This window comes from Blastocatellia bacterium (assembly GCA_025055075.1).
Classification (GTDB): domain Bacteria; phylum Acidobacteriota; class Blastocatellia; order HR10; family HR10; genus HR10.
Genome location: JANWYV010000005.1, coordinates 1 through 57,671 on the forward strand (window position 1 = coordinate 1; position 57,671 = coordinate 57,671).

The window sequence follows — 57,671 nt, forward strand, 5'->3', positions numbered from 1 at the left end:
AGAGCGCTCATGGGGATGGGTTCGCTGCTGTTCTTCACCGCTCCAGCATGGGCGCAGCAAGGTGGGACGGGAGTGACGGACACGACGTTCAAGTACATCTCGGCTGCCTTCGGCATGGCGCTTGCCGCGGCGGCTGCCGCCTATGCGGACTCACGCGCCATCAGCGCGGCCTGCGAAGGCGTGGCGCGTAACCCGGGAGCTGGCGGGCGTCTCCAAACGCTCATGCTCATCGGCGTCGTCTTCATCGAGACGCTCGTGCTCTTCACGCTCGCCGTCATCTTCCTGAAGGTGGTGTGAAGCAACTGTGCCCTCCATGTGGTCTTTCGGATCACATGGAGGGCCTCATTTGAGCGGCGAGCTCGTCGCGACGCTCGCCGCTCGATGATGCGCGATGTTTTCATTTGGGGAAAGGCCCGATGAAACGGCGGAAGATACGCTTCTCGGATGGACGGAGAGCGCTCTCACTCGGCCTCGGTGTTCTTCTTCTGCTGGCGACGATTCGCACCTCCGCTTTCGCCCTCGACGAAGGCTATGCGCATCCGGAGATGTTGGTCGAGACCGAATGGCTCGCCCAGCATCTGAACGACCCCGATATTCGCATCGTGGATCTGCGTTCGGCGGAAGCCTACGCCGAGGGGCACATCCCCAATGCTGTCCACCTCGATCAGAGCGCTCTTCGGGATACTGAGGATCGGCTCTTGTACGTGCCTTCGCCGGAGCGATTCGCGGCGCTGATGAGCGAACTTGGCATCAGCCATCGCACGCGTGTCATCGCATACGATGAGATCGGGGGACAAGCGGCGGCTCGACTCTGGTTTCTGCTCGATTATTACGGACACACGAACGTCAGCCTCTTGAACGGCGGCTGGCGGAAGTGGGTGAAAGAAGGGCGTCCGGTGAGCCGCGATGTCCCACGCTTCGAGAAGGTCGAGTTTCACGTTCGAACGAAATCTTCCACGATGTGCACGGCACCAGAGCTCGTGAGCAAGCTGCGCGCTGATGCCGTCGTCATCATTGATGCTCGATCCCCGGAAGAATATCGAGGCGAGCGCGCCTCGGGAGCCCGAGGGGGCCATATCCCGGGAGCCCTCAATGTGGAGTGGCGCCTGAATCTGACCGAAGGCGAGGTGCCGGTCTTCAAATCGGCAGCTGAATTGCGCCGCCTGTATGAATCGCTCGGCGTCACCAAGGACAAGGAGATCATCACGTACTGCCAAGGGGGAGGACGCGCCGCGCACACGCTCTTCGTCTTGCGTTTGCTCGGATATACGAAGAGTCGCAGCTACTACGGATCATGGCAAGATTGGAGCACGCGACCAGAACTTCCCGTCGAACGACCGAAATCACCCGATTCCCGTTGAAAGGATGGCCGGAAGCGTTGCTCCGGCGTTGATCGTCATCCATTCTGTGGCCTTGCGATCTCGATCCCTCTTGCTTCGCGCAGGGATGCAGAAGCACATTGATCCCGCAAGGCGAGAGCGCACGGGTACTGGACGCTCGCGAAGGAGACCTCGATAGGGATGCCGGGCGGACCGATTATCCCCTTCGCGCGGTCATCCCCGAGGCCGACCGCTCAAGTCCCAACGGCAATTGCTGAATTTGCGGATCACCTCATACCCATCGCTCGCGCAGGCGGAGGAGGCGTTCCGCGGCCGCGTCCAAGGTCGCTTCGGTCTTGCAGAAGCAGAAGCGGACTTGCTGTCGGCCCTTCTCCGGATTTTCGTAAAAGCTGCTGCCAGGGACGACGGCGACGCCGATCTCTCGAACCAGGTAGTGGGCGAACGCCACGTCGTCCTCGAAGCCGAAGCGACTGATGTCGGTCATGACGTAGTAGGCCCCGCGCGGTTTGTAGACGCCGAAGCCAGCGGCTTCGAGCGTGCGCAGCAACTGATCGCGTCGCGCCGCGTATTCGGCAGCGAGTCGCTCGTAATACGAACGAGGGAGACGAAGTGCGACGGCTCCAGCCTCTTGCAAGGGCGCAGGGGCGCCCACAGTGAGGAAGTCATGCACCTTGCGAATCGCCGAGGTGATCTCCGGCGGCGCAATAGCGTATCCGACGCGCCATCCGGTCACACTATAGGTCTTCGAGAGCCCGTTGATCGTGATCGTCCGCTCTCGCATCCCAGGGAGCATCGCGATGGCAATATGCTCGGCGCCATCGTAGAGGATGTGCTCATAGATCTCATCAGTGACGGCGATGACGTCCCACTCGTGACAGAGCGCAGCGATCAGCTCCAGCTCTTCGCGCGTGAAGACCTTGCCCGTGGGATTGTTGGGCGTATTGATGATGATCGCTTTCGTCCGTGAGGTGAAGGCCGCGCGCAGTTCATCCGGATCGAAGCGCCAATCGGGTGGATGGAGCGGAACGTATCGCGGTCGCGCTTCGGCCAGGATGGCGTCAGGGCCATAGTTCTCGTAGAACGGCTCGAAGATAATGACCTCGTCGCCCGGATCGAGGATGGCTAGCAAGCTGGCGATCATCGCTTCGGTGGAGCCGCACGTGACGGTGATCTCTCGCTCGGGATCCACTTCGAGGCCGAGATACCACCGCACCTTTTCGGCGATGGCTTCGCGAAAGGTGCGAGCGCCCCAGGTGATGGCATATTGATTGATGTCGGCGCGGATCGCTTCGATGGCCGCCCGCTTGATTTCCTCCGGCGCCGGGAAATCCGGGAACCCTTGCGCGAGATTGATGGCATCGTAGGCCATGGCCAAGCGCGTCATTTCGCGGATCACCGATTCGGTGAACCGCGCTGTCTTCCGCGACGTCTTCTTCTTCTCGATTCGCTCCATCAACGTGCTCTCCTTCCTCGGGAGATCTCAGGCCTCGGCCCGGCATCGAACCCGCGCGCGAGGAGCAGCGGTTCCTCCTTCGCCCTCTTTCTCCCCCTCTTCCTCCTCCTCGGCTTCCTTCGCTTCGCGGGCCAGCTCGCGCAGACGCTTATCCACCAGGTAATTCACCGTCCCTTCGGGGAATTGTCCGTCCTCGCCGCGCTCTCCGGCGGGCAAGCCGGTGAAAAGCTCCAAGGCCTCGTCCACCGTTTCGACGGCGTAGATGTGGAAGATCCCTTCGCGCACGGCCTCGACGACCTCCTTGCGGAGCATGAGATTCTTCACGTTCTGATGCGGGATGACGACGCCTTGGTCGCCGGTCAATCCCTTCGCCTTGCAGACGTAGAAGAAGCCCTCGATCTTTTCGTTCACGCCTCCGATGGGCTGAATTTGTCCCCTCTGGTTGATAGAGCCCGTGATGGCGAGATTCTGCTTGAGGGGGACGCCCGAGAGGCTCGAGAGCAACGCGAGCAACTCGGCCGCCGAGGCGCTGTCGCCTTCCACAAGCTCGTAAGACTGCTCAAAGCCCAGACTCGCGGCCAAGCTGAGGGGCTTATCCTGCGCGTAGCGCGCGCCTAGGTATCCGCTCAGGATGAAGACTCCCTTGTCGTGGATGCTACCGCTCAAGCGCGCTCGCCGTTCGATGTTGATGACGCCTTCGCGCCCCATGAATGTTTGGCATGTGATCCGCGAGGGTTTCCCGAACGCGTAATCTCCCAGGTGAATGACAGCGAGCCCATTGATCTGCCCCACGACGGCCCCTTGCACGTCCACGAGAATATCCCCGCGCGCGATCATCTCCAGGATTCGCTCCTCGATGCGATTGGAGCGGAAGATCTTCTCCTCGATCGCGCGCTCGATGTGGGTGCGGTTGATATAGGGACTTTCCTCCTGTTCCGCCCAATAGTTGGCCTCGCGCACGATGTCCAAGATCTCCCCGAATCGCGTCGAGAGTTTCGTCTGATCCTCCGCCAGTCGCGAACTATGTTCGATGATCGCCGCCACCGCGCTGCGGTCCAGATGGCGCAGTTGTTCTCGATCGCAGCAGGATTTGAGGAAATAGGCGTATTGGGCGAGGTTCTCCGGCGTGCGCTCCATCTGCGTGTCGAAGTCGGCCTTCACCTTGAAGAGCTTGCGAAAGTCCTCATCGTAGATGTAGAGCAGATAATGCAGCAGCGGGCTGCCGACGAGGGCGACCTTCACGTCCACCTTGATCGGCTCCGGCCGCAAGCCCGTGGCGCTCACAAGCCCATAATGCGTGGCCACGTCTTCGATGCGCACTTCTCCCGTCTCCAAAGCGCGCTTGAGCGCATCCCATACGAAGGGATAGCGCAAGACGTCGAGCGCTTCGACGACGAGGAATCCCCCGTTGGCGCGCAGCAGCGATCCCGCCTTGACCTTAGTGAAATCCGTCACGAGCGCACCCAATCGCACCTCGCGCTCGATCGTGCCGAATATGTTCGTGTACGTGGGATTCGGCTCGAAGACGATAGGCGCGCCTTGCGTGGCGGAATTGTCCACGAGCACGTTCACCTGATATTCGACGAAGCTCGCCCGCTCATCGAGTCGGAGTCCGGGGGCTTCGACCGCCGGCCGTGGGCGAAACTTCTCGCGCTCTTGCAAGATGTTCTCCTGCACCTGCTCCAGATAGTCGAGGATCTCTGGATAGTTGGCATATTTCAGCCGCAAGCCATCAATGAGGCGCTTCACGACGAACAGCAAGGTCCACCGCTCCAACTCCTCCGTCTTCTCTCGCGCCTCGCGCTCCATGGCGCGAACGCGATCGAGCAGTTCAGCGATCTGCTCGTTGAATTGTTCCATCTTCTGGCGCACTTGTTCTTTCGTCGCTTCGTCGAGCGCCTCATATTCCTCTTGCGTGAGGGGCTTCCCGTTATGGATGAGGACGGTCATGATGCCCGCGGGCGTGACCCGCAGTTGAATCCCCTCACGACTGGCCCGCCGCTCCAACTCCTCAAAGAGGGCCGCGCTCTGGCGCTGATATTCGCGCATGATCCCAGCCTGCTGCTCCTGATACTCCTTGCTTTCGAGCGCCTTCGGGATCTCCCGCTTGAGTCGTTCGACGAGTCCCTCCATATCGCGCTTCAACTGCCGGCCCATTCCAGCCGGCAAATAGAGGGCGCGCGGCCGATCCGGGTCCCGAAAATTTTGCACCAGGCAAATATCTCCAGGTACGGGCCGATCTCGAGCGATGTCCTCCAACATCGCGCGAATCAAGCTCGTCTTCCCCGTCCCCGGCGGCCCCGCGAGGAAGAGGTTGTAGCCGTGACTGCGCATCCGCAGGCCGAAGCGAATGGCCGAGACAGCGCGCTTCTGCCCGATGAAGCCCTCGGGCGGAGGCAGGCGTTCGGTCGTCTCGAAATCGAAGGCGTTCGGATCGCACGCGCGATACACCTCATCGGCCGAAAGACGTCGCCAAGCCATATGCGTATCCCTCCTCATCTCCAGATGCTCGCCAAATGAGTGAATAAGCTTACACGAGATCGGCGACGTGGCGAAGTCCAAAAGGAAGGCGGCGGGGGTACGATTGACCGATGTTTCCCGCCGCGTCTACAATTTTCCCTCGCGGTATGGATCGCACGGACCTACTACTTTCAGGCGCGCTGATCGCGTACGTCCTCGCGTTTCTCCAACTGGTGGTGAGCTTTCGGTGGGACGAAGCGCGTCTTCGGAGATGGCCCGTCCTTGTTTCCACGGGAGCCGGATTGGGGGCGCACACCGTTTGGCTCGTGCGCGCAGCGTTGCAGTTCGGACATCTGCCGATCATCAGCACGCAAGAGGTCTTCGCGCTCTTGGCATGGGCGATCGCCGTCTATTACCTCATCCTGCGACGCACGCATCCTCGGGCTGATGTCCTGGGGCTCCTCGTGCTGCCGATCGTCGCGCTCTTCACGCTGGTGGCGCTGGTCTCTACGGGTTCTAAGCTCCTGCCGGAAGAACTGGCGGATCTCCTGCGCATGCCCGCGTTGCCGCTGCACATCGGCTTCATGATGCTCGCGTATGCTGGATTCCTCTTAGCTTTCCTCGCCGCATTGATGTACCTGTTGCAGGAGCGCGAGCTGAAGCGCAAGCGATTCGGCATCATCTATCGCTACTTCCCCTCCCTCTCCGCGTGCGAGACGCTCGGCCACCGCTCGCTTCTCTTCGGCTTCCTCATGCTCACACTCGGGATCGGAATGGGGATCATCCTGCTCCATCGGAGCGACCCGGTCTTCTGGCGCGGCGATCCGATCATCGTGCTTGGGTTCGTCACCTGGCTCTTCTATCTCGTCGTCGTGCACTATCGTTTGGCCGCGGGCTGGCGCGGACGTCGCGCGGCGATGTTACTGATTGTGGGATTCCTGGCGACGGCCGCGACGTTCGTGAGCGCGCGCCTTTTCGGACACATCCTATGACGATCGTCCTCGTGGGCTTGAACCACCGCACGGCGCCCGTCGAGGTGCGCGAGCGCTTGGCGTTCACCGAAGAGGAGCTTCCCCAGGCCCTGCGGCAATTGGTGGACGGCCAGACGATCACCGAGGGCTTGATTCTCTCCACATGCAATCGCGTCGAAGTGCTCGCTGTGACGCCGCTCACTGAACGCGCGGCCGTCGAGCGCATTCGCGCCTTCCTCCGGGAGCGGCATCGCATCCCGCCAGACGCATACGAAGCCGCGCTCTACCGATACGTGGATCGCGACGCCGTGCGGCATGTCTTCCGCGTCACGGCGAGTTTGGATTCCATGGTCCTCGGAGAGCCGCAGATCTTCGGACAAGTGAAGGAAGCGTATGCCCAGGCCGTCGCGGCGGGCACGGTGGGGAAGACGTTGAACCTGCTGCTGCCGCGCGCCTTCTCCGTAGCCAAACGGGTGCGCACGGAGACGGCCATCGGGACCGAACCCGTCTCGGTCAGCTCCGTCGCCGTCGAATTGGCGCGGAAGATCTTCGAGGATCTCAACGGGCGAACGGTCCTGCTCATTGGAGCAGGCAAGATGGCCGAGTTGACGGTGCGACATCTTCTCGCGGCCGGGGTTCAACATCTGCTCATCAGTAATCGCACACGAGAGCGCGCCGAGCAGCTCGCGGCTCAATTCGGAGCGGAAGCGCTCTCGCTCGATGTGCTTCCGATCCATCTGGCGCGGGCGGACATCGTCATCTGCTCAGTCGGGGGGACCGAATACGTGCTTCGGCGCGAGCAGGTGGCCGCCGCCATGCCCGTGCGGCGCAATCGCCCGCTCTTCCTCATTGACATCTCCGTCCCGCGCATGATCGAGCCCGGCGTCGGGCATCTGGAGAACGTCTTCCTCTACGACATTGACGATCTGGAGCAGATCGTGCACGCGCATCTCGAACATCGCCGATACGAAGCGGCGCGGGCCGAGGTCATCGTGGATCAAGCCGTGGAAGAATTCCTGACGTCGCTCCGCCGCTTGGAAGTCGGTCCGTTGATCGCGGCTTTTCGCCGTCGCTTGGAAGAGATCGCTTATGGCGAGTTGGAGCGTCATCGGCCGTATCTCGGTCGGCTCACCCCAGAGCAAGAGCGGGCCCTGCGTCATCTGCTCGACGGCATCATCAACAAATTCGCGCATCCGGCGATCTCGCGCCTACATCAAGCGGCTCGCGAGGGTGCATTGCGCCCAGAAGAGCTGAGCTTCCTCAAGCTATGGGAGGATATCGTGGACGCGCAGGAGCGCCGGTCCTCATCCTCTTCGGAGTGATCCCCGATGACGCGTTCGTCTTTCATCATCGGATCGCGCGGGAGCGCGTTGGCCCTTCGCCAGGCGGAGATCGTGCGCGCGCGACTCGTCGCCCACTATCCGCACCTCGCGTTCTCGCTGAGGATCATTCGCACAAGCGGCGATCGCATCACGGATCGTCCCCTCACGGCCTTCGGCGGCAAGGGGCTCTTCATCAAGGAGCTGGAAGAAGCGTTGCTCGCGGGGGAGATTGATCTCGCTGTCCACAGCTTGAAAGACATGCCGGCGGAGATTCCCGAAGGGCTTCACCTGGCGGCCATCCTCGAACGCGAGGATCCGCGCGATGCACTTGTCACGCGGACGAGAGAAGGGACCGTGCGCGCGCTTCGCGAAGGCGCGATCGTCGGCACGAGCAGCTTGCGCCGTCTGGCGCAACTGCGCGCGCTGCGTCCCGATCTCGACATCCGTCCGCTGCGAGGGAACGTGGACACCCGCTTGCGAAAGCTCGACGCGGGGCAATATGAAGCGATCGTCCTGGCCGTGGCTGGGCTTGTGCGCCTCGGTCTAGAAGAGCGTATTGCTGAGCGTATTCCCACCGAAGTGATGATCCCGGCCATCGGGCAAGGCGCGATCGTCGTCGAGACGCGCGTCGAGGATGAAGGGATGAACGCGCTGCTCAGGCCACTCGATCATCCGCCGACGCGTGCGGCGACGACGGCCGAGCGCGCGTTCCTGCAGCGGCTCGGCGGAGGATGTCATGTCCCGATCGCCGCTCATGCTGAGCCCCTCCCGGACGATCCTTCGCGGTTGATCCTGCGGGGGATGATCGCGAGTCCCGATGGCGCGCGCCTGTTGAAAGACCAGGTCGTCGGTCCTCTTGGGGAAGCTGTCGCTCTCGGGCATCAGCTCGCCGAACGTCTCATCGCGGCAGGCGCTCTCGCACTCCTGCATTCGTGAATCAGTGCCCGAGGGCGTAGCGCAGCAGGAAGAGAACAGCGAAGAGGTAGAGGAACCAATGGACCTCACGCCCCCGCCCGGCCGCTAGCTTCACGAGCGCGTAGGAGATGAAGCCAAAAGCGATCCCATCGGTGACGCTCAACGAGAGCGGCATTGCGATCATGGTCAGGAATGCTGGGATGGCCTCCGTCATCTCCTCCCACGGAATGCGCGCCGCCTCCTTCATCATGAGTGTGCCGACGAGGATGAGTGCAGGCGCGATGACCGGATAGAGCGTCGTCCCGTGAGGGGTGTGATACCCCCCACCGATCATGCGCACCAGGGGATAAAAGAAGAGCGAGAGCAGAAAGAGCGCGGCCGTCACGAGATTCGCCAATCCCGTCCGCCCGCCCGCGGCCACGCCCGTCGCGCTCTCAATGTATGCGGTGACCGTCGAAGTCCCGAGCACCGCGCCGCCGACAGTGCCAATAGCATCGGCCAGGAGCGCCTCTCGCGCGCGCGGCAACACGCCATTGCGCAACAACCCCGCTTGCCCTGCAACCCCAACGAGCGTCCCCACCGAATCGAAGAGCGCCAGGAAGAAGAAGACGAAGATCACCTCCAGCATCTGGGGCTGCAGCGCGCCGAGCATATCCAAGCGAAACAATGTGGGCGCGAGTGAAGGTGGACGACTGATGAGCCCTTGATACTGGACGAGCCCGAAGGCGAGCCCCGCGGCTGTGGTCATCAGAATCCCCCATAGCACCGCCCCGCGAATGCCGCGCGCGAAGAGGATCGCTATCACCGCGAGCCCGAAGAGGGAGAGGAGAACAGGGGGCGATTTCACCTCTCCCAATGTCACCAAGGTGCTCGGCGAGGCCACGATTAACCCCGCCCACTGCAAGCCGATCGTGGCGATGAGCAAGCCAATACCGGCAGCGATGGCATGCTTGAGCGATGCCGGAATGGCCGTGATGAGCCGTTCGCGCAGTCCGATCCCCGCCGTGAGGATGAAGACGATTCCGGCCCACGCGACGGCGCCCAAGGCGATCGCCCACGGCACACGCATCCCCAAGACGACTGTGTAGACGAAAAAGAAATTGTGGCCCATAGCCGGAGCCACGGCGATTGGATAGTTGGCCCCCAAAGCCATCAGGATCGTCGCCGCAGCGCTCGCCAAACACGTCGCCACGAGCACGGCGCCGAAATCCATCCCCGCGGCGCTCAAGACCGCCGGTTGCACGAAGATGATGTAGGCCATCGTCAGGAAAGTCGTCACCCCAGCGAGCACTTCCGTTCGGATCGTCGTCCCTCGCTCACTCAGATGAAACCATCGGTCCAGAAGCGTGAGCCGCCCGCCGGCGAGCAACCGCACTTTCGGCCTCACTGTTCTCCTCTCCTGAATCGCTCTCGCGATTTCTCGACGGAGCCAGTATAGTACACGGCGTCTCACGCGATTTTCAATGAGGGAGGGGAGAGATGCCGATGCGAGGACGCTCGAAGAGCGCAATTCAACTGGTGGTACTTTTCGGAAGCCTATGGATCTTTGCTCACGAGGCGCGAGCCGAGGTCCATCGGTTTAAACCCACGGTCGGCTATCCGACCTTCGCGCGACGCGAGCCGGTTTTGCGCATTCGTCCGGGCGACATCGTCGAGACGGAGACGCTGTGGGGGGAATGGTACGAGCGTCCTGACGGGAAATGGCCGGGCGAAGTCGGCCCGTTCTACATCGAGGGCGCGGCGCCGGGCGATACGCTCGTCGTGAAGATTCTGCGCCTCAGACCCAATCGCGACATCGCCATCTCGACGCACAATCCGACCTTCGGTCTGCTGGCCGCCGATCGGTGGACGCCGATGCTGACCGATCCGATCCCCGCCCGACGATTCGTGTGGCGATTGGACCGCGAGCGGATGACGGCGACATTGGAGTTGCCGGGGAGTCGAATGAAACGAATCGAAGTGAAGCTCTCGCCGATGCTCGGACGCGTGGCCGTCGCGCCTGCGGGTGAAGAGTCGTTCGACGGACTGTGGCCGGGGAACTTCGGCGGCAATATGGATGCGCCCGAGGTGCGCGAGGGGACGACCGTCTATTTGCCGGTCTTTCACGAAGGCGCGCTCTTTTACTTCGGCGACGGGCATGCACTGCAGGGCGATGGAGAGATCTGCGGCTCCGGCCTGGAGACGACGATGGAGGTCACGTTTCAATTCGACCTCATCAAGGGGAAGACGATCGCCTGGCCGCGCCTGGAGGATGAGGAATACATCATGGTGGCTGGGAGCGTGCGGCCGCTCGTGGATGCCGTGCGCATCGCGTGCGTGGAGTTGATCCGATGGCTCATCGCGGAGTATGGGTTCGAGAAGTGGGAGGCCTTGCAAGTCGTCTCGCAAGTGGTCGTCTTGCGCGTGGCCAACGTCGTGGATCCCCACTACACGGTCGTCGCGAAATTCCCGAAGAAATACCTCCCGCGGTGATCGCGCCGCGACGAGGCGCTCATCGTCGCGCGCGAAGCGCTTGGCGAAGCGCCCGCACCACACGCGCGATGTCTTTCTCCCGCAGCTCGGGATACAAGGGGAGCGAGAGGACCGTCCGCGCACACATTTCGGCGACGGGAAAATCGCCCGGCTCATACCCGAGATGGCGATAGGCCGGCTGCAAATGCAGCGGCACGGGATAGTGCACGGCCGCTCCGATCCCTTGCTCGTTCAGCGCCTGTCGAACGCGATCTCGATCGGGGACGCGAATGACGAACAGGTGATAGACGTGCCGAGCATACGGCATCTCTTCGGGAAGCGCGATCTCCTCCACGTCCGAGAGCTTCTGCCGATAGAGGGCCGCCAATTCCCGCCGTCGTTCGTTCCACCGATCGAGATACCGAAGCTTCGCGTGAAGGATAGCCGCTTGTAAAGCGTCCAGCCGATAGTTGAATCCCTCTTCGAGATGCCAATGTCCGTCGCCGCGCCCGTTGTTGACGAGGCGACGAAGCCGTTGCGCCCACTCGCCATTTCGCGTCACGAGGGCGCCCGCCTCCCCGCAGGCGCCAAGGTTCTTGCTCGGATAAAAACTGAAGCAGCCGATGTCGCCCAAGCTCCCGGCCTTGACCGAGGACGAATCCGCCTCGCCGCGATATTCTGCCCCATGCGCTTGCGCAGCATCTTCGACCACGCGAAAGTTGTAGCGCCGCGCCAATTCCAAGATCGGTCGCATGTCGGCCATTTGACCATAGAGATGGACCGGCACGATCGCCTTCAACCGCCGTAGCGTCGCTCGATTCACCAAGTGCCCGATCCGCTCGTCGAAGTAGTATTCGCGTTCGAGCTTCTCTATGAGTTTGGCGACATCGAGCGTATAGGAGCGCGGATCAATGTCCACGAAGACCGGGCGTGCGCCCGTGCGCGTGATCTCAGAAGCGGTCGCGATGAAGGTGAAGGGGACCGTGATGACCTCATCGCCTGGTCCGATGCCGAGGACGAGCATCGCCAGATGTAAGGCCGCAGCGCCCGAAGCCGTTCCCACAGCGTGCGGGACGCCACAATAGGCGGCCCACTCCCGCTCGAAACGCGCGACCTCTTCCCCCAGGACGAATTGCCCGGACTTCAGAACGCGCTTGATCGCCGAATGGAGGCGCTTTCGGATGGTTCGATGTTGCCGCCGAAGGTCAACGAGCGGAATCCGCAAGGCGCTCCTCCGCACGCTCGACGGGACGATAGAGCGTGTCGCGCTGCTGCGGACGGAATCCGGCATCAGTGATCAAGCGACGAATCTCGGCCTCGCTCACCGAGATGCGCGGTACGCCGGCGGCCGTGACGACGTTCTCCTCGATGATCGTGCTGCCGAAATCGTCCGCACCGAAGCGCAATCCGACCTGCGCGACCTTCAGGCCTTGCGTCAACCAGGAGACCTGCAGATGATCCACATTGTCGAGATAGAGGCGCGAGACGGCGAGCAGCTTTAAATACTCCACGGCCGTCGCCTCCATCCATCCTCCCTTGCCCAATTCCGTGTTCTCCGGTTGATAGGTCCACGGGATGAACGCCGTGAAGCCACCCGTCTCGTCCTGCAGTGCGCGAATGCGCTCCAGATGCAAGGCGCGATGCCAGAGCGATTCCCCGAATCCGATGACCATCGTCGCTGTCGTCCGCAAGCCTTCCTCATGAGCGATGCGCATGACGGTGAGCCACTCCTCGGTCGTCGTCTTACGGCCGATCCGACGGCGGATCTCGTCATCCAGGATCTCCCCTCCGCCGCCCGGGATCGAGCCCAAGCCCGCCGCCTTCAATCGGCGAATGACCTCGCGGATCGAGAGCTTGGAGACGCGCGCGATGTGCACGATCTCCGTCGGGGAGAAGCAATGCAGGTGAATCCGATACCGCTCCTTAATCGCCCGCAGGAGGTTCTCGTAGTAGTCGATCTTCAGATACGGGTTCAGCCCCCCTTGCATCAAAATGCCCGTTCCCCCCAAGGCGATCGTCTCCTCGATCTTTCGAAACAGCTCCTCGAGCGGGAGCACATATCCTTCGGGCGATCCCGGCGGACGATAGAACGCGCAGAAGTGGCAATACTGGATGCAGATGTTCGTGTAGTTCACGTTGCGGTCAATGATGTAGGTGACCACGCCGTCCGGATGCTTCCGCTGCCGGACAAGATCCGCCGCCATGCCGAGCGCGATCACATCGTCCGATTCCAAAAGGCGGACGGCATCTTCCATATGCAGGCGCTCACCCGCGAGCGCCCGCTCCAGGATCGGACGGATCTCTCGCGATGCCTTCCACAGATCGTCCATCATCTTCCCCCAGTAAGTCATTACCTTACGGCACCTTCACGCCTCTCGTCAACGGCCCCTCATCGAACGGGGATGTAATCGAGCATGCCTACATCCCAATAGGTGCGATACTCCCCAGCCTCATACAAGCGGATAAAGTCGTTCATCCGTTGCAGGAGCGTCGTGATGAAGTACCCGGGCAAAGCCTCCGGATGCGGGAATCCGTACCCCACGTAGCTGCGGATGAGAAGGCTACGCTCGGTGCGCGGCAGCGTCTTCACGTTCTCAGCGAACGCCGCGAACGTATCATTCTGCAGCAAGTAGTATTCGACGTTCGAGACGTAGAAGACCGAGACCGTCTCGCCCACTGAGCGCACATAGTCCCCAATAGCCCGCAGTGCTTTCGGACCGGCGAAATCGCCCGTCACCGGGATGATGCGATCCTGTGCGTGCAATTGCTTGAGGAATTGGAAACTCTCCTCGGAGGCGAGGAAGTTACGCGGGCGTCCCGTCAAATCGGTCTCCAGAAGGAGTTGGCGCAGCGTGGGAAATTGTCGCCAGGAGCGGCGGAAATGGGTCTCGTATCGAATGTCGAGCCCGTCCTCGTAGAAACTTCGGGCGATGTATTCGATGCGTCCGCGATCCTCCGGCGTCAGGGGCACACCAAATCGCTCGATCGTGGTGTACGCGCGTTCCAGTGTCGCCTGAAGGTAGTTCGGGTCCGGCGACGCCGCATCCATCAAGCGCACAAGGTCAGCGATCGAGGCCTGCGTCCATCGCTCCGCGCTCTCGCGCAGCGGTCGGCCGAGCCACAACGCCAGATATTCCGCGCGATTGCGGGCGAGCGCGAAGAGGGCTTTATAGTAGAGATGCTGCAGCCGATTATCGCGCCGGATGTCCAAGATGAACGCGTATGTCGGGCGCACGGCCGCGATGTAGGTGAAATTCTGTTCGGGACCGACGCCGATGTACACCCCTCCGCGCACGTTCAGTTCATCGAGCTTTTGCAGGACCTTCTGATAGCCCAATTCGTTCGAGACCAGATTGTCGCTCGGGAAGTAACCACCTTCTTCCGAGAGCTGCGCGATGAGTTGGGCGAACGTGGGAACGCGCGGGCGAACGGCGACGCGAGGCGTGCAGGCCGCCAGCAGCAGAAGCGACAGGAGGAAGACGCTGAGGAGGCGGCGAGGCGTCTGGGCCGTGAGATGTCCGCGAATATCTGTGCGCGCCATCATGCCAAAGAATCTATCCGGGACACACGCGTGAGGCAAGAGGATCGCCGAACGATGTGCTCCCTCTTCGAGAAGCCTGGCGCTCGAGCGCCGTCACATTGGCGCCATCTCTTGCTGCACCCGCTTGACCAAGGCCGCGATCTCACGCACCTGCTCGACGAGATCGCGGAACATGGGAAGGGTCAGCGACTGCGGGCCGTCCGAGAGCGCGCGATCGGGATCCGGATGCACCTCGATCATGAGCCCATCGGCGCCGACGGCGACGCCCGCGCGCGCGAGGGGGATCACTTTGTCCCGACGCCCCGTCCCATGGCTGGGGTCCACAATGATGGGCAAATGGCTGACGCGCTGCACAGCGGGCACGATCGAGAGATCGAGCGTGTTGCGCGTGTGCTGCGCGAAGGTGCGCACACCGCGTTCGCAGAGGATGACGTTGTAGTTGCCCTCGGCCATGATGTATTCGGCCGCCAACAGCAGCTCCTCCAGGGTCGCCGACATCCCGCGCTTCAGCAGGACGGGGATACGCGCTTGTCCAGCCCGACGTAGCAAGCTGAAGTTTTGCATATTGCGCGCGCCAATCTGCATGACGTCGGCGTAACGTTCGACGAGGTCTGCGCTCTCGTGATCAATGGCTTCGGTCACGATCTTCAATCCGAAGCGGGCGCGCACTTCGGCCAGGATCTTCAGCCCCTCTTCGCCGAGCCCTTGAAACGAATAGGGCGACGTGCGCGGCTTATACGCTCCCCCTCGAAAGAATTTCACGCCGAGCCGACTCACCCATTCGGCGACCGTCATCGTCTGCTCATAATTCTCGACGGCGCACGGACCAGCGATGATGGTCAGCTCATCACCGCCGATGGTCGCCTCCCCAACGCGCACGATGGTCTTCTCGGGTTTGACCTCGCGGCTGACGAGTTTATACGGCTTGGAGACGGGGATGGCTTCGATGACGCCGGGCATCCCTTCGAACAATCCCGGATCGAGCGGGCCCGGATTCCCCGTCACCCCGATGGCCGTGCGCTGCGCTCCCGGAATGACGTGCGCGCGAAAGCCCAACTGCTCGATCTTGCGGACGACAGCGGCGATCTGCTCGTCGGTTGCCCCCGTACTCATGACGATAAGCATCTCCGATCCTCCCTCGCTCTTTTGCGCGCTTCAGGATGCCCGCTATTGCGGCGAGGTATCGTCCGATGATGATGCCGGCTCGTCGGCGCCCGGCATTGGCTCCTCGGCCGCCGATTCGGACGCGAGCAAGGATTCCCCTCGCGTCCGTTTCTCTTCGTACAAGAGATCATCGATGCGCGCCGCGCGCGCGATCGTCTCGTCGTAGTGAAAGACCAGCTCGGGAATCGTCTTCAGATGGAGGCGGGGATAGAGCTGCCGCCGAATGAACGCAGCGGCTTGATTGAGCCGCTCGACCGTCCGTCGGGATTCCTCGGGCGTCCCCAGCGTGCTCACGTAGACCTTGGCATGGCGGAGATCACGGCTCACCTTCACATGAGTGATCGTAACCAGACCGAGCTGCGGATCCTTCAGCTCGTAGCTGATGATCTGACTCACCTCCTCCTTGAGGAGTTCGCCGATTCGCTCCGGACGATAGCGTTTCATGATGGATGCCCTCCGGATTCACGAGCCGCCGCCACTTCAAAGCGTGGGCGCGACCTTCTCGATCACATACGCTTCGATCACGTCCCCCTCTTTGATATCGTTGAACCGTTCCAGCGCGACGCCGCACTCGAAGCCCTCTTTCACCTCGATCACATCCTCCTTGAAGCGACGGAGCGAGGCGATCGTTCCCTCGTAGACGACCACGTGGTCGCGAATGACGCGCGCATTGGCATTACGCCGGAGGACGCCGCTTTGGACGAAGCATCCCGCGACATTGCCGACCTTGGCGATACGAAAGACCTGCCGCACCTCGGCGCGCCCGAGAGTCACCTCCTTCTCCACCGGAGCGAGCAATCCGAGCATCGCGTTGCGGATGTCCTCCTCGACCTTGTAGATGACCGAGTAGAGGCGAATTTCCACGCCTTCCTGCTCAGCGACATCGCGCGCGCGCGGCTCCGGACGGACGTTGAAGCCCACGATCAACGCCGAGCGCTGCATATCGCGGGAGGCCGCCGCAAGCAAGACGTCCGACTCGGTGATCGCGCCGACGCCTGCGCGGATGACATTGATCTTGACCTTCTCACTGGAGAGCTTCTCCAGCGTCTGCCGCAACGCCTCGAGCGATCCCTGCACGTCGGCCTTCAGGATGATCTGCAATTCCTTGACCTCGCCCGCTTGCAACCGCTGATAGAGCTGCTCAAGCGGCGTCACGGCGGCTGCGCGCGCTCGAGCCTGTCGCAGCTCCAACTGTCGCGCCGAGGCGATGCGCTCAGCCGCCGCTTGGTCTTCGACGACCATCAACTTATCGCCCGCCTGCGGGACGGCCTCTAATCCCAGGACCTCCACCGGGCGCGAGGGCCCCGCTTCCTGAACCATGCGCCCACGATCATCCACCAGCGCGCGCACGCGCCCGTAGGTCGCCCCTACGACGAACCAATCCCCCACGCGCAACGTCCCTTGTTGCACGAGGACCGTCGCCACGGGACCGCGTCCGCGATCGAGCTTCGCTTCCAAGACCGTGCCCATCGCTTTGCGATGCGGATTCGCCTTCAGCTCCAACAGATCAGCGGTGAGGATGATCATCTCCAGAAGGGCGTCCAGGTTCATCCGGCGCTTCGCCGAGACCTCGACCATGACCGTATCGCCGCCCCAACCATCCCACAGCAGTCCGTGCTCGGCGAGCGCTTTCTTCACTCGCTCGGGATTGGCCTCGGGCTTATCAATCTTGTTGATGGCGACGATGATGGGCACTCGCGCGGCTCGGGCGTGCTCGATGGCCTCGATCGTCTGCGGCATGACCCCATCGTCGGCGGCGACGACCAAAACGACGATGTCCGTCACCTGCGCGCCACGCGCGCGCATCATGGTGAACGCTTCGTGCCCAGGAGTATCGAGGAAGACGATCTCCCGCTGCTGCGTGGGATCATCCGGATCGGGCACCGAGACGACATACGCGCCAATATGCTGGGTGATGCCGCCGGCCTCTTGTTCGGCCACGCGCGTTTGTCGGATGGCGTCCAGCAACGTCGTCTTCCCATGATCCACGTGTCCCATGACCGTGACGACCGGCGCTCGCGGAAGCAGGGCTTCTTCCTCGCCCGACTGAAGGAGACGCTCCAGCTCCTGCTCCTCGATCAGCTCCTCGAAGGAGGTGAAGGTGACCTCGTAGCCGAATTCTCTACCCAGCTCTCGGGCGACGTCGTGATCCAACGTTTGATTGATCGTCGCGAAGATGCGCCGCGCCACGAGCTTCTGGATCACGTCGCGAGGCGCGACCTGCAATTTCTCAGCGAACTCGCGTACGGTCACCGTTTCCGGCAGCCGGATCGGCTTCAGCTCCTTCACCGGCGGGGGCGCCGGAGCAGCGGTCGGGACCGGAGTCTCTGCGCCAGGCGCCGGCTTCTTCGAAGGCGCGGGCATCGGACGACGAATGCGCCGTCGGCGTTCGTCCCGCGGAGGGACGTAGACGGTGCTCGCCAAATCGGGAGCAGGCGCAGTCACTGAGGAACTCAGCGCGCTTGAGGGTCGCAGGATGATGACCTGCGGCTTGGAGGGACGCGGTTTCGGCTCCGGGGCCACCTCTGGAGCTGACGTCGGACGCGTCTCTTCGACAGGAGCGACCGCTGGCGCCGCGGCCGCCGATTCCGCAGTCGCTTGAGGAACAGTCGGCGGAGGTGGAGGAGCCACCGGCTTCAACGGCATCACCTTCATACGCGGCTCGATCTCGATCTTCGGTCTCTCCGGGCGCTCGGAGACCTCGCGCACCTCTTTGCCGACAGTCACCCGCTCGACATCTGGCTTCACCGGCTCGCGTTCTCTCTGCGGGGGTTTCTCAGGCACCTCTTTCGGCGTCGGACTCGGCACTGCGGCCTGCTCCGGCACCACCTCTTTAGCCCGCTTGACCAACCGCGGTCGAATCTGCGAGATCTCCGGGGCTTTGGCGTAATGCCGCGAGCGGATTTGCTCGGCCTGCTCCTCGGTCAAGGAATTCGAGGGCACACTCACATCGAAGCCGAGCTGCCGCGCTTCCTCGATCACGCGGCGCGGCTCCAACTTCAACTCTCGGGCCAGCTCATAAATGCGTATCTTTTTCATCCCCGTCCTCTTCTCCCCCGCATTGGCGTTCTCCGGCTATCGGCGCGAGCGCTTCACGATCGCTCCTCCGATGGGGATGCGCTCGACGCCGGCTCAAGAGGCCGCTCCTCCATGACCGCCTGCACGGCCGCCTTCACCTCCGTCGCTTGAGCGAGACTCCAATCCAATTTCTCCGCGAGATGATCCACATCGGTGCTGGCGATCTGCTGAAGCGTCGTGAATCCCTTGGCTTTGAGCTGCTCCAACACCACCTCGGGAAGACGGCCTTCCAAGGCGCTGAGCGGCGTTCCCCCTGCGGACACCAATTGCTCCATCTGTGCGGCTACTTCTCGCTTCAGCTCCGACTCGCTCCGAATGTCAATGTGCCAACCCACGAGCTTCACGGCCAGACGCACGTTCTGGCCCTGCTTGCCGATCGCGAGCGAGAGCTGATCGTCATCCACGATCACTTCCAAGCGACGCGCCACCGGATCCACGATCTGCACGCGATTCACCCGAGCCGGACTCAGCGCGCTGGCCGCGAACTTCGCCGGATTCTCCGACCACTCGATGATGTCGATCTTCTCCCCATGCAGCTCGCGAATGACAGCCTGGACGCGACTCCCTTTCATCCCCACGCAGGCGCCGACGGGATCCACATCCGGATCGTTCGAGGCCACAGCGATCTTCGCCCGTTCGCCCGGATCTCGGGCGCACGCTTTGATTTGAACCGTCCCATCATAGATCTCCGGGACTTCCAGTTCGAAGAGCCGCATGATCAGCTCTGGAGCCGTGCGCGAGAGGATGACCTGATGCCCCGCTCCCCGATGAACCTCTTTGATCACCGCGCGGATGCGATCGCCGACCGAATACCGCTCCGCCTTCGACTGCTCGGAGCGCGGCAAGAGGGCTTCCACAGTCCCCAAGTCCACGATCATATCCCCCTTCTTCTCGAACCGCTTCACGAAACCACTGACCAACTCGCCGACGCGCTTGACGTATTCCTCGTAGATGCGCTGGCGTTCGGCCTCGCGCACCTTCTGCATCATGGTCTGTTTGGCCATCTGCGCGGCGATGCGCCCCAAGCCTTCAAACGGCCGCGGGATCTCCACCAGGTCACCCACTTCGGCCCCTTCGACCAGTTGATTCGCTTCTTCCAGGCTGATCTCTCGCGCAGGATCGGTCACGCGCTCGACGACGACCTTCCGAGCGAAGACCTCGATCTGTCCCGTCTCCGGATTGTACTCGACGTCAATGTCCTCGCCCGTGGCTTTGAACTGCTTCTCATATGCCCGGCGAATGGCTTCCTTGAGAGCCGTGATGACCGCCTCCGGGTCGAGATTCTTCTCCCGGCTGAGTAGCTCAATGCTCTCGGCGATCGGGCTTCTCGGATTCGCCATAATCTCCCCCCCCTCATACCGAAGGATACGGAGAGAGGCTCCACCCCGATCGGGTGGAGGCCCGCTCTCTCAATATCCCCCACGGTTTTCAGATGGGTCCCGTCACCTTGCTCGGGATTTCCCCCACTCGAACGCCAGATGCGCTTTGCGAATCTTCGGGTAAGGGATCACCACCTCGCGTTTCAGCTCGCGCTCGCGCACGGTCACCTCGTCTCCCTCGATGCCCAGCAACTCGCCCACGAAATGTCGCCGTCCTTCGAGCGGCTCTGACGTCTCGATCTTCACGAGGCGACCAGCAAATCGCTCGAAATCGCTCCGGCGATATAATCCCCGCTCGATGCCCGGCGAGCAAACTTCCAACACATACCGATGCGGAATCGGATCCTCGACATCCAGCACGACCCCGATGCGCTCGCTCACGCGCGCGCAGTCGTCCACCGTAATCCCGCCGGGCTTATCCACGAGGACGCGCAGGATCATCCCCCGTCGCCCCCCGGCGATCTCCACGTGCACCAGCTCGAAGCCCAGGGCGGCGATGACCGGCTCGATGATCTCCGTCACGCGCTCGACAAGACCCACGCTTTTCTCCCCAAAAAAAAGTGGGCTGACCGCCCACATCCGCATCATCCCCACACCCGACTTGTGAAGAGTAAATGATAGCCCGCTCACCTGCCGAAATCAAGTACTCATCGCACGCCCGCTCGGCCAGCTTGACAATCGCAGGATCCGGCCCCTACCATTGATGCTCACGAGAACGCGGAAGGCCGGAGATGCGCACGATGCTTCTACTGCAAACAGACCCGATCTATGCGTACCTGCCGATCGTCGTGCTCCTCTTCATCGCCATTCTCTTCCCGGTTCTGGTGCTGGGGATCGGACGGTTGCTGCGTCCGATGAAACCCGAGGCGCCGAAACTCTCCCCCTACGAATGTGGCGTGGAGCCGGTCCTGGATGCGCGCGAGCGGTTCTCGGTGCGCTACTACATTATCGCCATGCTCTTTCTGATCTTCGATGTGGAGACGGTTTTCCTCTTCCCCTGGGCCGTCATCTATGACAAGCTGGCACTGTTCGGCCTCATCGAGATGGCCATCTTCCTTGGCCTTCTCATTGTGGGATACTACTACGCGTGGCGAAAAGGAGCATTAGAATGGACGTGAATCTGGAGGAATACGCACAGGCCGGAGGATTTTTGACGACGACCGTAGACGCCGTCTTCAATTGGGCGCGCAAGTCGGCGCTGTGGCCGATGACCTTTGGCCTCGCCTGCTGCGCCATCGAGATGATGGCGGCGGGCGCTTCGCGCTTCGACATTGATCGGTTCGGCGCTGGCGTCTTCCGCCCGAGCCCGCGGCAGTCGGATCTGATGATCGTTGCTGGGACCGTCACATTGAAGATGGCGCCCATCGTGCGCCGCGTCTATGATCAGATGCCCGAACCCAAATGGGTCATCGCTATGGGTGCGTGCGCCAGCGTCGGCGGCCCCTTCGATTCGTATTCGACCCTGCAGGGTGTGGATCGGATCGTTCCTGTGGACGTGTACATTCCGGGATGCCCGCCGCGCCCTGAGGCGTTGCTCTACGGTCTCATGCGTCTTCAGGACAAGATCATGCGCGAGCATCCGAGCCTCTATATCTTCGGCCGCGAGCGCGTCGTGCGCGCCACGCCCATTGCGGAATCAGCAGCATGATCTTCCTTCGGATTGAGCGAGTTCTCGTCGAAGCGGACCTCGCGCGTTCCTTCGCCCCCCAAGGCCTCTGAGAAAGGACCCACTGTGAATGGGCGCGGCGCCATGCGGCCGCTCGAGGAGAAGCTCAAGGCGCGCATCCGGGAGGCAGGGCCGATTCCCTTCCGGGATTTCATGCACGCCGCGCTCTATGATCCCGAACACGGATATTACATGCGGCGCGCCCGGATCGGCAGGCACGGGGATTATGTGACGAGCGCCCATTTGCATCCGATCTTCGGAGAGCTTCTAGCGGAGAAATTTCTCGCCCTGCTTCGCGACCTGACGCCACCCTGGACGCTGCTGGAATGGGGAGCGGGAACGGGACGATTGGCTGCGGATGTGCTCGCCGCTTTCGATCGGAAACCAGAGGCGCGTTCGATCCGCTATCTGATCTGCGAGATCAGTCCTCATCTTCGAGAGGAACAGCGACGGCTCTTGGGGAACCGACCTAATGTCGCGTGGGTGAGCGAAGGCGACTTGGAGGCGGAGCGCTTCACCGGCCTCATTTTCTCGAACGAACTGCTTGACGCCTTCCCCGTTCATCGCGTCCTGCGAGCACGCGGAGAATGGCGCGAACTCTACGTGACGGTGCGCGGCGAGACGTTCGCCTGGACGCTCGGTGAGTTGACCCGTCCCGAGATCGCGCAGTATTTTGAGGAGATCGGGATCGAACTGGAGGAGGGACAGATCGCCGATGTGGCGATAGACATCGTCCCGTGGCTACAGCGCGTGGCGGCGATCTTGCAAGAGGGATATGTGGTGACGATTGATTACGGGGATACGGCCGGTCGGCTGTACGGCCGCGCGCATCCGATGGGGACGCTGCGCTGTTTCTACCGCCGTCAGCTCGTCTCCGATCCATTCCAGCATGTCGGAGAGCAGGACATCACGGCGAGCGTGGACTTCACATTGGTCGAGCGCGCGGGCCGAGCTGTCGGTCTCGAGGTCGTGGAGTTCACGAGCCAGCGCGAATTTCTCTTGAAGCTCGGGCTTTTGGAGCGGGCGAGCGCGTGGATGCAATGCGCCACTTCTTCCACTGAGGCATTGACCGCACGACTCGCGCTCAAGCACTTCCTCGTACCGAGCGATTTGGGCGAGACCTTCAAGGTCCTCGTGCAAAAGAGGCGCTGCTCGACGATGGTTCGAGGGACGGAAATGGCGTAAAATGTTCCCCCGATGAAGTCGCGAAGGTCCAATCGGAGGCGTCTCCCTCCGGTCACCGTGGTGGAGCGGCAAGCGTCGCGACCGCGGCAGCGACGCATCGGCCTCGGGTCTCTTGCCCTCGCCGCTGGCCTTGTGCTCAGTCTGCTAGCGTTCGGGTACTTCTATTGGGAGGCCGAACAAGACCTGGATGCGTGGCTGGCTGGGCGTCTGGGACAGGGCGAGCCCACGATCTTCTATGCTGCCCCGCGTCGTCTTCGCGTCGGACAGCGCTTCTCTCGCGAGCAAGTACTCGCGCACCTCAGTCGCGCCGGATACACGGAATCCTCGAAGACGGAAGACCTTCGACGCGGTCGGTATCGGAACGGGCGAGAGGGTGTGGACATCTGGCCCAGCGGGTCTGCCGTCGAGCGCTTCCCTCGTCTGCGCATTGTCTTCTCCCGTGATGGACGCACGATCCAGCGGCTCGTGCATCCGGAGACCAGCCGTGATCTGGAGAGCGCGGAGCTCGAACCGGAGCCCATCGGTTCGATCGCGCGATCGGTTGGGACGTCCACAGATCCCCGTCGCGGCTTGCGTCTGGAAGTCGAATACGCACAACTCCCGCGGCATCTCATCCACGCTATCGTCGCCGTCGAAGACAAGCGATTCTTCGAGCACACGGGCGTGGACTATTGGGGCATCTTGCGCGCGCTTTGGCGCGATCTCCGCGCAGGCGAAGTCGTCCAAGGGGGGTCGACGATCACGCAGCAACTGGTCAAAAACATTCTGGTCGGCTCGGAACGGACGCTGCGGCGAAAGATACGCGAAGCGTTCCTGGCGCTCGCCTTGGAGCGACGATTGAGCAAGGAAGAGATCTTCACCCGATACGTCAACGTCATCTACCTCGGGCGGCGAGGCGGACTCTCGGTTTATGGTGTCGGGGCGGCGGCGCGGGAATATTTCGACAAAGACGTCTCGCACCTGACGCTTCCGGAGGCCGCCTTTTTAGCCGGGATCATCCATCGCCCCGGATCGTACATCACGGCGACGCCGCGTCCAGAGGTCTTGGAGCGTGGGCGGCGCCGTCGTAATCTCGTGCTCGATCTCATGGTCGAACAAGGCTTCATCACTTCGGCGGAGGCTGAAGCGGCCAAGCGCGCGCCGCTCGGCCTGCGTTTTCGCGCCGGGCGTCCGGGAATTGAAGTGAGCGCCCCTTACTTCCTCGACTACGTGCAGGAACAACTGGCCGAGCTATTCCCCACAAGCGATCTCGGACAACTCGGCTACCGCGTCTACACGACCATTGACATGGACTTGCAGCGCGCGGCCACGACGGCGCTGACCGAAGGATTGGAGCGATTGGATCGAGAGCTGGCGCGGCGTCGGGAGCGCATTCCTCCGGGGACTGTACAAGGAGCGCTCGTGGCCTTACACGCGCGCACGGGAGAGATCCTGGCGATGGTCGGTGGGCGGAACTATGTGGAGAGTCAATTCAACCGCGTCACCGATGCCCGACGTCAACCGGGATCAGCCATCAAGCCGTTCGTCTACGCGGCAGCGTTGGAATCGGGAGAGCGCGAAGGCAGACCGCTGACGCTCGCCGATCTCTACATGGACGAGCCGCGCACCTTCGAAGGCGGATACGCGCCGAAGAACTTCGGCGATACGTATCTCCTTCGCCCGGTGACCGTGCGCGAAGCCTTGGCCCGCTCGCTCAATGTCGTCACCGTTCAGATCGCGCAGGAGACCGGATATGGGACAGTCGCTCGCATGATCGAGCGCTGCGGCTTGCCGCGTCCTCCGGCGCAAGCAGCGACCGCATTGGGCGCCGCCGAAGTCACCCCGCTGGAGCTGGCAGCGGCTTACACAGTCTTCCCCGGCAATGGTCAACGGGCCGTCCCCTTCGCCATGGCGCGCATCACCACGGCCGAGGGACATTCGCTTCAGGAGACGGCACCTCGACGAATCGCCGCTATACCGGCGACGGTCGCGCATCTGGTGACCAGCGCACTGCAAAGCGTCATCGCCGAATCCTATGGGACTGGACATGCCGCGAGCGCTCTCGGTCTGCCGGCGATCGCCGGGAAGACCGGGACTTCGCAGCGAAGCGATGCATGGTTCGTCGGCTTCACGCCTCAGATCGTGGCCGCCGTGTGGGTGGGCTTTGACGATAATCGGCCGTTGCCACTGGCGGCATCTCGCGCCGCGCTTCCCATCTGGATCGCCTTCATGCGGCAGGTCGCCGCGTTGCGCCCGGACCTCACGACCGGGAGCTTCACTCCTCCGGAAGGCATCGTCGAGCATGTCGTGGATCCGCAAACGGGACTTCGCGCGACCGATCACTGTCCTGAGAAACGTGTGGAGCTGTTCATCCAAGGGCGCGAGATCACGGCGCTCTGCACGCTGCATCCGGGCCAGCCGGTCGAGGAGATTCCGGAAGTCCCGCTGGAGAATCCTCTGCTTCCCCCTCCCCCTCCGGAAGAGCCCGCCCCCGTCTCGGAAACGTCGTCCGCCCCCAAGACGCGCCCCCTTCGCGTACGTCCGCCCCTTCCCGATCGCTGATGCGAGAGGACCACCATCACTTCAAGGAACTAGGAGGCGTTCTCAACGCATGTTACAATGACTCATCGGCATCGAAACCATCGGTGGAGGAAAGAGCGATGAGGAAACATCTTTTCACGCTCGTCTTGGCCAGCCTCATGGGAATGGCCGGATGGACGTTCGCCGCACGACAGCAAGCGACGCAACCGACGTCCAACGCCCAAGCAGCGTTGAAGATCGCCATCATTGATAGCCGCCTCTTCACCACGGAGAACGGCATTCAGCAGCTCCTGCAGCAAATGCGGCAGACGGACGAATCGTTCCGCGATCGCCTGGGAGCGCTCCAACGACTCCAGCAGCAGATCCAAAGCCTTCAGCGCGAGCTGCAAACGCAATGGGCGAACCTCACCCCTCAAGCGCGCGAGCAGAAGCAAGACGAATTAGAGGAGTTGCAGAGTCGCTATCAGCGCGAGAACGAAGACTTCCAGCGCGACTACGAGCGCGCTATGCGGCGGGCGACCGATCCGATTCGCGAACGCATCTTCACCTTCCTAGCCTCGTATGCGCAAGCGCGGCAGATTCAGCTCGTGCTCGATCACGCCGTGCTCAGCCAAACGGGAGCCATCAGCTACTTCGATCCCTCGCTCGACATCACTCGGGATTTCATCGCCGAGTACAATCGCGCGCATCCGGTGGGACGCTGATCGTCTCGAGCACGCGCGCCCGCCTCTTGAGGCGAACGCCAGGGGTCGCGTAGAATGCCACGCGCGGCCATGAATCTGCGGGAAATCCTGCGAGCGCGACAAGTGCTGCGTGGCGTGATCTGGCCGACGCCGCTCGTTCGCTCCCTGTGGTTGTCCGAACATCGCTCGGCGGAAGTCTATTTGAAACTCGAGAACCTGCAATTGACAGGATCCTTCAAGGTGCGCGGCGCGCTCTACAAGCTCACGCGCCTGGGACCGGAGGCACAACGACGCGAGATCCTCACCGTCTCCGCTGGCAACCACGGACGCGCCGTCGCTTACGGAGCCGAGCTGTTCAACGTGCGGGCGACCATCATCGTCCCCCGTACGGCTGCGCCGACGAAGATCGAGGCCATCGCTCGCCATCGCGTTCGCTTACTGCTGGTCGGCGAGGACTACGACGAGGCCGAGCAACAGGCGCGCGAGATGGCGGCTCGCTCGGACGCGCTTTTCATCTCGCCCTACAACGATGCGGATGTCATCAGTGGGCAGGGAACGATCGCCATGGAGATGTTGGAGGCGATCCCACAGTTGGATGCGCTGCTTGTCCCGACAGGAGGCGGCGGTCTGTTGGCTGGCGTCGCCCTCACCGCTCGGGCTCTGAATCCGAAGATCAAGATCTTCGGCGTGCAATCGGAGAATTCGCCGGCCATGTATGAATCCTTCCGCGCTGGCCGTCTCGTTCACGTCCAGGAACGAGAGACGCTTGCCGATGGACTGGCCGGGAATATTGAGCCGGACGCGATCACCTTCCCCATCATCCGGCGATATGTGGACGACATCCTGTTGGTCTCGGAGAAGGCGATTCGCGAGGCGATCGTCCTGCTGCTCAAACACGAGCATCAGGTCGTCGAAGGCGCTGGCGCCGTGGGCGTGGCCGCCCTCTTGGAGTCCTCGCGCGATTTCGGTCGACGGATCGGCGTCATCCTCACCGGCAGCAATATTGATCTCGATCGCTTAACAGCGCTGCTTGGAGAGGCGACGACACCCGCATGAGCCTCATCCGAGGACCAGATGGCGCAACAAGAAGAGGAGATTCGCTGGTCGCTCCGCCAATCGGCGCATGAACCACGGAAACCACGAGGACCCGTAGGAGATGAGCACGAGCATCCGATACCCCTCTTGGGCCAAACGTCGTTGTTCCCCGCGCTGAATTCCGTAGAGCATTTGGAACTCCGTCCTTTCCCGGGGAATGCCCGAGGCGGCGGCGAACTCGGCGATGCGACGAATGAGCGTGCGATCGTGCGTGGCGATCGCCGCGCGCACGCCATTGCGTTGCGCTTCTTCGCTGAGGAGACGCTGAGCCAGCGCGAAGAAGTTCGCGTCCACATCGCGCTTGCGCGGAAAGGCGAGATCGGGCGGTTCGCGATATGCTCCCTTCACGAGCCGAATGGATGGCCGCAGCGGCAGTAGCGAGAGCAAGTCGCGTTCGGTCCGGTACAGGTAGGCCTGCAAGCACACGCCCACGTTCGAGTAAGCAGCGCGCGCGCGCCGATAGATGTCCAACGTGACGTCCACGTAAGGGCTCGACTCCATATCAATCCACACGGTCTGATGAGGCGCGGCGGCTTCTAGCAGCCGACGGACATTCGCATAGCAGAGCTCCGGATCCACATCCAAACCGAGCTGAGTCAGCTTGACGGAGATTTCAGCCGGTCGCTCCCACGCGCGGATGCGCGTGAGCACTTCCACATAATGAGCGGCGACGGCCTCGGCCTCCTGCGCATCGGTGATGTTCTCACCGAGATAGGTGAAGACCGTTCCCAAGCCTTGCTCTTGCAACATCCGCCCGGCCTCAAGCGCCGCTTCCAAGGTCTCCCCCGGAATGAAGCGCTCGACAGTACGCCGCACGAACCGATAGCGCGGCGCTCGTTCCCGCAACCATTGATTCTGCGATCCGGCCAGAAGCAACGTGCGCAGAACGCTCATCGTTCCCTCTCCTCCGGCGACGTGTTCTTCACCCATCCGATCATGGCGTCGTTTGAAACGTCACCTCCTCGCGAATGGTGGCGCGAACCGGTCGCCCATTCAAGCGCGCCGGAAGGAATCGGAAGCGTTCGAACGCTTCCAGAGCGAACGTCTCCAAGTCTCGATCGAATGCCCGCACGAGGCGCGCGTTCGTGACGCGTCCGTCCAAGGTCACGATCCCCTCGACCAGAACGGTCCCCAGCGGACGGCGCGTGGGGAATTTGGGGACGACGCGCTCGATGAGAACGGGAGGGAGGAAGACGTCGTCCGGTCGCAGCGCGATCGCGCGTCCGTACTCGTCGCACGGAGCGGAGAGTTCTTGCGGACGATTCCGCAATTGAGCCTGCGGAACGATGGCGACCGTCACCGTCATGAGAACCGCGCGCGGTTGATCCCCGGTCGCCGAGAGCGCGCCTTCGAGCACGATGGTCTCGAAATGGCGTACTTCGACATCCTCCAAGCGCAAGATCGTCCGCTCGCCGTGCGTCATCTCGAAATTCATCGAAACGTTCGCGCGCGAAACGGCGACCAGTTCGATCGCGCGCCAGAGGACGCGCGAAGTGAGAGCGTCCATCGTCTCTTCGATCGGGCGTCGGCCTCCCTCCGCAGAACGTCCTTCGAGGAACAAACCCTCGCGAAAGCGTTCGCCGGGGAGGAGGCCGATGGAGCGAATGTGTCGGGGAATGAGCGGTTCGATCCCCAGGGTCTTTCGCAAGTACGTCATTTCGGCGTCCAAGCTATCGAAGGTTTGCGCCAAGCGCACCGGTTCGGGATTTGGTGACGCCGTCCTTCCAGACGCCTCATAGACGACCATCGTCACGTTCGCGCCTAAGCGCAAGCGCTCGGCGACGCGCGCTTGCGCGGCCCAGGCGGGATCGAACGCCCCGCTGAGGAGGCCACTGAGAATCACCCATCGCGCCACGTGCGATCCCGCTCTCCGTCTCTCACGCATCATCCACCTCCTGGCGATGGCTCAGATAGGCACGGTAGACCTCCCGTCGGCTCACGCCGTATTCTTCGGCCACGCATCTGATGGCCGTCTTCGCATCGAGGCCCGTCGCGGACATCACAGCTTTCACTCGTTCGGCGAGCGCGGTCGCCTCCACATCGGCCGGTCGCGCCGTTTCCGCTCCGGCGACCAGTAAGACGATCTCGCCTTTGATCGGCGCTTTGGCAACGCGCTCGACCAATTCCGCGAGCGTCGCTCGCTCGAACGTCTCATGGACCTTTGTCAGCTCGCGCGCCAGCACCGCCGGTCGCGCTCCCAGAATCTCGCACATGTCTACGAGCGTTTCCGCCAACCGATGTGGCGCTTCGAAAAAGATGAGCGTGTACGGAAGCGCTCTCAGCGTCTCCAGCTCCGCTCGTCGCGGCCCGCGTCTTGCTGGGAGGAAGCCAACGAAGAGAAACCGATCTACGGGAAGGCCTGCGGCCATCGCCGCTGTCGTTATGGCTGAGGGGCCGGGAATCGGCACTACCCTAATCCTTTCAGCGATGGCTCGCTCAAGCAGCACCTCCCCCGGATCGGAGAGAAGCGGCGTGCCGGCATCACTGACGAGCGCCACGTTCTGTCCCTCCTTCAACCGCGCGATGAGCGCCTCCGCTCGTTTCCTCTGGTTATGCGCATGGTAGCTGACCAGTGGTCGTCGAATTCCATAATGGTGGAGCAACTTGAGCGTCTGCCGCGTATCCTCGCACGCAATGAGGTCTACTTCCCGAAGAATGCGAAGCGCGCGCAACGTGATGTCCTCTAGGTTCCCGATGGGCGTCGCGACGATGTACAACGTGCCGGACATGAGAGAGTTCAAGATACCCCACTGCCGCCGGCGATTTCAACCGCGCTTCCCGCGAAGAGGGACATCCCCGGCGGAGGCCTATGGCCGCCGACGCGGGATCGGGCGACCGAATCGTCTCGCCCGTCGTCCGATTGCGCGCCGAAGGCCTCTTTTCTCCCCGCGCCGCTCGATATGATACAATGATCGCGACATGTCGAAGCGGCATCCACTCATCAACGGAGCGCCGACCGAGGAGGATCGGCAATACGACGCTCGATTGCGCCCGCTTCGACTCGACGAATACATCGGACAGTCGAAGCTCAAGGAGAACCTTCGCGTCTTCATTCACGCTGCGCGCGCGCGTGGCGATGCACTGGATCATGTGTTGCTGCACGGACCTCCTGGGACGGGCAAGACGACGCTCGCCTACATCATCGCCCATGAACTCGGGGTCGAAATTCGCGCGACCTCCGGTCCGGTCATCGAGCGCTCGGGGGATCTGGCGGCGTTGCTCACGAACCTGGGGCCGCGTGATGTGCTCTTCATTGACGAGATCCACCGACTCAACCCTGCCGTCGAGGAGATCCTCTATCCGGCCATGGAGGCCTATCAACTGGACATCCTCATCGGGCAAGGGCCAGCGGCGCGCTCGATCAAAATTGATCTGCCGCCGTTCACCCTGATCGGAGCGACGACGCGCAAAGGCCTGCTGGGCGCTCCCTTGCGCGGTCGCTTCGGCATTGATTTGCACTTGGACTTCTACGAACCGGAGGAGTTGGAACAGATCGTCCTGCGCTCGGCGCGCCTTCTGGGGATCGAGATCGAGCCGGAAGGAGCGCGCGAGATCGCCCGCCGCGCGCGAGGCACGCCGCGCATCGCTAATCGGCTGCTGCGCCGCGTCCGCGATTTCGCCGAGGTTGAGGCCGATGGTCGCATCACGCGCGAGATCGCTGAGTATGCCCTCAACCGCATGGAGGTCGATCGCTTCGGGCTGGACGAGGTAGATCGCAAGCTGTTGCTGACGATCATCGAGAAATTCCATGGAGGACCCGTGGGTTTGAACACCATCTCGGCAGCCGTCAACGAAGAGAAGGACGCCATCGAGGAGATCTACGAGCCCTACCTCATCCGCATCGGCTTTTTAAATCGCACGCCGCGCGGTCGCGTCGTCACCGAAGCCGCCTATCGGCATCTCGGCTATGCGTCGCCGCGCCTTTCGCGGACCGATCGAGGGCTCTTCTCCGAGTAGGGAAGCGCCGCGGACGCGAAAGCCCACGCGGTTCACCCCTTGTCCAAGCCATCTTCGAGCATGTATATTCATCGCTCGTCGGCATGAAGAACATCTTGTTCGTCTGCGTGGAGAACGCGTGCCGCAGCCAGATGGCCGAGGCATGGGCCCGGCATCTCGGACATGGGCGCGTGAGGGCTTGGAGTGCTGGATCGCGTCCGTCCACCGAGGTCAATCCGCACGCGCGTCTGGTCATGCGCGAGCGCGGGATCGAGCTGGTAGAAGCGACGCCTAAAGGATTCGAGGCGCTTCCCGACCTGACGTGGGATGTCGTCGTCACGATGGGGTGCGGTGACGAGTGCCCGTGGATTCCCGCGCGTCGGCGAGTGCAGTGGGACATCCCGGATCCCAAGGGGCAATCGCTGGAGGTCTTCCGTCGGGTTCGAGACGAGATCGAGCGCCGCGTGCGAGAGCTTCTGGAACTGCTCGAATCGGCCTAAGACCTTCTCGGGAGGGTAGCGCATGCTTCGAAGGACCGGAAAGCGAATGAGGCGTTGGAGTCTTCCGCTGCTCCTCGCCATCGTGCTCGTGGGGGTCGGAGCTTCCGCACGACCGCTTGCTCCCATCTCCATCCACTACGACGTGTGGATGAACGAGCCGCACAAGCATTATTTCGAGGTCGCCATCACCGTCACCGGGATAAAGCGCGAGACGCTCGATTTCGTCATGCCCGTGTGGATGCCCGGCTCCTATCTGATTCGCGAATACGCCCGGCATGTCGTCCAGTTCGCGGCGACCGATAGCGCGGGGCGCGAGCGGCGAGCCACTAAGGTGGCGAAGAACATCTGGCGCGTCGTCACCGAAGGAAGCGATCCCATTCGCGTCCGCTACCGCGTCTACGCCTTCGATCCCGGCCTTCGGGGGAACTATCTCGATGACACGCACGCTTACATCAACGGCCCGAGCCTCTTCATGTACGTGGACGGATTCACGCACGTGCCGGTGACCGTCCGTCTCCATCCCGCGCCCGGATGGCCCCGCATCTCGACGGGATTGGATCCGGCGCCGGATGATCCACATCTGTTTCGCGCCCCGAATTACGATGTCCTCGTGGATTGTCCGATCCTGATCGGGACGCACACAGTGTACGAATTCGACGTGGGGGGGATTCCGCATCGGCTCGCGATCTTGGGCGAAGGGAATTACGACGCGCAGCGATTGGTCGCCGATGTGAAGCGGATCGTGGAGACGACCATAGCGCTCTTCGGGGACATCCCGTATGCGCATTATACGTTCCTCGTGCTGCTCGGGGAGAGCGGCTCAAGTGGCATCGAGCATGCGAATTCGACCGTACTGCAGTATCCGCGCGGGGGATTTCAACCAGAGTCGGCGTATAAGAACTGGCTCGGTTTGGTCGCGCACGAGTTCTTTCACCTCTACAACGGGAAGCGCCTTCGGCCCGTGGAACTAGGGCCCTTCGACTACACGCGCGAGAATTACACGCGGATGCTCTGGGTCGTCGAAGGCTTCACCGAATACTATGCGGACGTGATCCTACGGCGAGCGGGGCTCCTCACGGAGGAGGAATTCCTAGAGTCGCTCGCGCGCACGATCTCGACGTTGCAACGGACGCCGGGACGGCGCGTGCAGTCCCTCGCCGAGGCGAGCTTCGATGCCTGGATCAAGTTCTATCGTCCGGACGAGAATTCACCGAACGTGACGATCAGCTATTACACGAAGGGGGCTGTGCTGGCTGCGCTCCTCGACCTGCAGATCCGCGCCCAGACACGGGGGCGGCGAAGTTTGGACGATGTCATGCGACTCCTGTACGAAGAGTTCTTCCGGCGGCGCGACATCGGCTATCGCGAAGACGATTTCCGGCGAGCGTGCGAGCAAGTAGCCGGAGGATCGAGCGAAGCACTCCAGGAATTACTCGACCGATACGTGCACACGACGGCAGAGATCGAGTACGATCGTTTTCTCGCCCACGTGGGACTTCGGCTCGAGCCCGTCGCTCCGGAAGCACATCGCGGATACTTGGGCATCGAGACGGAGCCCCGTTCGGATCGTCTGGTGATCTCGCGCGTCGTGGCGGGCTCTCCGGCCGAAGCGTATGGGCTTTTCCCCCGCGATGAGATCCGCGCGCTCGATGGACAAGAGGTGACGGCCCGCGATTTCTGGAAGCGCCTGAACGAGAGGAAGCCGGGCGAACGCGTGGCGATCACCGTGCGACGACGTGGCCAGGAGCGCACCGTCCAGGTCGTGCTCGCCTCTCCCCCGGTCGTCGAATATCGCCTCGTTCCCGTCGCTCGGCCCACTCCCGAACAGCAAGCGCTCTATCGCTCCTGGGTGTCCGCAGAAAAGCCGCGCGCGAGCGACGAACGGAGTCTCGACTCATGTCCGGCGACCTTGTGCTCGAGGTGAGAGATCTGCGCGCGTATTTCTTCACGGATCGCGGCCTCGTGCGCGCCGTGGATGGCGTGAGCTTCTCGATCGCGCGCGGGCGCACGCTGGGATTGGTCGGTGAATCCGGTTGTGGGAAATCGGTCACTGCGTTGTCGCTCATGCGGCTCGTCCCCCCTCCGGGACGCATCGTCGGCGGAGAGATCCTCTTCGAGGGGCGGAATCTCTGCGAGCTGGAGGAGGAAGAGATGCGCCGCCTGCGCGGCGCTCGCATGGCGATGATCTTCCAGGATCCGATGTCGGCACTCAATCCCGTCCTCACCGCGGGGTTTCAGATCGCGGAAGCTGTGCTCGCCCATGAGCGCATCTCTCGCCGCGAGGCCTTCGAGCGCGCCATCGAGATGATGCGAGCCGTCGCGATCCCCGATCCCGAACGGCGTGCGCGCAGCTATCCACATGAGCTATCGGGTGGCTTACGGCAGCGCGTGTTGATCGCCATGGCGCTCGTTTGTCGCCCGGCGCTCTTGATCGCCGATGAGCCCACGACGGCCCTCGATGTCACGATCCAAGCTGAGATCCTCGACCTCCTCGCCCGCTTGCGCGAGGAGTTTCGTCTGGCCATGTTGCTGATCACGCACGATCTGGGCATTGTCGCGCAGACGGCAGATGATGTGGCCGTCATGTACGCGGGTCGCATCGTCGAATACGCCCCAGTGCGCGAGATCTTCTACAATCCGCAGCATCCGTACACGCGCGGCCTTCTGCGGTGTGTGCCGCGCCTCATGGCATCGGGAGAGGGACGCCACCGGTTGGAGACGATCGAAGGGACGGTCCCCAATCTCTGGGATCTCCCGCCCGGATGTCCGTTCGCCGATCGGTGCCCAGAAGCGCAGCCGATCTGCCGAGAGGGCGACGTCGAGATGATCGAGATCGCTCCCGCGCATTTCGTGCGTTGCGTCGCTCGCGGATCGCCGATTCGCTCGGCAGCGGTGCGCATCGCTCAAGACGTCGCGCCTGGAGGGGAACGAAGCCGATGACCGAAGCGCTCATCGTCGTCAAAGACCTCAGGAAATATTTCCCCGTGCGGCGTGGTGCCTTCGGCGATCTGTTCGGGAAACCCGCGTGGGTGCGCGCTGTAGACGGCGTGAGCTTCTCGATCCGAGAGGGAGAGACGCTAGGACTCGTCGGCGAATCCGGGTGTGGGAAGACGACGACGGGCCGATGTTTGCTTCGATTGATCGAGCCGACGGCAGGAGAAATTCGATTTGACGGCACCGACCTGCTCCGACTCTCGAAGCGCGAGCTGCGCGAGCGGCGTCGTCACATGCAGATCATCTTCCAAGACCCCTACGCCTCGCTCAACCCCAGGATGACCGTCGGCGAAATTATTGAGGAGCCACTGCGCATCCACCGCGTGGGGACATCGGCGGAGCGGCGCGCTCGCGTCCGCGAGTTGCTGGCGGAAGTCGGACTTCCGGCGGACGCGCTGACCCGGTATCCGCATGAGTTCTCCGGCGGACAACGGCAACGCATCGGGATCGCGCGCGCGCTCGCCCTCCGGCCGAAGTTCATCGTCGCCGATGAGCCCGTATCGGCGCTCGACGTCTCGATCCAAGCGCAGATCGTGAACCTGCTGCAGGATCTGCAACAGCGATACGGCCTCACTTACCTCTTCATCTCGCACGGATTGGCACTCGTCCGGTACATCGCTGCGCGCGTCGGCGTGATGTATCTGGGGAAGCTCGTCGAGATCGCGCCGACGGAGATGCTCTATCGCCATCCTCTGCATCCTTACACGCAAGCTCTGCTGCAGGCGGTGCCGGAGCCAGATCCGGAGGTGCGCCGACAACGGATGCCGCTGCGCGGAGAGCTTCCCTCTCCTTTGCATCCTCCCTCGGGCTGTCGCTTCCACACCCGATGTCCCTTCGCTATGGCCGAATGCCGAGAGGTCGAACCCGAGTTGAAAGAAGTCGTCCCTGGCCATTTCGTCGCGTGCTTCCTCGTCTGAAACATGAAAACGCCGTCGTTCGCTCTTGACAGGTGAGCACGCTTCCCACATACTGTGTGCTCGCATCTTTCGCCGTCGAGGATGTGGAGGATGCTGACGCTGAGGATGAGCGAAGAGAGACGTGGTCTGATCCACACGGCGCGTGTATCGTGGTGGATGCCCGCAGCATTGGACTTCTCGCCTCGTCCCCTCTCGTTCTCGACGCCCTTCTACTTTCGTCCGCCGCGGGCGGACGAGCGCGACTGATTTTCCCCGACGCTGACAACCCATCCCAAGCGAACGTCCTTTCCCGCAAGATCGCGGGAGATCCCTTTTCGAGGAGGTGAGCCTATGGCCATTCAGCTGAAACTCGTCAATTGGGAGGCGAAGAAGGAGCGAACGTTGGTGCGCGTGGGGGATCGAATCATCGGCGGCGAGAAGTTCGTCGTCATGGCCGGCCCCTGCGCCGTGGAGAATCGGGAGATGATGTTGGAGATCGCCGAGCGGGTCAAGCGCCTGGGCGTCACGATGCTGCGCGGGGGGGCGTTCAAGCCGCGCACGTCGCCCTATAGCTTTCAAGGCTTGGGCGAAGAGGGATTGAAGATCCTGGCTGAAGCCCGCGAGCGCACGGGACTGCCTGTGGTGACCGAAGTCCTCTCGCCCGAACACGTCGAGTTGGTCGCCGCCTATGCCGACATGTTGCAGATCGGCGCCCGCAACATGCAGAATTTCGAGCTGCTCAAAGCCGTCGGCGAGCAACGAAAACCCGTTCTCCTCAAGCGTGGGATGGCCGCCACGCTCGAGGAATTTCTGGCCGCCGCCGAATATATTCTTGTGCGCGGCAACGAGAACGTCGTCCTCTGCGAGCGTGGGATTCGCACCTTCTCCGACCACTCGCGTTTCACGCTCGATCTCAGTCTGATTCCCGTTCTCAAGTCGAAGACGCACCTCCCGATCATCGTGGATCCGAGCCATGGCACCGGCAATCGGCAACACGTCGCGGCGATGGCGCTGGCGGCGATCGCAGCCGGTGCCGATGGGATCATCGTCGAGGTTCACCCGGATCCGGAGAAGGCCCTCTCCGATGGGCCGCAGAGCCTCTATTTCGAGCAACTCGAGAAGCTCATGCGCGATCTCGAGGTGATCGCTCCCGTCGTTGGCCGACAGCTCGATCTCTCCTACAAGCCGGTCGTCCCAGCGGCATGGGTGAAGGTCTCGCCGTTGAAGGTCGCCTATCAAGGCGAGCCCGGCGCGTTCAGTGAGAAAGCCGTCTTCCAATATTTCGGCGAGAACGCCCAGGCCATCGCGCACCTGACGTTCCGCGACGTCTTCGAAGCCGTCGCGACGCGTCGCGCCCACTATGGCGTGATCCCGATCGAGAATTCCCTGACCGGGAGCATCCACGAGAATTACGACCTCCTGCTCGAATACGACGTCGCCATCGTCGGTGAGTTGAAGCTGCGGATCGTTCACAACCTCATCGCTCACGAAGGGGCTACTCTCGAGGAGATCCGCCACGTCTACGTCCATCCCCAGGCGATGGCACAGTGCCACCTCTTCCTCGCGGCGCATCCCGAATGGGAGATCCACCAAGTTTACGATACGGCCGGCGCGGTCAAACACATCAAGGAGAATGGCCTGCGCGATGCCGCAGCCATCGCCAGCCTCGATGCCGCCAAACGCTTCGGCATGGCCGTGCTCAAGGAGAGCATCGAGTCCGATCCGCGGAACTACACGCGCTTCCTCGTCATCTCCGCCGAGCATGCGATCACTGAGAAGGCGAATAAGACGTCGCTCATCTACAGCACGCCGAACGTGCCGGGTGCCCTCCTGCGCACACTCAAGGTTTTCGCTGATCGGAACGTCAACCTCGTGAAGTTGGAGTCTCGCCCCATCGCTGGTCGCCCCTGGGAATACGTGTTCTACGTGGACCTGGAAGGGAGTCTAGAAGATCCGGTCATCGCCGGAGCGATCGAGGACGTGCGGCAGCTGACGGACTTCTTGAAGATCCTCGGCTCCTATCCGGCCTCGCCATAAGCGCCTTGGAGGCGGCTGCTCCCCGCGCTTGACATTGGCGGGCCGCCGTTGGTTGAATTCTCTTACCTCGCGGGGCGAGGAAAGGAGGCGAGCGCCATGGATGAGCACCCACTCATCTACGATTGGAATCGCGTGGGGGGAGATGTCCCGACCGTTCGAGAGATCGAGTTCGATGACGAGACGCTGCGAGATGGCTTACAATCGCCGTCGGTGACCAACCCCTCCATCGAAGAGAAGATCGAGATCCTTCACCTAATGGCGAGCTTGGGCATCGAGTCAGCCAATCTCGGCTTGCCCGGAGCCGGACCGCACGTCGTCGAGACAGTGACGCGCTTGGCTCGGGAGATCGTAGAGGCTCGCCTGCCGATTCGTCCCAATTGCGCGGCGCGGACTGTGCGCGCCGATATTCAACCGATCATTGACATCTCGGAGAAAGTGGGCATTCCCATCGAGTGCTGCACCTTCATCGGATCGAGCCCGATCCGCCAATACGCGGAGGATTGGACGCTCGACATGATGTTGCGCGCGACCGAAGACGCCGTCACCTTCGCCGTCCGCCACGGCCTGCCCGTCATGTATGTCACCGAGGATACGACCCGCGCCCATCCGGAGACGCTTCGGAAGCTCTATACGACGGCCATCGAATGTGGCGCGCGCCGCGTCTGTCTGGCCGACACGGTCGGGCACGCCACGCCGCGCGGCGTGCACGCGCTCGTGCAGTTCATCAAGCACGTGATCGCCGATACGGGCGAGGATGTGAAGATCGACTTCCACGGTCATATGGATCGCGGCCTCGGCGTAATCAACACGATCGCCGCCATTGAGGCGGGCGTGCATCGCGTGCACGGATGTGCGCTCGGCATCGGGGAACGGTGCGGGAATACGCCGATGGACCTGTTATTGGTGAACCTGCAACTGATGGGGTACATCCGTCGCGACCTCTCGAAACTAGGGGATTATTGTCGCGCCGTCGCGCGTGCCTGCGGCATCGAGATCCCATTCAACTACCCGGTCGTTGGGCGCGATGCTTTCCGCACGGGGACGGGCGTGCATGCCGCGGCTGTCATCAAGGCCTATCGAAAGAAGGACGTCGAGCTGGCCAATACCGTGTACTCGAGCGTTCCGGCGCACTGGTTCGGTTTGGAACAGACGATTGAGGTCGGTCCGATGAGCGGGAAATCGAACGTCATCTTCTGGCTGGAGAAGCGCGGCATCGAGCCGACCGAGGAGCGCGTCGAACGCATCTTCGCGGCAGCGAAGCGATCCTCGCGCGTGCTCACCGAGGACGAAGTGTGGGCGCTTCTGGATGAATCCACCGACGTGCGCGAACGATCCTTCGGATGATGGATGCGCTCATGGCCTCGATGACGCCATCGCGACCTTCGAACACGTCCGCGATCGCCGCGCGCTTCCTCCCTCTTCTAGAACACCCGCATGTCGCACGGGCGCTGGCATGGTTGGATGCCCATGTGGATGACATCACGCGCGAGCAGATTCGCCTGTGTGAGATCCCCGCTCCCCCTTTTGGCGAATCGGCGCGCGCCGCTTACCTGCGCGATCGGTTCCAGGAGCTTGGGCTCGCTCGCATTCACGTCGATGGCGTGGGCAATGTACGCGGATGGCGGATCGGACGCTCCCCCACCCCTTTAGTCGTACTCGCGGCTCACCTGGATACGATCTTTCCCCCCGAGACGGAAGTCCGCGTCCGTCGAGAGAACGAACGGCTCTACGCGCCGGGCATTAGCGATAATGCCTGCGGACTGGCGGCCTTGCTCGCTCTGGGCGAAGCCTTGAATGCCGCGGCGATTCGAACGGCAGGCTCCCTGCTCTTTCTGGGCACCGTGGGCGAGGAGGGCGAAGGCAATCTGCGTGGCGTGCGCTACATCTTTCAAGGGGCGGAGCGTCTTCCCGAAGTCCATGCCTTCATCGCCCTGGAAGGAGCCGGCGCCGATGGCATCGTTCATTGTGCGCTCGGTTCGCGCCGTTATCGTCTCCACGTCCACGGCCCGGGTGGACACAGCTGGGGAGATTTCGGCGCGCCCAATCCCATTCATCCCCTCGTGCGCACGGCCCTGCGATTGATGAATTACCCTTTGCCCGAGCACACCAGTGTGAGCCTCACGCGCATCGCGGGAGGGGAAGCCATCAACGCGATCCCGCGATCCGCATATCTGGACGTGGATGTGCGCTCGACGTCTGCGGGGGAGATCGCGCGCATCGAGCGTTCTCTTCACGAGATATTGGAGTACGCCGTTCACGCCGAGAGGTCGTGGCGACGAACTGCTCGCGCGCGTGCCGGTGAGCGCGGAGATCTGCAGTATCGCATCGAAGTGCTTGGGGATCGGCCGGCCGGCATGCTCTCCCCCGATGCGGAGATCGTGCAGATTGCCTGGGAAATCACGCGGTGGCTTGGTCGCACGCCGCGATTGGAATGTGCCTCGACTGACGCCAATCTCCCGATCGCCCTCGGCGTGCCTGCCATTGCGATCGGGACCGGGGGAGAAGCGGGTAACATTCATACGCTTCAGGAGTGGTATGCTCCCGAAGGGCGCGCACTCGGCTTGAAGCGTGCGCTCCTCATCGCACTCGCTCTCGCTGGCGTAGACGCTTGAAAGGCCCCACGCGAGACGCCCCCCGCGCGATTTGCGCTCTCAGTGCATCCTCGGGCACAATCTTCTCTCGATCGAATTCCAAACAGGGAGGAGGACTTCGATGCGAGCCGCATCATCGAGGCGCTTCCCTCGACGCGCGATCTTGGCCATCACTCTTTCTCTCCTCTGTGCGCTTCCGCTGCGAGCCGCGGCGAGCAAACGGCCCTTCACCTTCGACGACTTGATGGCGATCTGGCGTCTGAGCGATCCACAGGTCTCGCCCGATGGAAGGTGGGTAGCGTTCACAGTGACGACGATGGACAAAGCGAAAAACGCGCGGTACACGGACATCTGGGTGATCCCCACGACGGGAGGAGAGCTGCGTCAGCTCACGACACATCCGGCCACGGATATGCGCCCGCGATGGGCCCCCGACGGGCGGCGGTTGGCATTCATCTCGACCCGCGACGGGACGCCGCAGATTTGGACGATGGACGTGACTGGAGGCGAGCCTCAACCGCTCACGCGTTTTCCCACAGGCGCCTCAGGCGTGCTCTGGTCTCCGGATGGACGACATTTGGCGTTCACGGCCGAAGTCTATCCCGATTGCCCCGACGAAGCGTGTAATCGCCGTCGCGAAGAGGAGCGCGCTCGCAGTCAGGTCAAGGCGCGCATCTATACCCGCTTGCTCTATCGGCATTGGGACACATGGAAGGACGGCAAGCGTCGGCATCTCTTCGTCATTCCGGCCACGGGTGGGCCAGCGCGCGATCTCACGCCGGGCGATCACGATGTTCCTCCCTTCGCCTTGGGCGGTCCCGATGATTATGCCTTCTCGCCCGATGGAAACGAACTATGCTTCGTGCGGAAAGACAGCCACGACGAAGCCATCAGCACCAATAGCGACCTGTGGATCGTCCCCCTGCGCGGAGGTGAACCACGACGCCTCACGACGAATCCAGCGGCCGACAATTCCCCTCTCTATTCTCCCGATGGGCGTTACATCGCCTATCGGGCGCAAGAGCGCCCGGGATTCGAATCCGACCGATGGCGGTTGATGCTTTACGACCGTCAGACCGGGCGTACGCGAAGCCTCACTGACGCCCTCGATCATTGGGTCGAAGAATTCGTGTGGGCGCCCGATAGCCAGCGCCTCTACTTTACTGTCGCCGAAGGCGCTGCCTTCCCGATCTACGCCGTGACCATCGCGACCGGAGAGATCCAAAAGCTCGTCCCCACGGGGACGAACGAAGGGTTGCAGATCACGCCCGACGGAAAGACGCTCGTCTTCCTCCGCCACAGCTTCTCCCAACCGGCTGAGCTGCACCGCGTGAACGTGGATGGGAGCCAACTCACTCCACTGACGAGGATGAATGCGGAACGGCTCGCGCAGATTCAATGGGGGGACGTCCGCTCGATCTGGTACACGGGCGCCGCGGGCGCACGCGTTCAGGGATGGATCATCACGCCGCCGGGATTCGACCCTTCGCGGAAATATCCGATGATCGTGCTCCTTCATGGTGGACCGCAAAGCGTATGGGCGGACCTGTTCCACTATCGGTGGAACGCACAGCTTTTCGCCGCGGCCGGTTACGTCATCTTCCTGCCGAACCCACGCGGCAGTATCGGTTTCGGACAGAAATTCATTGACGAGATCAGCGGCGATTGGGGCGGCAAGGTCTACGAGGACGTGATGCGCGGCGTGGACTATGTCGTGAACCTCGGCTTCGTGGATCCGAATCGCATCGGCGCGGCCGGAGGCTCTTACGGCGGCTATCTCGTCAATTGGATCGCCGGGCAGACGGACCGCTTCCGCGCGCTCGTCTCGCACGCGGGCGTTTTCAATTTGATCAGCATGTACGGCTCGACCGAGGAACTGTGGTTCCCCGAATGGGAATTTCGCGGCACGCCTTGGACGAATAAGGAGCTGTACGAACGGTGGTCCCCGCACAATTTCGCGCAGAACTTCAAGACGCCGACGCTCGTCATTCATGGCGAACTCGATTTCCGCGTGCCGCTCAGCGAAGGGCTGCAGATGTTCACTGCCCTGCAGCGCCAGAATGTGCCCTCGAAGCTTGTCGTCTTCCCCGACGAGGGGCATTGGATCTTGAAGCCGCAAAACAGTGAGCTGTGGTACCGCACGGTGATCGAGTGGTTCGACAGGTATCTCAAGGCGCCGGGATCGTGAGCAAGTGGAAGACGAAGCGATCGGAGCAAAAGCTGGGGACTCCGCCGTCCGGCCTCTTGCTGAATGCTGCAGGAGCGGTCTACCATACCTTGTTCTGAGGGGAAATGCCTGTGAAGCGATACGCGCCGGTCCTCCTCTGGGTGGGGCTTGTGCTGCCGTGCTGGGTCTCAGCGGGGTCTATCGCTTCGCTCGAACCGTTTGCCTCCGAGGACGTCTCTTCGGCCGCTTTTGAAACCATCGCCTCCGTGCGGCAAGACCCTCGCCGCGCGCCTCCGAATCCCACGACTCCAGAGCGACCAAAGGGCACGGCCATCACCTTTGGGGGGAAGACACACGAGGAGATTTTGCCAAATCCTTACCGATTCGCTCTTCCGCCGGAGATCGTCTCCAACGCCGTCGTGGAATTGCTGAAAGAGCTGGAGCTCACGCTCGATGAGCGAGAGAGTCAACCCCGCACGGGCCTTTTCCGAACGGAGTGGTACGTCTTCAGCAGAGGCATCCACACGAAGAGCGAGCTGCTGCGCGTAGCCGAGCTGCCGGAGAGCGAACTCCACAACTGGACGCACGCGCGGTATCGCGTGGAGATTCGCGTCAATCTCATCGAGTCGAACGTGACGACGGTCACGATCATCGCGGAGGTCGAAGGACTCGCTCAAGATGTCGTGAGCAGCACGTGGATTCGATGCCGTTCTCGCGGAGTGATTGAGAATAATCTCTTGCGCGCCTTGCGCGAACGTCTGGAGGCGAAATGAACGCGGGCGATGGTCTCATGGCGATCCTTCTCGGCCTGGCCATTGGCCTGGCCCTCGCGCTTTTCTGGATCTCCATTCGTCAGCGGAGGAGCATGGGGTCGCGGCGCATACCAGAGATTTCGGGACCCACGCCTTCGCCCGCTCCCCCCTTAAGGCAACCGATAAGCTCGAATAGACCTGATGTTTCGACGCGGTCGCTTGAACCCTCCTCGCCAAAGCCTCAGGCCGAGGAGGCTGGAAGCAACGCCGCATCGGAGGTGCCAACCGCAGGAAAACCGCTCGCCCGCCGGGCCGGAGCGCATCGAGGGAGCCTATGGGTCAGCCACGCTCTTCCTCCGGAGTTGGAACGCGCGCGCCTGGAGCGCGAGCTTCGGGCGCTCATCGAACGCCGACGACGGGCTCGTCGTCGCTTCATGTTCGTTGGCGTGAGCGCCCTGGCCGTGCTCATCCTCCTTGTGCTCCTCCCCCCCACACGCTCGGCTCTCAAACCCTATGCCACCTGGGTGGGCATCCGACTTGGATTCCTCCCTCCACCTCCTCCGCCGGAACCTGCGCCCGTGCCGAAAGATCTCGAAGTCTCTTACTCCAACCAGGTCGAGGAAAAAGGCGGACGCCTCACGTTCCGAGGCACCGTACGAAACATCTCGACCTCAAAGACCTTCGAGGACCTCTACGCCGAACTCTCGTTGATCAGGCGCGAGAGTCAACTGATCGAGACGCGGATCGTGCCGGTTCGTCCCTCCCGGCTCCGGCCGGGCGATACTGGGACGTATGAGCTGACTGTTCCGGCCGCCGAATTCACGGGGAATCGCCGCGTGCGCATCTTCTCCGAAGGGGTGGAAGTCCCTTACCGATATGTCCTTCCCGAAGCCTCGCGATTGAAGTGAACCTAGGTCTTGGGGCGAGCGGAGAAAAATCTGGAACTTTCCCGACGAATTCTCCGTCTGTAGAAGTGTCGTGTGAAACCGATGCGAGGGCTTTGGGCGTAACAAGCGACGTGAGGGAGACGCGATGAGCATGGAACTGGCGCAACCGCTCTCGGAATGGCAATTGATTCAGGCCTCGGCGGCCGGGGATGAGCGTGCTTTTGAGCAGCTCTATCACCACTACAGCCGCCGCGTCTATTCCCTCTGCCTCCGTCTGTTAGGGAATCCGGCGGACGCCGAGGATGTGACGCAAGAGGTCTTCCTACAGGTTCACCGGAAGTTGAAGACATTTCGAGGCGATTCGGCCTTCACGACCTGGCTGTATCGGTTGACCGTCAATGCTGCGCTCATGCACCTGCGTAAGAGCGTCGTGCGACATGAACAGGCCGAAGAGGACGAACAGATCAAAATCCTCACCGATCAGACGGCCCGCGAGCGCCCCAGCCGATTGCTCGATCGAATCGCCCTGGAACGCGCTATTCGCGCACTCCCACCGGGCTACCGCACGGTCTTCATTCTGCACGACATCGAGGGCTACGAGCACGAGGAGATCGCCCGCATGCTCGGCATCAGCGTGGGGACGACGAAATCTCAGCTTCACAAGGCCCGACTGCGCCTGCGCCAGCTTTTGACCGCGCCCGCTCCCATCTCCGAAGAACAAAATCACGACGAGCGACGCTAGGTCCTCCTCCTTGCGAGATACACAGGCCCCCAAAGCTGTTCAGAAATTGAAGGCGTAGGTGAACTTCACCAACAGGGCGCGATCAAGAAGACGACCTGTGCCAGACTCCCGACGCTCGTTGTACACGATGAAGAGATCACTGAGCGGACGATGGATGATATTGAAGCGGATGTTGGAGGACCATGTCCGCGCGACGCTGTTGTATTGAACGAGGGCGTTGAGGAAGACCGATGTGCTGAAGGAATAGGCGGCACGCAGCGTGAGGAGATCGGTTTGAAACTGACCGGTCGAGAGCCGGATGTTGTTGCGCGTATACGTGAAGCTCGTGTTGAACCGATAGCTCACACGCACGTTCGCCCCGCTCGAATAACTCTGGCGATACCCATTGTAGAACGGCCCGGTCCCCAGTCGAAAACTCACTGAAAGAGGGCGGCTGCGATCGCTATTGAAGAGAAGAAAGTACTCGTTGAAGCTGTAGCGGCCAACGGGGACGATCACCGTCGGGTGAATCCGAAACGGCTGAATCAATCGCTCGTAGGTCGAATTCACACCCACTTCGAGGAACGCGCCATTCTGGAAGTTGATGGGAAGATGATAGTCCACCAACCGCGTATCCAATCGCCCCGACGGATCCATGATGTAGTCGATCTGCCAGTGCGGGAAGATCTCTCGAACTGTGCGACTGATGGCGCGCGGCCTCCAATGCAAGCCGAGAAAGTCTGATGCCTTGCGAATGCCGAGACGCGGGATGAATCCCAGCTCGTTCCTGAAATTCTCTCCGATGCTCGTGAAGGAGTGGCGCGTGTTCCAGAAGTTATTTCGCCAGCTCATGCCGACGCGCCACGCCATCGTATCGCCTCGAAGGCCCGGTGCGGTCGCCTTGGCCAGGTACCCGTGCAGATTCAGATTTTGGAAGAAGCGGAAGTTCGCATCCGCCCCATAGATGCGATTGAACGCGTGAGCGCGAGCCACGTTCATGAACATGAAGCCGAGGTCGGAATTCGCCAGCACATTGCGGCGCACGCGCGTGACGAGGAAATTCGTCGCTGGCGTGAGACCGAGCGCTTCCTGTTGAATATTCAAAAACCCCAGCTCATACGGTCCCGCCCGTCCAGTCAATCGCACCCCCGCGCGCAGCGGGATCGGTTCCCCACTTTCGGAGAGGCCAATACGTCGGCTGAAGAAGAGGATGAGGTCGTTGCGCACGGCCCCCAATCGGCCACCCAGTCCGCCACCGCCCATCCCCCCTTCGCCCATCATTCCACCCCGCTGCTCTCCCGGACCGAAGCGAAAGATGCCCGACCCTTCCAGGAAGAAGTCCCGTTTCTCGGGGAAGAAGAGGCTGAACCGCGTGAGGTTGATCTGCTGCTCATCGGCCTCGACTTGCGAGAAGTCGGTATTGTAGGTCACATCCAAGGTCAATCCCGACGTCACTCCCCACTTCGCGTCCACGCCTCCATCGCCTCGGAAGACGCGATGGGTCGTCGGTCCTCGCGTGGCGAAATCCGCCATGCTCCCGATCACGTAGGGCTTGATCCGAATGTTCGTCCCCGGGCGAATGTCTTCGAGCCCTTCGAGCACGCCGGCGCGCGAGACATAGTGGATGCTATTGAACATCCGTGGAATGGGCGCCCAATAGCTCTCCTCGTTCTTGCGTCGGATGCGGCGCATGAAATTGATCCCCCACACCTGAGTGTCACCCGCGCGGAACTTGAGCGTGCGAAAGGGAATCGCCATCTCCACCGTCCACGCTCGTTCGTTGATCTGCGTTCGGACATGCCAAATACCGTCCCAATCCGAATTCACCTCCCGCCCTTCATTGGACATCTGCGCATCCCATTTCGCTCCTCCGGGATTCGTGGCGAATTCATATCCATTGCGCCGATCGAAGAAAGTGTCGAGGACGACCTGGACGACGTCGCCATTGGAGAGATTGAAATCCTTCCGCAGCTCGTTGATGATGAGGCGATGGATCTCGCTATCGTAGGCGACGATACCGATATAGAGCATTTCCCGATCATAAGCGACGCGCGCTTCCGTCGGCTCGGTCGCTGGTTCCCCCTCGCGCGGTTCGGTTTGAATGAAGTTCTCGGCGACGTCAGCCCGACGCCACACGGGCTCGTTCAAGAGGCCATCGAGGACGATCTTCTCCTCCTCCTGAAGGCGAGCCGCCCGAAGGCGATAAACTCTCGCTCCCCGACGAAATTCAGCTTCGCGTCCCTCTTCCGGGGCTGCCGACCTCTGTTCTTGAGTCCCCGATTTCGCTCTTTCCTGAGGCGCCCCAAGCACGAGTATCGCGCCGTTTGAGAACATGCTGAAGAGCATGAGTCCTATTCCCACCACTTGGATGTGGTGGCGCCTCCACGTTGGCTTCTGCATCACCCGCATCCCTCCCGCGAACCTCCTCAGTCGAAACAACACAGATGATGGCAGATGCCTCCGCCAAGTGTCAACTGCGCGCTTTTGCGACGCTTCTGCCTTGCCTCCGTCGAAGCCGAAGGCTACGCTTAAAGACGCGATTCGGTATGAATGGAAGCATTCATCACGGCAAGGTCCTGAAGGCGATTCGAGGCCATTATTGGGTGGAGACGCCCGAAGGGCTTTACCATTGCTATGCTCGCGAGAGCGTGGTGAGAAAAGCCGGAGGGATCAATCCGATCGTCGTTGGCGATGACGTCACTCTCGAGGTCACCGATGAAGCGAAGAAGGAGGGGGTGATCACCGAGCTGCATCCGCGTCGCACGAAGCTCTCGCGACGCGTCTCCACGGGAACGAAAGAGTTGGAGCAAGTCGTCGCCGCCAATGTGGATCATCTCGTCATCGTCTCCTCGGTCGCCGATCCGCCATTTCGCCCCGGACTCATTGATCGCTACCTGGTGGCCGCGGCCAAAGGAGCGCTGCATCCGATCATCTGCGTGAACAAGGTGGACTTGGAAGGCGTCGAAAGCCTCCGCGATATCCTGGACATGTACCGCGACCTCGGCTATCCCGTCGTCTTGACGAGCGCCAAGACGGGACAGGGGATTGAAGAGTTGCGCGATCGGCTGCGCGATAAGACGTCAGTCTTCGCCGGACATTCCGGCGTCGGCAAGTCTTCGCTACTGCGAGTTCTTGTGCCGGGCATCCACGTGAAAATCGGCGAAGTGAATCCCCGCACGGGACGCGGTCGGCATACGACGACGGCGGCGGAACTCGTTCGCCTTCCCGATGGCGGCTATGTCATTGACACTCCCGGCATCCGGCAATTCAGCTTGTGGGATCTGAGCGAAGAGGACGTCCGAAAGTTCTTCGTCGAGATCGCGCGCTATGGCAACGGCTGCCGATTCGCCGATTGTTCGCACGTGGTCGAACCCGGATGCTCCGTGCGCGCCGCTCTGGAGGATGGGCGGATCCATCCGCGCCGGTATGAGAGCTTCCTGCGTCTTCTCCAAGAGGCGCGGGGCGAGATCGAATAACCATACTCACGGCAGCGCTACTGGCCACTGTTCCCCCTCCCACGCCATGCCCCAAAAGCGCACCTCGTATTGGGCTGTAAGGAGGAAAAGCTCGCGCATCGCCGCGCGCGTCGCTTCCGAAGTTCCTTCAGCAAGACCGTCGAGCGTCTGACCGAGCCATTGGACGTACTCGCGAAAGGCTGGACTCGTCCATTGTTCGATGAAGGCCTGCCAAGGACTCGTCCCCTGCTGATTTTCCTTCACCCAAGTCCACGCGTCGAGATAGGCCTTCTCGGCGGCGTAGAGCACAGTAAAGGCCTCGGGGAATGAGCGCCCATAAGCGGTCGCCAGCAGGAATTGCACATAGGCGTGACACGTCGGGAGCATGCCGATCCCCTCGAGCGCGACCTGATGTTCGCGCGCCGATCGTTCGAAGACCTCCAACTCGCGGGTGAGCGCTACGAGCGACTCTCCAAGAGGGCGGCGCAACGCCGCTGGCGCCCTCGCGAGGAGGATGGCCAGAAACGGGATGGCTTCCCGAACGAAAAGATAATCCTGCTGCATCCATCGCACGAAGGCCTCGCGGGGGATCGTCCCAGCCGCTGTCTCCGCGAGGAATTGATGTTCGCGCACGACCTTCCATACGGGTTCAGCATGGCGAAGCAATTCTTCGTGAAAGGCAGACATAGCGACCCTCCTGACAAATCTCGCGGCAGGTCGTCACGAGGCGGCGCCTCTTGTGCGCGGTCACATCGCCGAGCGGCGATACTCCTCGTAGGCGCGGCGACATCGGGCGAGCACATCCTCCGGGAAGGTGACCCGATAATTGTACTTGGCGACGAAACTCGGGACTTCGGTGACGCGCGCACCCACGAGGCGCAAGGCCTGCGGGGCTTCTTCCGCGACGATTCCAAATCGGTTGAGCGCTTTGAGCAATCGCGCCAGGGGCATCTCACGAAAGACCTTTCGCCCCCGCGCTAGGTATTCGCCAATGGCCAATTCGGCCTGCCGCTGCAATCGAAGCGCCTCCTCGGAAGAGAGGAGCAATGGCTCGAAAGCCCCCATCGCTCATCCCCTCCTGGATCGCAGTATGGAGGAGGTCTGCCGAGCGTTTACCCGAGGCCAATTGGCTCCTCCTCCAGGGCTTTCATCCGGCGCATCCATTCCTCCATGAAATGGGTCGAGAGGCGACCGGCGGTGAACTCCGGATCCTGGAAGATCTTCTGATGCATGGGGATATTCGTCTTGATCCCTTCGATAATGAACCCCTCGAGCGCGCGTCGCATCTTAGCCAAAGCTCGCTCGCGATTTCGATCCCGCACGATGAGCTTGGCGATCAGCGAATCGTAATAGGGCGGGACCGTGTAACCAGGATAGATCGCCGTATCCACGCGCACGCCCGGCCCTCCCGGAACCGTGATCGCCGTGACAGTGCCAGGAGAAGGCCTGAAGGTCTCCGGATCCTCAGCGTTCACCCGACATTCGATGGCATGCCCGGAGAAGATGATCTCCTCTTGACGGAAGCTGAGCGGCTCGCCGGCGGCGACCAGAATCTGCTCCCGCACCAAATCCACGTTGGTGATCATCTCGGTGACCGGATGCTCGACCTGAATGCGCGTGTTCATCTCCATGAAGTAGTACTGTTCGCCGTCGAAGAGAAACTCCATCGTCCCAGCGCTCGTGTAGCCGATCTCACGAGCCGCGCGAGCGGCGACAGCTCCCATCTCCGCGCGCAATTCTGGGGTGAGCGCAACCGAAGGGGCTTCCTCGATCAGCTTCTGATAGCGCCGCTGAATCGAGCATTCGCGCTCGCCCAGATGTACGACCTGACCGTGTTCGTCGGCCAAGATTTGGATCTCGATATGGCGCGGGCGTTCGAGATACCGCTCGATATAGAGATCACCGTTTTTGAATGCGGCTTCGGCCTCGCTCTGCGCCGTCTGGAACGCTGTCGGTAATTCCTCGCGCGAGCGCACGATGCGCATGCCACGACCACCACCTCCGGCCGCCGCTTTCAGGATCACCGGAAGTCCGATCCGATCAATGATGGCCAAGGCTTCCTCCACCGTTCGCACGACGCCCTCGCTCCCCGGCAATACAGGCACGCCCAACGCCTTCATCGCCTCTCGCGCGCGCACCTTGTCCCCCATCAATCGAATGACCGAGGACGGCGGTCCGATGAACTTAATCCGACAGGCCTCGCAGACTTCAGCGAAGTAAGGGTTCTCGGAGAGGAACCCATAGCCGGGATGGATGGCGTCGGCATCGGTGATCTCCGCCGCGCTGATGATCGCCGGGATATTGAGATAACTCTGGCTCGATGGCGCCGGCCCGATGCAAACGGCTTGATCGGCTAATTGCACATGCAGGGCCTCGCGATCGGCTTCGGAGAAGACGGCGACCGTCTTGATCCCCAATTCCTGGCACGCCCAGATGATCCGACAAGCGATCTCGCCACGATTGGCAATGAGGACCTTGCGAAACATACGCCCACCGGCGAAACAGTCAGGCTCGCGTATTCGGTTTGATGGCGAATAACGGTTGCCCGTACTCGACCGGATGCCCATTCTCCACGTAGATCTTGACCACTTCTCCGGCGACGTCAGACGTGATCTCGTTCATCAACTTCATGGCCTCGATGATGCACAAGACTGTGCCGGGCTCCACGTGATCCCCGATCTCGACGAACGGACTCGCCGTAGGATTCGGGGCGCGATAGAACGTGCCGACGATGGGCGACCGGATGATATGATAGGCCTTCTCGTCCTCAACCGCGGGAGCGGCTTCGACGGTCGAGACCACGGGCGTAGAAGGAACCGGGATCGGCTCATTGACCGGAGGAGAATGGACGACGCGCGCCGCCGAGGACTCGACCGTGTGAATGACTGGCGGCGCATTGCGCCGAATCCGCAGCTTGAAATCCGGCTGCTCCAATTCGAATTCGGCGAACTCCTTCTCGGCGACGAGTCGAATGATCTCTTTCAGTTCTTTGATGTTCATCGTCACACGACGAGCAAATCTTTCGGCGTCGGCGTCAAGACTTCACTGCCATGCTCGTTCACGATGACCACGTCCTCGATGCGCACCCCTCCCCACTGGGGGAGGTAAATCCCGGGCTCCACAGTGACGACAGCTCCAGCGGGCACCCGGGCCTCATTGTGGCGCGAGAGGCGTGGAGCTTCATGGACTTCAAGCCCGATGCCGTGACCGGTCGCGTGGCCATAGAACGCTCCATAACCGCGCGCCGTGATGAGGTCGCGCGTGAGGGCATCAATCTCACAAGCGCGCATGCCCGCGCGCATCTCCGCCTCACAGCGAAGTTGCGCCTCCAAGACGGTGGCATAAACTTCTCGCGCTCGCGCATCCGGTGTGCCCACGTAGAACGTGCGCGTCATGTCGCTACAGTATCCCTCCACGACCACGCCGAAGTCAATCACGACGAACTCATTATATCCAATTCGCTTCTCCGAGGCGACACCATGCGGCCAGGCCGAACGCTCGCCCGAGGCGACGATGGTCTCAAAGGCGATCCGCTCAGCTCCAGCCCGTCGCAGCCGATATTCCAATTCGGCCGCCACATCCCGCTCGCGCATACCAGGTCGAATTTCCTCAACGAGTTCGGCGAAGACCTGAGCGGCCACCTCGACGGCGCGACGAATGGCCTGCTGCTCCTCGGCATCCTTCACCATGCGGACTTCTTCGATGATCCCTCGCGTCGGGACCCACTCGATCTCTCCATCGAGCTCGCGAGTGAAAAATTCGTATCGAGCAAGGCTCAATCGTTCCGCCTCCACGCCGACTCGCCGCAGCCGCTCTCGCTTCAGGTGGTCAACGACCGCACGCTCGTAGGAATCATCGGCCTGGAAGAGGCGAGCCGCCACCTCCGTCTGGGCTTGAAGCGTATATCGGGAATCGGTGATGAAATAGGTCGCCTCCAATGTCACGACAGCGATCCCCGCACTCCCGGTGAACCCCGTGAGATACCGAATATTCGGCACGTGAGTAACGACCAGTGCCTCAAGCTGCCGCTCGACGAGCTCGCGCCGGACCCGTTCCTGTCGCGCGAGGAAATTCATGAGAAGTCTCCCCTCGACATCTGGCACGAGCGACTGCCGCGTTCAGGAGGCTTTCTTCCCTTCCTTGACCAGCTCGATCAGAGCGAGCTGTGCCCCATCCCCCTTGCGCAATCCGAGCTTCAAGATGCGCGTGTATCCACCCGGACGATCACTGTAGCGTGGACCGATCTCGTCGAAGAGCTTCTTGAGGGCTCTCACCCCGGCCGTTCGCTCGATCGTGCGAATGGGCTCCTTCTTATGCTCCCGAAACCGCACCTGGGCATGTCCGCCGATGAAATATCGAGCGGCGAGACGACGGTAGTGCAGCGCCTGGGCCGGCGTCTCCGCTCGCAGGCTGCGGCGGGCCAGCGTGATCGCGCGCTCGGCGAAGCGACGCAATTCCTTCGCTTTAGCCAACGTCGTCACCAACCGCTCCTCGATGATGAACGACGTGCAGAGATTGCGCAGCATCGCCAAACGATGTTCCGTCGGGCGCCGCAATTTCCGATGGTCCACGCGATGACGCATACCTCTTCCTCCCTAGGGCAGCACTTGCCCCTTCTCATCAATCTTCATCCCCAGCGAGAGCTTGAGATTCGCCAGGACGCTCTTCACCTCATTGAGCGACTTCTTGCCGAAATTCTTCACCTGCATCATCTCCGATTCCGTGCGCTGGATGAGGTCGCGGACGGTATGTATCCCGGCATTCTTCAGGCAATTGAACGCGCGCACCGACAACTCCAACTCCTCGATGGGCCGATTCAACACCTCTTCCGGAATAATGCGAGGAGGTTCAACAGCAGTCGGGACGAGCTCCGGCAGGGTCTCCTCCTCTTCCTCCTCGAAGTTGATGAAGATCGAGAGATGGTCTTTGATCAGCTTGGCGGCCAGCCCCAACGCGTCCACCGGTTTGATCGCCCCATTGGTCCAAATCTCCAAGGTGAGCTTATCGTATTCGGTCACCTGCCCGATGCGCGCCGGTTCCACGGTCATGTTCACCTTGCGGATGGGGGAGTGAACTGAGTCCACGGGAATGTAACCGGACGGCAGATCATCATCGAAGTTTCGCTCAGCAGGCACATAACCGCGTCCCCATTTGACGCGCATCTCGACGTTGAGCGAACCGCCTTCGGCAACGGTGGCGATATAGATGTCGGGATCCAGGACTTCGACTTCGCTCGGCGTCTCGATATCGCGAGAGTAAACCTCACCCGGGGTCCCCTTCTGGAGCCGCACGGTCACCGGACTCATCGTATGGAGGCGGAAAGGAATGCGCTTGAGATTCAAGATGACGTCCGTAGCGTCCTCGACGACTCCAGGGATCGGGGAGAACTCGTGCAACACGCCCTCGATCCGCACGGCTGTCACGGCCGCCCCTTCGATCCCCGCCAAGAGGGCCCGTCGCAAGCTATTTCCGATCGTCGTCCCGAATCCGCGTTCGAAGGGTTGTGCCGTGAACCGCCCGTAGCGGTCCGTGAGCGTCTCCAGATCGCAGACCAGGCGTCTCGGTCGTTGGAAACCCGTCCAGTATGGCATGCTCGTCGCTCCCTACTTCGAATACAACTCCACAATGAGATTCTCGCGAATATCGGGTGAGATGTCGGCCCGCGTCGGCAATGCCACGACGCGTCCGCGGCAATTCTCCGCGTCGATCAGCTCGAGCCAGGCGGGACGTCCCGTTCGCCCGGCCGCTGTTTGAAGTGCCTCTTGAACGTGGACATTCTTCCGCATCTCCGGAGCCACGCTGATCTCATCGCCCGGCTGGACGCGGAACGATGGAATGTCCACCGTGCGCTCAACCTCCCCCCGCTTGACCAGGATATGCCCGTGATTCACCAACTGCCGGGCATGCGCCCGCGAGAGCGCGAACCCCAAGCGATAGACGACATTATCCAACCGCCGCTCCAACAAGGCGAGCAAGGCCTCACCCGTGACCCCCTTCTTCCGGGACGCCTCCTCGAAGTAGCGCCGGAACTGCCGCTCCAGGATGCCATACATTCGCCTGACCTTTTGCTTCTCCCGCAACTGCTCGGCGTAGCCCGTGAGCTTCGCCCGCCGCATCTCGCGGCCATGCTGGCCCGGCGGGAACGTCCCCCGCTTCTCAATGGCGCACGAGGGCTTGAAGCATCGATCTCCCTTCAGGAAGAGCTTCATGCCCTCCCGCCGACACAATCGGCATACTGGTCCCGTGTATCTCGCCATATGTCCCTCAGAGCAGAACGCACGGGATCACCCGCGCGCATGAATCTCTCGCCTCGGAATATCCCCACATCTCAAACGCGCCGCCGTTTCGGCGGACGGCATCCGTTGTGGGGGATCGGCGTGACATCTCGAATGACTTTGATCTCCAACCCGGCTGAATGTACGGCGCGAATGGCCGATTCGCGCCCTGATCCCGGTCCCTTCACCCAGACCTCGCAACTTCGCATCCCGCACTGCTCGCGCGCCATCGTCGCCGCGCGGAGGGCCGCCTGCTGCGCCGCAAAGGGCGTCCCCTTGCGCGAACCCTTGAAGCCCAGCGTTCCTCCACTCGCCCACACGAGCGTGTTCCCCTCCAGATCAGTCACCGTCACGATCGTGTTATTGAACGTGGACTTGATGTGCACGATGCCGTGCGGCACGATCCGCTTCTCTTTTTTCTTCGCCCCTCTTCGCTTGCCCGCCTTCGCCATAGGCCTTCACCTCGTCACTTCTTCCCGGGTGCCTTCTTCTTCGGCACGGTGGCCCGCCGCGGCCCCTTCCGCGTACGGGCGTTCGTGTGCGTTCGTTGCCCCCGCACGGGAAGCCCCAAGCGGTGGCGCAACCCCCGATAGCAGCCAATTTCGATGAGGCGGCGGATGTCCATCTGAATCTTCTTCCGCAGATCGCCCTCGATGTTCCCCTCCTGATCAATGATCTGACGGATGCGCGCGATCTCCTCGTCGGTCAGATCGCGCACTTTTTTATCCGGATTCACCCCCGCCTCCTGCAAGATGCGCGCCGAGCGCGAACGTCCGATGCCGAAGATATAGGTCAATCCAATCAGGACGCGCTTGTTGGGCGGGATCTCAACGCCCGCGATTCGTGCCATACTCCCTCACCCCTGCCGTTGCTTATGCTTCGGATTCGTACAGATGACGCGCACCACCCCCTTGCGGCGGATGATGCGACAACGATCGCAAATCCGTTTGACGGAGGCTCTGACCTTCATGGCGCTCCCCTCCATGGCGCAAGTCGCAAACTATAACACATCAGAAGAGCTTTCGCCAAGAGGCGTCGAGTCGAGTACCGTCAGGATGACTGGTCCACGCTCGGTGATGGCGATCGTATGCTCGAAGTGCGCCGAGGGTTTCCGATCCACCGTCCGCACGGTCCAGCCATCATCGGCGATCTCCACTTCGTGCGTCCCCATGTTGAGCATCGGTTCAATGGCCAGCACCAATCCCGCGCGCAGGCGCAATCCGCGTCCCGGCGTGCCGAAATTGGGCACCTGCGGGTCCTCGTGCATTTGGCGCCCGATGCCATGCCCGCAGAAATCACGCACGACCGAATATCCATGCGCTTCGGCGTAGGATTGCACAGCATAGGAGATGTCGTAGAGCCGATTCCCCACGCGCGCTTGCGCGATCGCCCGAAAGAGCGCTTCTTCGGTCACCCGCACCAAGCGCTGAAGCTCCTCGGAGACCTCCCCGACGGGGACCGTGATCGCCGCGTCCGCGACATAGCCATCGAGCGTCACCCCGCAGTCAATCCCCACGATGTCGCCCTCTTGCAATTTTCGATCCGAAGGGATGCCGTGCACGACCTCCTCGTTGATCGAGGTGCAAATCGAAGCGGGGAATCCTCGATACCCTTTGAACGTCGGGATGCCCCCTCGCGCGCGAATCTTTGCTTCGGCATAGCGATCCAACTCGCGCGTGGTCACGCCCGGTTGCGCCATCTCGCGCAAATCGCGCAAGACCTCAGCGACGATGCGCCCGGCTCGTCGAATCTTCTCGATCTCTTCTTTGGTCCGGCACACCACCATAGGCTTCAGCAGGGATCGTCAGCATTGATCTCTCTTCTCACGATCGCCTCGATCTGCTCGAAGATCTCTTCGATCGAGCGCTCACCATCCACCTCGAAGAAGGCTCCGCGCTGCCGGTAGTATTCCAGCAACGGCGCCGTCTTCTCCCGATAGACATCGTAGCGTTTCTCGATCGCCTCCGGAACGTCATCGGCCCGCTGCACAAGCGGCACCCGGCACCGATCGCACTGCTCGTCCTCCCGCGGCGGCTTGAGCCAGAGGTTGTAAATCTCGCCGCATTGCGGGCAGGAGCGCCGCCCAGCCAAACGCCGCGTCAGGGACTCCCGCGAGACGGCGATATTGATGACGAGCACGCGCTTGCCCTGCGCGTTCGCCAACTCTTCAAGGAACGCTGCTTGCGCCGCCGTCCGAGGATATCCGTCGAGCACATATCCCCTCTGGCAATCCGCCTGCGCCGTGCGCTCGCGCAGGATCTCGGCCAGGATCTCGTCGCTCACCAACTGGCCGGCCTTCTGCGTCTCGCGCACGATCCGGCCCAACTCCGTCTCCGTCTCGGCGATCTCCCGCAAGATGTCGCCAGTGGAGATCTTCGGCCATCCGAATCGCTCCGCCAAAAGTCGCGCTTGCGTGCCCTTGCCCGCTCCCGGCATCCCCATGAGGACGATGATCACGCCCACCTGTCGGTCCTTATCCGATGCGCCGGCCGCGCAGACGCCGTCCCTTCGGGCCAAGGAAGCCATCGTAATGGCGCATGATGAGCTGCGACTCAATCTGCGCGATCGTATCCATGGCCACGCCGACGACGATTAGCAGCGACGTGCCTCCAAAATAGAACTGAAAGCCCAAGCCGTCTTGAATCCAACTGAGCCCCGGCGTATTCGCGAGGACATTCGAGAGCCAGGGGCCGATCCACGGAATCTCCTGTACCTTGAACCCCGTCAGGATGAACTGCGGGATCAAGCAGATGATCGCCAGATAGAGCGATCCCACCGCCGTCAACCGAGTTAGGATCTCATTCAGGTACTCCGATGTGCGCTTGCCCGGCCGGATGCCCGGGATGAATCCCCCATGCTTGCGCAAGTTCTCAGCGACTTCATCCGTGTTGAAGATGATCGAGACGTAGAAGAAGCTGAAGAAGATGATGGCGATCACGAAGACGAGATCATAGAACGGATGTCCCGCGCGATTGAAATTCTGCACATGGCGTTGCAACCATGCCCAATCCGTGAACTGAGCGATCGTCTGAGGGAAGGAGAGGACTGAGACGGCGAAGATGACCGGGATCACTCCCCCCATATTCACCCGCAGGGGCAGATGCGTCATCTGTCCGCCGAGCACGCGCTGACCGACGACCCGACGCGCGTAACTGATGGGGATTTTCCGTTGCCCGCGTTCCACGAAGACGACGGCGGCGACGATCAGCACCCCTGCGACGAGCATGAGCAAGATCC

At 62.0% G+C, this 57,671-nt stretch carries 55 protein-coding genes (1 of these 55 running past the window's edge); 26 read left to right on the top strand and 29 right to left on the bottom strand.

The annotated features are described in order from the left end of the window. Together NZ746_01515 and NZ746_01520 are read left to right on the top strand one after the other, a co-directional pair. On the top strand, positions 1-297 hold a 297-nt coding region (locus NZ746_01515), incomplete at its 5' end, for an ATP synthase F0 subunit C (protein MCS6816036.1). Between the two features lie 119 nt (positions 298-416). Further along, positions 417-1,361, top strand: a complete 945-nt coding sequence (locus tag NZ746_01520) for a sulfurtransferase (GenBank protein ID MCS6816037.1) — start codon at positions 417-419, stop codon at positions 1,359-1,361. Positions 1,362-1,611: 250 nt separating this feature from the next. Here NZ746_01520 and NZ746_01525 read toward each other — a convergent pair whose 3' ends face one another. Both NZ746_01525 and NZ746_01530 read right to left on the bottom strand, forming a co-directional pair. Further along, a complete protein-coding gene (locus tag NZ746_01525; protein MCS6816038.1) occupies positions 1,612-2,793 on the bottom strand; it encodes an aminotransferase class I/II-fold pyridoxal phosphate-dependent enzyme in 1,182 nt (393 codons plus the stop codon). A gap of 27 nt (positions 2,794-2,820) precedes the next feature. Next, entirely contained in the window at positions 2,821-5,274 is a 2,454-nt protein-coding gene (locus tag NZ746_01530; protein MCS6816039.1) for an AAA family ATPase, read from the bottom strand. A gap of 146 nt (positions 5,275-5,420) precedes the next feature. On the opposite strand from NZ746_01530, the gene NZ746_01535 reads away from it, so the two are divergent. Genes NZ746_01535 through hemC form a run of 3 tightly spaced genes read left to right on the top strand, consistent with a single transcriptional unit; the run spans position 5,421 to position 8,482 of the window. Further along, positions 5,421-6,245: a cytochrome c biogenesis protein gene (locus tag NZ746_01535; GenBank protein MCS6816040.1), complete on the top strand. Its 825-nt coding sequence runs from the start codon at positions 5,421-5,423 to the stop codon at positions 6,243-6,245. Further along, positions 6,242-7,546: a glutamyl-tRNA reductase gene (gene hemA, locus NZ746_01540; protein ID MCS6816041.1), complete on the top strand. Its 1,305-nt coding sequence runs from the start codon at positions 6,242-6,244 to the stop codon at positions 7,544-7,546. The genes NZ746_01535 and hemA overlap by 4 nt, the downstream gene beginning before the upstream one ends. Before the next feature lie 6 nt (positions 7,547-7,552). Next, positions 7,553-8,482, top strand: coding sequence for a hydroxymethylbilane synthase (hemC, locus tag NZ746_01545; protein ID MCS6816042.1), 930 nt, complete (start codon positions 7,553-7,555; stop codon positions 8,480-8,482). A 1-nt stretch (position 8,483) separates the two neighbouring features. On the opposite strand, the gene NZ746_01550 is transcribed toward hemC, so the two are convergent. Then, entirely contained in the window at positions 8,484-9,803 is a 1,320-nt protein-coding gene (locus tag NZ746_01550; protein MCS6816043.1) for an NCS2 family permease, read from the bottom strand. Positions 9,804-9,940: 137 nt separating this feature from the next. Here NZ746_01550 and NZ746_01555 point away from each other — a divergent pair, with 137 nt between their 5' ends. After that, complete coding sequence (locus tag NZ746_01555; protein MCS6816044.1) at positions 9,941-10,933, top strand: acetamidase/formamidase family protein; 993 nt, start codon at positions 9,941-9,943, stop codon at positions 10,931-10,933. A gap of 19 nt (positions 10,934-10,952) precedes the next feature. Here NZ746_01555 and NZ746_01560 read toward each other — a convergent pair whose 3' ends face one another. From NZ746_01560 to NZ746_01595, 8 genes are all read right to left on the bottom strand, one after another. Beyond that, positions 10,953-12,137 carry a DegT/DnrJ/EryC1/StrS family aminotransferase gene (locus tag NZ746_01560; GenBank protein ID MCS6816045.1) on the bottom strand — a complete coding sequence of 395 codons (1,185 nt, stop codon included), beginning with the start codon at positions 12,135-12,137 and terminating at the stop codon, positions 10,953-10,955. Then, entirely contained in the window at positions 12,118-13,263 is a 1,146-nt protein-coding gene (mqnC, locus tag NZ746_01565; GenBank protein MCS6816046.1) for a dehypoxanthine futalosine cyclase, read from the bottom strand. Before mqnC ends, NZ746_01560 begins: the two co-directional genes overlap by 20 nt. A gap of 38 nt (positions 13,264-13,301) precedes the next feature. Then, a complete protein-coding gene (locus NZ746_01570) occupies positions 13,302-14,456 on the bottom strand; it encodes a hypothetical protein (protein ID MCS6816047.1) in 1,155 nt (384 codons plus the stop codon). A 90-nt stretch (positions 14,457-14,546) separates the two neighbouring features. Beyond that, complete coding sequence (gene aroF / locus NZ746_01575) at positions 14,547-15,578, bottom strand: 3-deoxy-7-phosphoheptulonate synthase (GenBank protein MCS6816048.1); 1,032 nt, start codon at positions 15,576-15,578, stop codon at positions 14,547-14,549. A gap of 42 nt (positions 15,579-15,620) precedes the next feature. Continuing rightward, positions 15,621-16,061 carry a 30S ribosome-binding factor RbfA gene (rbfA, locus tag NZ746_01580; GenBank protein MCS6816049.1) on the bottom strand — a complete coding sequence of 147 codons (441 nt, stop codon included), beginning with the start codon at positions 16,059-16,061 and terminating at the stop codon, positions 15,621-15,623. Between the two features lie 36 nt (positions 16,062-16,097). Then, on the bottom strand, positions 16,098-18,656 hold the full coding sequence (gene infB / locus NZ746_01585) for a translation initiation factor IF-2 (GenBank protein MCS6816050.1): 2,559 nt from the start codon (positions 18,654-18,656) through the stop codon (positions 16,098-16,100). 53 nt (positions 18,657-18,709) lie between these two features. Further along, the gene (gene nusA / locus NZ746_01590; protein ID MCS6816051.1) at positions 18,710-20,035 is read right to left on the bottom strand and encodes a transcription termination factor NusA; all 1,326 of its coding nucleotides are present in this window, start codon (positions 20,033-20,035) and stop codon (positions 18,710-18,712) included. A gap of 102 nt (positions 20,036-20,137) precedes the next feature. Beyond that, positions 20,138-20,614 carry a ribosome maturation factor RimP gene (locus NZ746_01595; GenBank protein ID MCS6816052.1) on the bottom strand — a complete coding sequence of 159 codons (477 nt, stop codon included), beginning with the start codon at positions 20,612-20,614 and terminating at the stop codon, positions 20,138-20,140. Between the two features lie 200 nt (positions 20,615-20,814). Here NZ746_01595 and ndhC point away from each other — a divergent pair, with 200 nt between their 5' ends. The 6 genes from ndhC (at position 20,815) to NZ746_01625 (ending at position 27,184) form a co-directional block, all read left to right on the top strand. After that, positions 20,815-21,192, top strand: a complete 378-nt coding sequence (gene ndhC, locus NZ746_01600) for an NADH-quinone oxidoreductase subunit A (protein ID MCS6816053.1) — start codon at positions 20,815-20,817, stop codon at positions 21,190-21,192. Beyond that, on the top strand, positions 21,183-21,722 hold the full coding sequence (locus tag NZ746_01605) for an NADH-quinone oxidoreductase subunit B (GenBank protein ID MCS6816054.1): 540 nt from the start codon (positions 21,183-21,185) through the stop codon (positions 21,720-21,722). The genes ndhC and NZ746_01605 overlap by 10 nt, the downstream gene beginning before the upstream one ends. Before the next feature lie 102 nt (positions 21,723-21,824). Then, the gene (locus tag NZ746_01610) at positions 21,825-22,925 is read left to right on the top strand and encodes an SAM-dependent methyltransferase (GenBank protein ID MCS6816055.1); all 1,101 of its coding nucleotides are present in this window, start codon (positions 21,825-21,827) and stop codon (positions 22,923-22,925) included. Between the two features lie 12 nt (positions 22,926-22,937). Beyond that, on the top strand, positions 22,938-25,466 hold the full coding sequence (locus NZ746_01615; GenBank protein MCS6816056.1) for a PBP1A family penicillin-binding protein: 2,529 nt from the start codon (positions 22,938-22,940) through the stop codon (positions 25,464-25,466). Positions 25,467-25,564: 98 nt separating this feature from the next. Next, a complete protein-coding gene (locus NZ746_01620; GenBank protein ID MCS6816057.1) occupies positions 25,565-26,149 on the top strand; it encodes an OmpH family outer membrane protein in 585 nt (194 codons plus the stop codon). Positions 26,150-26,218: 69 nt separating this feature from the next. After that, entirely contained in the window at positions 26,219-27,184 is a 966-nt protein-coding gene (locus NZ746_01625; GenBank protein ID MCS6816058.1) for a threonine/serine dehydratase, read from the top strand. A gap of 3 nt (positions 27,185-27,187) precedes the next feature. On the opposite strand, the gene NZ746_01630 is transcribed toward NZ746_01625, so the two are convergent. From NZ746_01630 to rsmI, 3 genes are read right to left on the bottom strand one after another with little or no spacing between them, the layout of a single operon-like run. Further along, complete coding sequence (locus tag NZ746_01630) at positions 27,188-28,117, bottom strand: proline dehydrogenase family protein (GenBank protein ID MCS6816059.1); 930 nt, start codon at positions 28,115-28,117, stop codon at positions 27,188-27,190. Between the two features lie 40 nt (positions 28,118-28,157). Beyond that, positions 28,158-29,108, bottom strand: coding sequence for an energy transducer TonB (locus tag NZ746_01635; protein ID MCS6816060.1), 951 nt, complete (start codon positions 29,106-29,108; stop codon positions 28,158-28,160). Further along, positions 29,101-29,952 (bottom strand): 16S rRNA (cytidine(1402)-2'-O)-methyltransferase, encoded by an 852-nt coding sequence (gene rsmI, locus NZ746_01640; GenBank protein ID MCS6816061.1) that lies wholly within the window; start codon positions 29,950-29,952, stop codon positions 29,101-29,103. The genes NZ746_01635 and rsmI overlap by 8 nt, the downstream gene beginning before the upstream one ends. Positions 29,953-30,142: 190 nt before the next feature. Between rsmI and ruvB the strand changes: the two genes are divergently transcribed. The 13 genes from ruvB (at position 30,143) to NZ746_01705 (ending at position 44,725) form a co-directional block, all read left to right on the top strand. After that, positions 30,143-31,180, top strand: a complete 1,038-nt coding sequence (gene ruvB, locus NZ746_01645; GenBank protein ID MCS6816062.1) for a Holliday junction branch migration DNA helicase RuvB — start codon at positions 30,143-30,145, stop codon at positions 31,178-31,180. Positions 31,181-31,263: 83 nt separating this feature from the next. After that, positions 31,264-31,659: an arsenate reductase ArsC gene (locus tag NZ746_01650; protein ID MCS6816063.1), complete on the top strand. Its 396-nt coding sequence runs from the start codon at positions 31,264-31,266 to the stop codon at positions 31,657-31,659. Positions 31,660-31,681: 22 nt separating this feature from the next. Beyond that, entirely contained in the window at positions 31,682-33,583 is a 1,902-nt protein-coding gene (locus NZ746_01655; protein MCS6816064.1) for a PDZ domain-containing protein, read from the top strand. Continuing rightward, complete coding sequence (locus NZ746_01660; protein MCS6816065.1) at positions 33,556-34,599, top strand: ABC transporter ATP-binding protein; 1,044 nt, start codon at positions 33,556-33,558, stop codon at positions 34,597-34,599. Before NZ746_01655 ends, NZ746_01660 begins: the two co-directional genes overlap by 28 nt. Further along, positions 34,596-35,570, top strand: a complete 975-nt coding sequence (locus tag NZ746_01665; protein MCS6816066.1) for a dipeptide ABC transporter ATP-binding protein — start codon at positions 34,596-34,598, stop codon at positions 35,568-35,570. The genes NZ746_01660 and NZ746_01665 overlap by 4 nt, the downstream gene beginning before the upstream one ends. 90 nt (positions 35,571-35,660) lie before the next feature. Then, complete coding sequence (locus NZ746_01670) at positions 35,661-35,816, top strand: hypothetical protein (GenBank protein MCS6816067.1); 156 nt, start codon at positions 35,661-35,663, stop codon at positions 35,814-35,816. Between the two features lie 84 nt (positions 35,817-35,900). Continuing rightward, entirely contained in the window at positions 35,901-37,586 is a 1,686-nt protein-coding gene (gene aroF / locus NZ746_01675; GenBank protein MCS6816068.1) for a 3-deoxy-7-phosphoheptulonate synthase, read from the top strand. Between the two features lie 96 nt (positions 37,587-37,682). Beyond that, complete coding sequence (locus NZ746_01680) at positions 37,683-38,930, top strand: LeuA family protein (GenBank protein ID MCS6816069.1); 1,248 nt, start codon at positions 37,683-37,685, stop codon at positions 38,928-38,930. Between the two features lie 11 nt (positions 38,931-38,941). After that, positions 38,942-40,198 (top strand): M20/M25/M40 family metallo-hydrolase, encoded by a 1,257-nt coding sequence (locus NZ746_01685; GenBank protein MCS6816070.1) that lies wholly within the window; start codon positions 38,942-38,944, stop codon positions 40,196-40,198. 100 nt (positions 40,199-40,298) lie between these two features. After that, positions 40,299-42,365: a S9 family peptidase gene (locus tag NZ746_01690; GenBank protein ID MCS6816071.1), complete on the top strand. Its 2,067-nt coding sequence runs from the start codon at positions 40,299-40,301 to the stop codon at positions 42,363-42,365. A 110-nt stretch (positions 42,366-42,475) separates the two neighbouring features. After that, on the top strand, positions 42,476-43,117 hold the full coding sequence (locus NZ746_01695) for a hypothetical protein (GenBank protein ID MCS6816072.1): 642 nt from the start codon (positions 42,476-42,478) through the stop codon (positions 43,115-43,117). A 257-nt stretch (positions 43,118-43,374) separates the two neighbouring features. Continuing rightward, the gene (locus tag NZ746_01700) at positions 43,375-44,004 is read left to right on the top strand and encodes a hypothetical protein (protein MCS6816073.1); all 630 of its coding nucleotides are present in this window, start codon (positions 43,375-43,377) and stop codon (positions 44,002-44,004) included. A 124-nt stretch (positions 44,005-44,128) separates the two neighbouring features. Then, positions 44,129-44,725: a sigma-70 family RNA polymerase sigma factor gene (locus NZ746_01705; protein ID MCS6816074.1), complete on the top strand. Its 597-nt coding sequence runs from the start codon at positions 44,129-44,131 to the stop codon at positions 44,723-44,725. Positions 44,726-44,764: 39 nt separating this feature from the next. Here the strand turns inward: NZ746_01705 and NZ746_01710 are convergent, their stop codons facing one another. Next, positions 44,765-47,104 carry a carbohydrate binding family 9 domain-containing protein gene (locus NZ746_01710; GenBank protein ID MCS6816075.1) on the bottom strand — a complete coding sequence of 780 codons (2,340 nt, stop codon included), beginning with the start codon at positions 47,102-47,104 and terminating at the stop codon, positions 44,765-44,767. A 146-nt stretch (positions 47,105-47,250) separates the two neighbouring features. Here NZ746_01710 and rsgA point away from each other — a divergent pair, with 146 nt between their 5' ends. Then, entirely contained in the window at positions 47,251-48,180 is a 930-nt protein-coding gene (gene rsgA / locus NZ746_01715) for a ribosome small subunit-dependent GTPase A (protein ID MCS6816076.1), read from the top strand. A gap of 6 nt (positions 48,181-48,186) precedes the next feature. Here the strand turns inward: rsgA and NZ746_01720 are convergent, their stop codons facing one another. The 14 genes from NZ746_01720 to secY form a co-directional block, all read right to left on the bottom strand. Next, positions 48,187-48,846 (bottom strand): TenA family protein, encoded by a 660-nt coding sequence (locus tag NZ746_01720; protein ID MCS6816077.1) that lies wholly within the window; start codon positions 48,844-48,846, stop codon positions 48,187-48,189. A 60-nt stretch (positions 48,847-48,906) separates the two neighbouring features. After that, positions 48,907-49,224 carry a hypothetical protein gene (locus tag NZ746_01725; GenBank protein MCS6816078.1) on the bottom strand — a complete coding sequence of 106 codons (318 nt, stop codon included), beginning with the start codon at positions 49,222-49,224 and terminating at the stop codon, positions 48,907-48,909. A 47-nt stretch (positions 49,225-49,271) separates the two neighbouring features. Beyond that, the gene (accC, locus tag NZ746_01730; GenBank protein ID MCS6816079.1) at positions 49,272-50,645 is read right to left on the bottom strand and encodes an acetyl-CoA carboxylase biotin carboxylase subunit; all 1,374 of its coding nucleotides are present in this window, start codon (positions 50,643-50,645) and stop codon (positions 49,272-49,274) included. 19 nt (positions 50,646-50,664) lie between these two features. Then, positions 50,665-51,159, bottom strand: coding sequence for an acetyl-CoA carboxylase biotin carboxyl carrier protein (gene accB, locus NZ746_01735; protein MCS6816080.1), 495 nt, complete (start codon positions 51,157-51,159; stop codon positions 50,665-50,667). A 2-nt stretch (positions 51,160-51,161) separates the two neighbouring features. Further along, a complete protein-coding gene (locus NZ746_01740) occupies positions 51,162-52,235 on the bottom strand; it encodes an aminopeptidase P family protein (GenBank protein MCS6816081.1) in 1,074 nt (357 codons plus the stop codon). Between the two features lie 42 nt (positions 52,236-52,277). After that, on the bottom strand, positions 52,278-52,742 hold the full coding sequence (rplQ, locus tag NZ746_01745; GenBank protein ID MCS6816082.1) for a 50S ribosomal protein L17: 465 nt from the start codon (positions 52,740-52,742) through the stop codon (positions 52,278-52,280). 12 nt (positions 52,743-52,754) lie between these two features. Next, positions 52,755-53,750, bottom strand: coding sequence for a DNA-directed RNA polymerase subunit alpha (locus NZ746_01750; protein ID MCS6816083.1), 996 nt, complete (start codon positions 53,748-53,750; stop codon positions 52,755-52,757). A 12-nt stretch (positions 53,751-53,762) separates the two neighbouring features. Beyond that, on the bottom strand, positions 53,763-54,416 hold the full coding sequence (gene rpsD / locus NZ746_01755; GenBank protein MCS6816084.1) for a 30S ribosomal protein S4: 654 nt from the start codon (positions 54,414-54,416) through the stop codon (positions 53,763-53,765). Positions 54,417-54,487: 71 nt separating this feature from the next. Continuing rightward, the gene (rpsK, locus tag NZ746_01760) at positions 54,488-54,886 is read right to left on the bottom strand and encodes a 30S ribosomal protein S11 (protein ID MCS6816085.1); all 399 of its coding nucleotides are present in this window, start codon (positions 54,884-54,886) and stop codon (positions 54,488-54,490) included. A gap of 14 nt (positions 54,887-54,900) precedes the next feature. After that, complete coding sequence (rpsM, locus tag NZ746_01765) at positions 54,901-55,284, bottom strand: 30S ribosomal protein S13 (GenBank protein MCS6816086.1); 384 nt, start codon at positions 55,282-55,284, stop codon at positions 54,901-54,903. Between the two features lie 6 nt (positions 55,285-55,290). Then, a complete protein-coding gene (gene rpmJ / locus NZ746_01770; GenBank protein MCS6816087.1) occupies positions 55,291-55,404 on the bottom strand; it encodes a 50S ribosomal protein L36 in 114 nt (37 codons plus the stop codon). Positions 55,405-55,434: 30 nt separating this feature from the next. Further along, positions 55,435-56,220: a type I methionyl aminopeptidase gene (gene map, locus NZ746_01775; protein ID MCS6816088.1), complete on the bottom strand. Its 786-nt coding sequence runs from the start codon at positions 56,218-56,220 to the stop codon at positions 55,435-55,437. A gap of 5 nt (positions 56,221-56,225) precedes the next feature. After that, positions 56,226-56,951, bottom strand: coding sequence for an adenylate kinase (locus NZ746_01780; GenBank protein ID MCS6816089.1), 726 nt, complete (start codon positions 56,949-56,951; stop codon positions 56,226-56,228). After that, positions 56,908-57,671: the 3' portion of a preprotein translocase subunit SecY gene (gene secY, locus NZ746_01785; GenBank protein ID MCS6816090.1), read on the bottom strand. The gene runs 652 nt beyond the window's last position; the window shows 764 of its 1,416 coding nt (coding positions 653-1,416); its start codon lies beyond the right edge, outside the window — the gene reads right to left on this strand; it ends in the stop codon at positions 56,908-56,910. Before secY ends, NZ746_01780 begins: the two co-directional genes overlap by 44 nt.

Coding starts and splice junctions, on each gene's coding strand:
- NZ746_01520 (MCS6816037.1), top strand. CDS start 417: ATGAAACGGCGGAAGATACGCTTCTCGGATGGACGGAGAGCGCTCTCA.
- NZ746_01525 (MCS6816038.1), bottom strand. CDS start 2,793: ATGGAGCGAATCGAGAAGAAGAAGACGTCGCGGAAGACAGCGCGGTTC.
- NZ746_01530 (MCS6816039.1), bottom strand. CDS start 5,274: ATGGCTTGGCGACGTCTTTCGGCCGATGAGGTGTATCGCGCGTGCGAT.
- NZ746_01535 (MCS6816040.1), top strand. CDS start 5,421: ATGGATCGCACGGACCTACTACTTTCAGGCGCGCTGATCGCGTACGTC.
- hemA (MCS6816041.1), top strand. CDS start 6,242: ATGACGATCGTCCTCGTGGGCTTGAACCACCGCACGGCGCCCGTCGAG.
- hemC (MCS6816042.1), top strand. CDS start 7,553: ATGACGCGTTCGTCTTTCATCATCGGATCGCGCGGGAGCGCGTTGGCC.
- NZ746_01555 (MCS6816044.1), top strand. CDS start 9,941: ATGCCGATGCGAGGACGCTCGAAGAGCGCAATTCAACTGGTGGTACTT.
- mqnC (MCS6816046.1), bottom strand. CDS start 13,263: ATGACTTACTGGGGGAAGATGATGGACGATCTGTGGAAGGCATCGCGA.
- NZ746_01570 (MCS6816047.1), bottom strand. CDS start 14,456: ATGATGGCGCGCACAGATATTCGCGGACATCTCACGGCCCAGACGCCT.
- aroF (MCS6816048.1), bottom strand. CDS start 15,578: ATGCTTATCGTCATGAGTACGGGGGCAACCGACGAGCAGATCGCCGCT.
- rbfA (MCS6816049.1), bottom strand. CDS start 16,061: ATGAAACGCTATCGTCCGGAGCGAATCGGCGAACTCCTCAAGGAGGAG.
- infB (MCS6816050.1), bottom strand. CDS start 18,656: ATGAAAAAGATACGCATTTATGAGCTGGCCCGAGAGTTGAAGTTGGAG.
- nusA (MCS6816051.1), bottom strand. CDS start 20,035: ATGGCGAATCCGAGAAGCCCGATCGCCGAGAGCATTGAGCTACTCAGC.
- ndhC (MCS6816053.1), top strand. CDS start 20,815: ATGCTTCTACTGCAAACAGACCCGATCTATGCGTACCTGCCGATCGTC.
- NZ746_01605 (MCS6816054.1), top strand. CDS start 21,183: ATGGACGTGAATCTGGAGGAATACGCACAGGCCGGAGGATTTTTGACG.
- NZ746_01610 (MCS6816055.1), top strand. CDS start 21,825: ATGCGGCCGCTCGAGGAGAAGCTCAAGGCGCGCATCCGGGAGGCAGGG.
- NZ746_01615 (MCS6816056.1), top strand. CDS start 22,938: ATGAAGTCGCGAAGGTCCAATCGGAGGCGTCTCCCTCCGGTCACCGTG.
- NZ746_01620 (MCS6816057.1), top strand. CDS start 25,565: ATGAGGAAACATCTTTTCACGCTCGTCTTGGCCAGCCTCATGGGAATG.
- NZ746_01625 (MCS6816058.1), top strand. CDS start 26,219: ATGAATCTGCGGGAAATCCTGCGAGCGCGACAAGTGCTGCGTGGCGTG.
- NZ746_01630 (MCS6816059.1), bottom strand. CDS start 28,117: ATGAGCGTTCTGCGCACGTTGCTTCTGGCCGGATCGCAGAATCAATGG.
- NZ746_01635 (MCS6816060.1), bottom strand. CDS start 29,108: ATGCGTGAGAGACGGAGAGCGGGATCGCACGTGGCGCGATGGGTGATT.
- rsmI (MCS6816061.1), bottom strand. CDS start 29,952: ATGTCCGGCACGTTGTACATCGTCGCGACGCCCATCGGGAACCTAGAG.
- ruvB (MCS6816062.1), top strand. CDS start 30,143: ATGTCGAAGCGGCATCCACTCATCAACGGAGCGCCGACCGAGGAGGAT.
- NZ746_01650 (MCS6816063.1), top strand. CDS start 31,264: ATGAAGAACATCTTGTTCGTCTGCGTGGAGAACGCGTGCCGCAGCCAG.
- NZ746_01655 (MCS6816064.1), top strand. CDS start 31,682: ATGCTTCGAAGGACCGGAAAGCGAATGAGGCGTTGGAGTCTTCCGCTG.
- NZ746_01660 (MCS6816065.1), top strand. CDS start 33,556: ATGTCCGGCGACCTTGTGCTCGAGGTGAGAGATCTGCGCGCGTATTTC.
- NZ746_01665 (MCS6816066.1), top strand. CDS start 34,596: ATGACCGAAGCGCTCATCGTCGTCAAAGACCTCAGGAAATATTTCCCC.
- NZ746_01670 (MCS6816067.1), top strand. CDS start 35,661: ATGCTGACGCTGAGGATGAGCGAAGAGAGACGTGGTCTGATCCACACG.
- aroF (MCS6816068.1), top strand. CDS start 35,901: ATGGCCATTCAGCTGAAACTCGTCAATTGGGAGGCGAAGAAGGAGCGA.
- NZ746_01680 (MCS6816069.1), top strand. CDS start 37,683: ATGGATGAGCACCCACTCATCTACGATTGGAATCGCGTGGGGGGAGAT.
- NZ746_01685 (MCS6816070.1), top strand. CDS start 38,942: ATGGCCTCGATGACGCCATCGCGACCTTCGAACACGTCCGCGATCGCC.
- NZ746_01690 (MCS6816071.1), top strand. CDS start 40,299: ATGCGAGCCGCATCATCGAGGCGCTTCCCTCGACGCGCGATCTTGGCC.
- NZ746_01705 (MCS6816074.1), top strand. CDS start 44,129: ATGAGCATGGAACTGGCGCAACCGCTCTCGGAATGGCAATTGATTCAG.
- NZ746_01710 (MCS6816075.1), bottom strand. CDS start 47,104: ATGCAGAAGCCAACGTGGAGGCGCCACCACATCCAAGTGGTGGGAATA.
- rsgA (MCS6816076.1), top strand. CDS start 47,251: ATGAATGGAAGCATTCATCACGGCAAGGTCCTGAAGGCGATTCGAGGC.
- NZ746_01720 (MCS6816077.1), bottom strand. CDS start 48,846: ATGTCTGCCTTTCACGAAGAATTGCTTCGCCATGCTGAACCCGTATGG.
- NZ746_01725 (MCS6816078.1), bottom strand. CDS start 49,224: ATGGGGGCTTTCGAGCCATTGCTCCTCTCTTCCGAGGAGGCGCTTCGA.
- accC (MCS6816079.1), bottom strand. CDS start 50,645: ATGTTTCGCAAGGTCCTCATTGCCAATCGTGGCGAGATCGCTTGTCGG.
- accB (MCS6816080.1), bottom strand. CDS start 51,159: ATGAACATCAAAGAACTGAAAGAGATCATTCGACTCGTCGCCGAGAAG.
- NZ746_01740 (MCS6816081.1), bottom strand. CDS start 52,235: ATGAATTTCCTCGCGCGACAGGAACGGGTCCGGCGCGAGCTCGTCGAG.
- rplQ (MCS6816082.1), bottom strand. CDS start 52,742: ATGCGTCATCGCGTGGACCATCGGAAATTGCGGCGCCCGACGGAACAT.
- NZ746_01750 (MCS6816083.1), bottom strand. CDS start 53,750: ATGCCATACTGGACGGGTTTCCAACGACCGAGACGCCTGGTCTGCGAT.
- rpsD (MCS6816084.1), bottom strand. CDS start 54,416: ATGGCGAGATACACGGGACCAGTATGCCGATTGTGTCGGCGGGAGGGC.
- rpsK (MCS6816085.1), bottom strand. CDS start 54,886: ATGGCGAAGGCGGGCAAGCGAAGAGGGGCGAAGAAAAAAGAGAAGCGG.
- rpsM (MCS6816086.1), bottom strand. CDS start 55,284: ATGGCACGAATCGCGGGCGTTGAGATCCCGCCCAACAAGCGCGTCCTG.
- rpmJ (MCS6816087.1), bottom strand. CDS start 55,404: ATGAAGGTCAGAGCCTCCGTCAAACGGATTTGCGATCGTTGTCGCATC.
- map (MCS6816088.1), bottom strand. CDS start 56,220: ATGGTGGTGTGCCGGACCAAAGAAGAGATCGAGAAGATTCGACGAGCC.